Below are 46,268 nucleotides of genomic sequence, written 5' to 3' on the forward strand. Positions count from 1 at the left end.
TTCTCTTTGTTACCCAAAAGGTTAGGAACAACAAAGCTAGCTAAAACACCAAGAATAACCACAACAACCATCACTTCCAATAGAGTAAAGCCTGACTGTTTTTTCATTTTATTTTTCATTATTTTCTCCAAATTACAGATAGCGAGTTGAAGGTAATAATGCCCTTCTTCTCGATAATCCAAAAACTAACGCCTGATGAGCAGTACGTTATCCACTCATTAAATTGTTCATTTCAAGCATCGGCATCAGCGTCGCCATCACGATAAACAGCACCAAACCGGCCATCAACGCGATAAGCGCTGGGGTGAAAATGCCTAACGCGATATTGACCGTCGACTCAAAGCTTTGATCTTGGTTGTCTGCCGCTCTTGTCAGCATCTGTTCCAACTGACCACTCTGCTCACCACTGGCGATCATATGCAGCATCATCGGTGGAAAGAGTTTGGTTTGATCCAACGCTTTACGTAAGCTTGCGCCTTCTCTAACACTGTCTGAAGCCTGTAATACTTGCTGTTTCACATGTTGATTCGACATCACATCAACCGCGACCTTCATCCCTTCAAGGATTGGAATCGCACTCGAGGTACAAATTGAGAGTGTTCGTGCAAAACGAGAGGTATTGATCCCTTTCGCAATCTTGCCGATCAGCGGAATACTCAATAGTTTGCGATCCCAGCTCATGCGAACACCCGGCTTTTTGAGCGCGCTCTTAATCAACACAATCACACCAATGATCAACAACAGTAATTGGATGCCCCAATTCTGGATAAATTCACTCGAGGCTAATAAAAATTGTGTCGACTGAGGAAGCTCTTGGCCCATTTGGATAATAGGCTCGACGATCTTAGGTACCACGGTTGCCAACAGGAACGAAACAATCGTCACCGCAAACACCACCAGCACCACAGGGTAGATCATCGCTTGTAGCAGCTTAGAGCGCATCTTCTGACGATTTTCTGCATAATCGGCCAGTCGCTCCAATACCGCATCTAAGTGACCAGACTTCTCACCCGCCGCAACCATGGCCCTAAACAGCTCATCGAAGATATGCGGGTAATCAGACAGGCTATCGGCTAATGAGTAGCCTTCGGTAACCTTAGAGCGAACCGCCAATAGCATAGTTCGAATACGTGGCTTTTCAGACTGCTCAGCGACCGCTTTCAAGCACTCTTCTAGCGGCATGCCTGATTGAACGAGCGTGGATATTTGACGAGTAATCAACGCAAGATCTGGCGTACTGATACCACGCTTAAAGTTGGTCGAAGGCTGAGTACCTTTCGCATTTTTCGCCTTAGCTTCGGTCATCTCAACCGGCATTAAACCTTGTTCTTTTAAACGTTGGCGAGCCTGACGAGCATTATCCGCTTCAATCGAACCCTTTTTGCTCTTACCTTTGGCATCCAGCGCTTTGTATTCAAATGCCGCCATACTAGACTTCCTTAGTCACTCGCATCACTTCTTCTAAGGACGTTACCCCTTTCAGAACTTTGCTCAAGCCATCATCTCGAATACTTGGGGTTGTGCCACGAATCGCTTTCTCAATTGCCTGTTCTCCAGCTTCACTGTGAATCAGCTCTTGTACCGAATCGTCAATCATCAGTAGCTCATGAATACCGGTACGACCTCGATAACCTTTATGGCCACACTCTTCACAACCTTTTGCATGGTAAAGTGTGAGGCTCTCTTTCTTCTTCATACCAAACAGCTTTTTCTGTTCTTTATCTGCTTCGTAAGGTTCTTTACAGTCGTTACACAGAGTACGAACCAAGCGCTGAGCCAAAACACCCAGCAGAGAAGAAGAGATCAAGAAAGGTTCAATGCCCATATCACGCAGACGCGTGATCGCACCGATTGCCGTATTGGTGTGAAGAGTCGACATGACTAAGTGACCCGTCAAAGAGGCTTGAACAGCGATCTCAGCAGTCTCTAAATCACGGATCTCACCAATCATTACCACATCGGGATCTTGACGAAGAATCGCACGTAAGCCGCGCGCAAAGGTCATATCAACCTTAGGGTTTACCTGTGTTTGACCAATACCATCAATATCAAATTCGATTGGGTCTTCAACGGTAAGGATGTTGCGTTCGTTACTGTTGAGTTCTTGCAGGCCAGCGTACAAGGTCGTTGATTTACCCGACCCCGTAGGACCAGTAACCAAGATAATACCGTGTGGACGCTGAATAAGTTTACGAAAGTTCTCGTGGTTCTCTGCCGTCATACCCAAACTGTGTAGATCTAGGCGAGTGGCGTTTTTGTCCAACAGACGCATTACTACACGTTCACCGTGTGAAGAAGGCATGGTAGACACACGCACATCAACCGCTCGGCCACCGATACGTAGAGAAATACGACCGTCTTGTGGCACGCGTTTTTCCGCAATATCCAGCTTAGCCATAACCTTGACACGCGAAACCAACAGCGGAGCCAATTTACGGCTTGGTGCTAACACATCACGCAGCACACCATCAATACGGAAACGGATCGACAGTGACTTTTCGAAGGTTTCGATATGAATATCCGAAGCGCCTTCTTTAATCGCCTCACCCAACATCGCATTAATTAACTTGATGATCGGTGCGTCGTCTTCTGATTCAAGCAAGTCTTCGTCTTGTGGAAGTTCTTCCGCCAGAGAGAAAAAGTCGTCATTGTCGGCACCAATGTCTTCCATCAGCTGACGAGCTTCCGACGAGTCACGCTGATACGCGTCCGTCAGTTTTTTATCAAATTCGTCTGCGCTGATCGCTTGTGGCGTGAAGCCATTTTTCACAACACGACTCACTTCTATGATCGCCGCCGATTTCAGAGGTTCAACATAATAAAGTACTGGCGCGCGCTCCGGGTGCTGATATTCCAACACCATCTTGTAGCGATTCGCAAAGCTAAACGGCAAGCGCTGATAAGTACGTGCCGCCCCTACCAATTCAGCCATTATTCTGCTTCCATTTGATCGATGAAGGCTTGGATTTCAGCAGGATGATTCATGCTATCGCCAAACTTAGGAAGTACTGGAATATTATCGTTATCCATCAGTTTCAAGCCTTGCTCTGCCTTGTACAGCTGCTCAGCACGAATAAAGTTGTATTTGCGTTGTGTGATACCATCTGCAGTCATGCCATCACGAATAATGGTTGGCTTGATGAATACCATTAGGTTCTTTTTCTCAACCTGAGTACTGGTTGATTTGAACAGGTGTCCAAGAACAGGAATATCACCTAAGAATGGGACCTTAGACTCACTCTCCAGTGCGCGCTCGTCAATCAAGCCACCCAACACCAGCATTTGACCATCTTGAACAATCACTGACGTATTTAGCTGACGCTTAGCAAAACGAACATCTACTGCCCCGTTTGCCCCTAATACGTTCGATACTTCTTGTTCTATTTGCAGTTGAACCGAGTCACCTTCATTGATTTGCGGCACGACTTTTAGCTTAATACCCACTTCTTTACGTTCAACCGTTTGGAATGGATTATCGTTGCTTGAACCTGCTGTAGAACCGGTTAGAACGGGCACCTCTTCACCAACGATAAACGACGCTTCGCCGTTATCCATCACCGTGATACTTGGAGAAGACAGAATGTTTGAGTTTGAGTCGGTCGCGACCGCACTGATTAAGGCAGTCCAGTCACCCATAACGACACTCATTGCAGCGCCATTAACACCAGAAAGTGCAGAAGCCAAAGTTGAATAGTCACCCTTTTCAGTCGTGGTTTCATTACGTAGGAAGTTGTTATCCTTATCGTAAACCGCTTTAGTGGTTGTCGAGTCTTTTGCTTCCTCTAGTCCCACCATCACACCGCCAATCGATGCACCGGTATTGCTGTACTGAATCATGGCACCCGTTTCTAGGTTGCCCCACTGCACACCCAGGTTAACGCCGTCACCTTCAGCCATTTCAACAATTAAGGCTTCAATCAAAACTTGGGCACGACGGATATCGAGTTGAGCGATCACGTCTTGCAGCGCGTTCATGATGTCTGGCTGTGCGGTAATCACCAACGAGTTAGTATCGCTGTGAGCCGAAATCATCACTTGGTTGCGCTGCGATGAACTGCCTTTGGTTGATGTTTGTTTCTCTGATTGCAGGTTGTCAGACACGCCTTTCAGCACATCTACTAAGTCTTCCGCTTTTGCGTATTTAAGGTAGATAACTTGGTTGTTACCCTTAGTCGCCATTTCAACATCAAGCTGTTCAATCAACTTTCTTAAACGACTGCGTACTTTAGGGTCGCCTGAGATAAGAATTGCATTGGTACGCTCATCGGCAACTAATTTAGGCTGCAGGAAGGCAGGGGTGTTTTTAGCATCTGTGGTTTTACTTAGTGCATCGACTATACGCACCATCTCCGCGGCGGAAGCATTCTTTAGTTCAACGACCTCAATCTCTTTATCACCCGCTTGGTCTACACGCTTGATGATCTCTGCTAAACGGTTTACAACCGCCGCACGGCCGGTAATCAAGATGATATTTGCAGGATCGTAGTGCACCACGTTGCCCGCGCCCGCGTTGTCATTCAGTTGACGAAGCAGAGGAGATAGCTCACGAACCGAGACATTACGAACCGTCACAACACGTGTCACAACGCTGTCGCCTGTGATCGAATCACGGTCGCCAACAACTGGGATTGCCGAGGTTTTAGAATCTTTCGCTTTGATGATCTTAAGAACACCCGAGTCCATTTCAACGACTGCATAGCCGTACACTTCTAATACGTTTAAGAAGAAGCTGTAATATTGCTCTTCATTGAGTACGTCGTAGCTGCGTACATCGATTTTTCCGCGCACCGAAGGGTCGACGATGATCGTCTTCTCTAGATTACGACCAACAATATTAATAAACTCTTGAATATCAGTGCCTTTAAAGCTGGCACTAAAATCACTCGCGATGGCGGCGGGTGTGCAGATTAAGCTTCCTGCCAATAACCATGCACTTTTCTTAAACCAATGCTTCACGTACTTCTCCTACACTTTCGTCCTTCGTTAGACGCAAAGTTTTAAAATTCAATAAACACTTCATGTTGTTGACCATCTCTCTCGACGACGAGATTTAGCTCTGTCAGCTCTGAGATAGAACGGAATATGTTGCCCATAGCAGCGGGGTCTGTCAGGTCTTGCCCATTTAACTGAGTCGCGATATCTCCGTTTTGGAGCCCTACTGAGTTAAAAAGTTCTGAATCTTTGCCTGGACTCACTCGATAACCAATCACTTTATCGTCGCGCTTGACCTGGGACAGTCGAACATATTGGAAGATTTGTTGCGGATCTTTCATTATCTTCGCTTTAATTTCATCTAGCTTCTGTTCTGCTGAAGCAGGGTTATTACCACGAACCGAAGAAGAAGCGCGAGGTGGCGCAGGGGCTGAGACAGCTAAACGCTTGTACTCAATACCTTCAAGCATCAAGGTTTCGTCTCGACCTGAGTTATCAATAATCACACGGTCGACTAATACGGCTTTAAGCTTAGCTCTAGTGCCTTCTATCTCTTCATTAATTCCGTAGGTCGCCTGCGTACCGCGATTAGCGATCACGGCTAAGCTCAGTCTTGGATTAGAACTGGCAACAGCACCGACCAAAACTAGATTTAATCGTGTCTTTGGCGCATCTTGGATAACTTGCTGTTCAACCACAACTGGCGTTGTTGGGTTATAGGCACCAAAAAGGTTGCTCCGCTGCAAAGAAGAGATATCAAGGGTCGGTTGAAGTGCTGAAGAAGAAGATGAAACAGACGCTTTCCAAGGCACAACCGTTTGCTCAGCAGGTTCAATAAACCATGCAAGCTGTCCTAAAATCCATGCGGAAGCTGCAATCAACATACAACACATCGCTAGGCTTAGTTTCTGCTGAAGTACAAATCCATTTTCTAATAAGCGGCTCAACACAGGAGAATTTCCTGCGCGATTCTTGAGCTCTAAAAAGTTCACTTTCCTTGCCCCTTTTCATGACGACAAATGCTGCAAATCATTAAACTTTCAGCTTTTTTATTCATTCGTTCGATACCAAGCTTATTTAAGCATAAGATCCTGAACTATATCATAGCAAATCTATAAAGCGGCATTACATGGCTATTTTGTATTATGACTTGAAAAAAATGCCAACCGCCTCCACTTTAAGCTTCTACTTAATGTAATTAAAAGCATGTTGCGCACTGTTCATTACAGTTAAACCGCATTCATTTCTCACTTAATAAGGCGCAGCCCTATATGAAAACTACTAATGAAGCTGTCAGACTCGATAAATGGTTGTGGGCAGCTCGTTTTTACAAAACCCGGTCTATTGCTCGCAATATGGTCGATGGTGGCAAAGTCCACTATAATGGTCAGCGCAGCAAGCCAAGTAAAATTGTCGAACTTGGAGCAGTGATTACCCTGCGCCAAGGTAATGAAGAAAAGACGGTGACAATCGAGAAAATCTCGGCCCATCGTGGTGGAGCTCCTATAGCTCAAACCCTCTATGAAGAAACCACCGAGAGCTTGGCAAAGAGAGAAGAGTTTGCAACACAACGTAAACTGAATGCTCATAGCCCTGCACCAGAACGTCGCCCAGATAAAAAGCAACGTCGTGACATCATCAAGTTCAAGACTCAATAAGCTAGAAGGAATAGCCAAATGGCCAACCCAATGTCTACAAGTAATGTTTTAAATCGCTACCTATTTGAAGACCTATCAGTTCGTGGTGAATTGGTACAGATGGACGAAGCGTACCAACAGATTATTTCTAGCAAGGAATACCCAGCGCCAGTAAAAAAGCTGTTGGGTGAGCTACTGGTTTCAACGACGCTACTCACAGCGACTCTAAAGTTTGAAGGCTCTATCACGATGCAACTGCAAGGTGATGGCCCTGTATCTCTAGCTGTTATCAATGGCGATAACGATCAGAAGATCCGTGGCGTTGCTCGCTTTGATGGCGACATTGCCGACGACGCTGGCCTGCACGATCTAATAGGTAAAGGTCACCTAGTGATCACTATCGATCCTAAGAAAGGTGAGCGTTACCAAGGTATCGTTGGTCTTGAAGGTGACACTTTAGCTGAAGTCCTTGAAGGTTATTTCGCAAACTCTGAACAGCTAAAGACACGTCTATGGTTGCGCACGGGCGAGCATGAAGGTAAAGCACACGCTGCTGGTATGTTGCTACAAGTGATGCCAGACGGCACTGGTACCCCAGACGACTTCGAGCACCTAGAGCAGCTAACTGACACAGTTAAAAATGAAGAGCTATTCACTCTAGAAGCAAACGAACTGCTTTACCGTTTGTACAACCAAGAGAAAGTACAACTGTTTACACCACAACCGGTTGAATTCTTCTGTGGTTGTTCACGTGACCGAAGCGGTGCCGCTATCATTACTGTCGCTCAAGAAGAGATCTACGACATTCTTAGCACTGAAGGCAGCGTTGCTCTACACTGCGATTACTGTGGCACAAACTACTCGTTCGACAAGAATGATGTTGATGCTCTGTATGCAGAAGCAGCAGATAAAGGCAGCAATACGGTTCATTAATTTACGGCGTACCAAAAACACGTAATTTACCCCAAAAAGGTCAGCACTACGCTGGCCTTTTTTGTGATCAAAATATCGCAAACTCCGTAACATCTCGTAATAAAATCACCTCTTAATTTTAATCAATTAATAATGTTCTCTCCTCTAGCGCAAAGGTTTGCGTACAGGATAGACTAGTCAGGCCAATATGTGATGAGGCGCTTAAAACCCCATGGTTAATATGGATATTTTTTGAGCTATATCCCTGTTTCCCCCGAGCCTCGTTGCTAGCATGGTGAGCAGATAACAATAAAAAATTAATACAAAATCCCTACAAAATATCCTACAAGGAGCACCTATGACCGTTATGGAACATACTAAGGCTGCACAAATTGATCTAACTAAGCACGGACTGACTGGCGTTACTGAAGTTCTTCGTAATCCTAGCTACGAGCAGTTATTCGTTGAAGAGACACTGCCAGGTTTGGAAGGCTACGAAAAAGGCGTAGTAACGGAACTAGGCTCTGTTGCGGTTGACACTGGTATCTTTACTGGCCGCTCACCAAAAGATAAGTACATTGTTAAAGATGACACCACGCGCGATACCATGTGGTGGTCAGATCAAGGCAAAAACGACAACAAACCGATTACAACTGAAGTATGGGATGAGCTTAAAGAGCTTGTGACAACTCAGCTATCTGGCAAGCGCCTGTTTGTCATTGACGGTTACTGTGGTGCTAACCCTGATACGCGCTTAAGTGTACGTATTATCACTGAAGTAGCGTGGCAAGCGCACTTCGTTAAGAACATGTTCATTCGTCCAACAGACGAAGAGCTAGCAACGTTCGAACCTGATTTCGTGGTAATGAACGGTGCTAAAACAACTAACCCTAACTGGGAAAAGCAGGGGTTAAACTCTGAAAACTTCGTTGCTTTCAACCTAACAGAGCGCGTTCAAATCATCGGTGGTACTTGGTACGGCGGTGAAATGAAGAAAGGCATGTTCGCAATGATGAACTACCTACTTCCTCTGCAAGGCATTGCTTCAATGCACTGTAGTGCTAACGTCGGTGAAGAAGGCGATGTGGCGATTTTCTTCGGTCTATCAGGCACAGGTAAAACAACCCTTTCAACCGACCCTAAACGTGAGCTAATCGGTGATGATGAGCACGGTTGGGATGACGATGGTATCTTCAATTTCGAAGGTGGTTGTTACGCCAAGACCATTCGCCTATCTAAAGAAGCAGAACCTGAAATCTACAATGCAATCCGTCGCGATGCGCTACTAGAAAACGTAACGGTTCGTGGCGATGGTTCTATCGATTTTGATGACGGCTCAAAAACCGAGAACACTCGTGTTTCTTACCCGATTCACCATATCGACAACATCGTTAAGCCAGTATCAAAAGCCGGTCACGCTCAAAAGGTTATCTTCCTGACTGCTGATGCATTTGGTGTGTTACCACCTGTTTCTAAACTGACTCCAGAGCAAACGAAGTACCACTTCCTATCTGGCTTCACTGCGAAACTAGCAGGTACAGAGCGTGGTATTACTGAACCAACACCAACGTTCTCTGCGGCATTTGGGGCGGCATTCCTAACTCTTCATCCAACTCAGTACGCTGAAGTACTTGTGAAGCGTATGGAAGCAGCTGGCGCTGAAGCTTACCTTGTGAACACTGGTTGGAATGGCACTGGCAAACGTATCTCAATCCAAGATACTCGTGGCATCATCGACGCTATCCTAGATGGCTCAATCGACCAAGCTGAGACTAAGGTTATCCCTATGTTTAACCTAGAAGTACCACTAGCGTTGCACGATGTTGACCCAGCGATTCTTGATCCACGTGACACGTACACTGACCCTCTACAATGGGAAAGCAAAGCGAAAGATCTAGCAGAGCGCTTCATCAACAACTTTGATAAGTACACAGACAACGCTGAAGGTAAGTCACTGGTTGCGGCTGGCCCTCAACTGGACTAACCCAATCATCTGCTCGGGCCAAGCCAAAAGCGAACGCCCAATTTAAAATGATATTTTTGTAGCAAGCCCCTCTTTTGAGGGGCTTTTTTGTTGATGCTTGACCCTTTTTGTTCCACTCTGTTTTAAGACGATTGAAATTTAAGGCTTTCAGGGAATGAAAAAGGTATTCATGGTGTTCGGCATTGCGTTGGCTATCGCCGTTGCAACTATCGCAGCATTGCTATTAAGCCTGCAAACCCAATACCGTACGGATATTACTAACTTTTTTATCAAACATGCGATTGAACAACCTGTGCTCATTGAAGATGTTGAGTACCAGTCGCCTTATCACATCACCTTAATGGGCATTACCCAAAGCCAACCTGAAAAACAAACACCGCTGTATATCGACAAGATTGACCTTTGGTTCAGCTCCAGCTCGATTACGGAGGCCAAACTGGTCTTTGAATCTGTTTTGATCAGTGGCCTACAGTTAGAAGCCGACGACCTAGAAACGCTCACCTCTTTATTTACCCAGCCAAGCATTAAGATCCACCAGCTGGCCATCAACAATCTCGACTTTTCAACCCCAGACTTTAACGCGCGAGGCATCGACCTTCAGATCTCCGACCCAACGTGGAACAACGACAACTCACTTCTACCTTATGGAAAAACCCAACTTTCTGCCTCACAGCTGTATTGGCAAGGCGAAGCGTTCGATAACCTGTTGATTGACCTAGATCTTAAACCAAGTGATAGCACCCTGTATGGCGCTTCGTTTGACTGGCGTGGTGCCAAAATTTCTGGTCAAGCAGAGCAGTATCAGCAAGATTGGTCGTTGGTGAATGTGACCGTCGATGGCTTGCGACTCAATCAGAAACAGACCCAAAGCCTACTAAGCAAAGAATGGGATGTGGCAGGTATTCAGATCAATCACATCAATAGCTTAGATATTCTGCGTAGCGATGTAGAGTGGCAAGATGGCCACCTCGCAGCTTTTGATGCCTCGTTAGAAAATATCCAACTGCCTTTTGAGCTGTGGAAGCAACAGAGAGCCATTTTCTCTCTGCAAGCAGAGGGAGTGAGCATTGATGATGACATGTTCATAGAGCCAAGTATCAAGCTCAATTTAGATCCGAACCAGATTCTGATTGAAGACTTCTATACTCAATTCCTACAGGGCACTGTTCAACTTAATGGCAAAGTAACCCCTAACAGCATTCTATTAGCACAGCTCGACCTGCAAGGTATAAAGTGGATTACGGAAAGCCAAGATAGCCCTCTACCCGCCACTCGCTTGATACCTTGGCTCACGCAGCTCCAGAATGTCGAAATTAGCCGAATTAACATAGAACGCAACCAACTTATCCAACTTGCACAAAAGCCTTACTGGCAGGTCTCAGGATTACATATCGAGGGGTATCAAGTTCAACTTTTACAGGATAGAAAGCTAGGTCTGTGGCAAGGAAAGCTGATGGCCAGCGCGAATGATGCCAGCTATCAAAACATTATTAGCGCACAGCCGGTGGTTGAGATGAATAGCGAGCAAGGAAAATGGACGCTGACACGCCTGTTTATGCCACTAAAGCACGGCTATATTGAAGCCAACGCAACACTCGACTTCAACAAAATCAGTAAGCCATGGAGCTTAGAGATCTCTGCCGATGGATTACCGATAGCACCCATGTTACAGCAACTTGAACTACCGCTCGACGCAACCGGTTATGGCGAATTTGAACTTCAAGCTGCGGGTTTATATGGCGATTCATTAATGCTCGGCTATTCCACAACAGGTCAACTCACTGGTAGCGTTCGCCAAGGTGTGATGACCTTTAATGATAAGCTTTCTGAAACATCGACTGATAACGTATTTGAAATCCCAGAGCTCAATGCGAATTTTGACCGTGGACGCTTCACACTTGAACCAGTGCACATTATTGGTGCATCGGCAGCAGAGCAAAGCGAACAAAGGATTCAAACGTTAAATGGCGAAATTTCTGGAGAGCTCGACTTGCTAAAAACCGAGCAACACACTCTCTCTATTTCACTATCCGACCCATGCCACCAAATATCAGGAAAGCTCACCCAAGCTGAGTATTCCGAGATTAACGACTGCCAACAAAAAAGCGCCACTCCACAAGAGTAGCGCCTTCTATCTGTATCTTTATCTGCTAGCCATTGTCAGCTATACGCTTACGTTGGAGTCTGTTGATAATCTCTTTTTGTAGTCAGGGATCAGCATATAGGTTCCCGTAAACTCAACCGCCTCCACGTCGCCACTGTTAATGGTCACGTGAATGATGATACGAGCTTTTCTTCCAGACGCGAGGCGATCTAAATCGCCACTGATCCCATCCAATGACGTGGATGCCACTGGGTTTTTCTCAACTGGATGACGGTAACGAATATTACTATCTGCTAGTACGATATCACCTGTCAACCCACGCTCCTTCATTAGTAACCAAGTCATACCCCAACCGGTTAAGGTCGCCAAAGTAAAGGCTGAGCCAGCAAACATAGTGTTATGAGGGTTAAGGTTTGGGTTCAGCTGAGCGCTACATTCAAACTGATAACCAGTGTATTGGTTGATCTTAATGCCCATCTTGTCACTGATCGGGATCTGATGCTCCCAGCGCTGCTGAAGCTCATTACACCATTCTGGTTTGCGCAGTACATCAGCCATTGGATCAAGAGGTTTTACCATCTGTTGGTGACGCACAGGCCCGCGTTGGTCGTTAATCTCACCACGACGCTCAAACTCATTCTTCTCATAGAATGAGATCGCATCTTCACGAGCATTACACACCAAACGCTTCGCACCTTCTTGACGTGCCAGTGACTCTAGCGCAACCAAGATAAGTGAGCCCATGCCTTTGCTTTGGCGAGAGTTCTTCACCGCCATATAGCGAATCTGCCCCTCTAGATCTGGGGTGATATAGAGACGACCAATCGCCATCGGGCGACCTCGACCATCAACAATCATGCGATGGTGACTCATTGGGTCATATTCATCGCGCTCTGAACCGACCGGCATTCGCCAAGGTTCACGGAGCATTTGCCAACGAAAATGGTAATACTTGTTCAGTTGATTTTCGGTGGTCGGGGTTATGAGTTTAAACATGCTTATTCCTTTAAGCCTAAACCTGCAGCCAGAATGTCACTGGGCCATCATTAACCAAAGACACTTTCATGTCGGCTGCGAATCGGCCACGTTCCGTTGGCAACACTGATTCACATTGGTCAGAGAAGTAGTTGTAAAGACGCTCTGCATCTTCTGGGTGAGCACCGCGAGAAAATCCAGCTCGTGTCCCTTTCTTGGTGTCAGCTGGCAAAGTGAATTGAGACACCACTAATACCTTACCTTCTACCTGCTTCACGTTAAGGTTCATTTTATCGTCTTCATCTCCAAAGACACGATAAGTGGTCACTCGTTCCATCAAACGTTTGGCTTTGGCTTCGTCATCACCTTTTTCTACACCTAACAGAACTAATAAGCCTTGCTCAATCTCACCCACTACTTCGCCATCAACACGGACGGCAGCTTCACTTACTCTCTGGATCAGTGCTATCACTGTTGTTTCCTTGCTCTGTAATTTTGTCTTTATCCGACGAGTGTACCATTTCTTGAGAGTCACTCCACTGTTCCTGCTCGCCCAACGCGGCCGTCACTTCAGCACCCACTAACACAATCAACCAGCACAAATAGACCCAAACAAAAAGAATGGGAATCGCCGCTAATGCGCCATAAATCAACTGGTAAGACGGAAACTGAGTAATGTAAGCTGCAAAGCCTTTCTTGCTGAGTTCGAACAACAGAGCCGCCACTAGAGAGCCAGCTGCCGCATGAGAAAAGTGAATCTTTTTGTTGGGAACCAACAGATACAGACCGAAAAACGCAAAGAATGAGGTAATCAAAGGGAGCTTGCGAATCACGGTATTAAAAGCACTCGACACGACTTCGTTTTGTAACAAGTTTAATGATGTCACATACGACGTTGCAGCAATGCTCGCTCCGATCAAAATAGGCCCAAGAGTTAGCACCATCCAATACATCGAAAAAGACAACACAGCACGTCGCTTTTCCGTTACTCGCCAGATGTAGTTTAGGTTTTTATCAATATTAGAGATCAGCATCAGAGCGGCAATGAACAAGAACACGCTGCCCACCGCCGTCATCTTGCCGGTATTAGCAACAAACTCCAGTAAAGCACCATGCACCGCATCCCCGGAAGCGGGAACAAAGTTGGTAATAACGAAGTTTTGAATCACTAAACCAACATCAGCAAAAACTGAAAATGACGACAAAATAGAGAGCAAAACCGTCAACATCGGTACGATCGAGAGCAAAGTAATGTACGCCAAGTACCCTGCATTCACATTAACTCTATCGTGCGTCATCCGCGTAAGAAGATAACGGGAAAACTGGATGCTTCCTGTAGCTGCCTTTTTTATCTTCAACTTGTAACTCCCTGGTAACTCGTTCATAGTCCTAATTAATATTCCGTTATATTAATCACAGTAAGTAAATGTTCGAAAATAGCGTAGGAAAAAGGCTTGAGAACAAGGAAGCCCTTCTCGGCAAAGAATAGTTTCGATAAGTAGTCATTCTACAATCAAAAATTCTAACGCCGTTATCGAGCATTTTAACAAGCTAGGTTGAACAGTTATTTACTACGATTGATATTCTCTAACTATAGGAAACTAGGATGCCTTATTTAATAGTTATAGTCCTCTCTATTTTTACTCTTACTGGATGCCAATCAGCTTATTACTCCGCAATGGAGCAAGTGGGTTACCACAAGCGTGACATTATGGTCGACAGAGTGAAAGACGCTAAAGAGTCGCAACAGGACGCTCAGGAAGAGTTTACTAGCGCACTTGAAGCTTTGAGTAGCCTGACTAATTTTAGTGGCGGCGACCTTGAAGACATGTACAACAAGATTAATGATAAATACCAAGACAGTGAGAAAGCCGCACAAAATGTCAGTGACCGAATTGCTGCGATTGAAGATGTGTCGGATGCGCTGTTTGAAGAGTGGCAGGGAGAGTTGGACCTTTACACCAGCGATTCACTGCGTCGTTCAAGTGAGAAAAAGCTGCGTGAAACCAAATCGTCTTACCAGACCATGCTGTCAGCGATGAAACGGGCTGAGAAGAAAATGGATCCGGTACTCAACACTCTTCGCGACAACACGCTTTATCTCAAACACAATCTCAATGCGAGTGCCGTTGGTTCATTGCAGGGAGAGTTTATGAGCTTAGAAAAAGACATCGCCTACGCGATAGAACAGATGAATGCTGCGATAGCTGAGTCGGATAAGTTCTTAGCACAACTCAACCAAAAATAACGTTTCAGAGACAGAACACAATGAAGCCAATCATTATCACTGGAGGCCCCGGAGCCGGGAAGACAACACTGATCAATGCCTTGGGTAATGCGGGTTACCCAATATTTGTAGAATCCTCTCGCCAATTGATAGAACAACAGAGCCAACTTGAGAACGGTATTTTACCTTGGTTAGACCTACCGGGATTTGCTTACTTGTGCTTAGACGTGATGAGCGAGCAAAAAGAGCAAGCGAAGCAGCACCAAATTGCTTTTCTTGATCGCGCCATTCCAGACATTTGTGGCTATTTGGCTCAGGCGAAACTAGAGATAAACACAACCTACCGAGAAGCGAGCCAAGGTTATTACCCCCAAGTACTGTTCTGTCGCCCTGAGGCTTCAATTTATGTACAAGATGATGTGAGACCTTATCCGTTTAAGGAAGCGTTAGAGATTCATCACGCGCTAGTCAGAGTCTATCAAGAGCTAGGTTATGAGGTGATCGAAGTGCCATTTATATCAGTCGATGAGCGGCTTCAATTCGTTGAGCGTTACTTAGGTATCAAAAGCTAGATCCCCAACTCGGTCGTTGCTCCCTCTTGAGGATGACGAATACTTGAACGCCCTTCGTATCCTGCATCTCGTTTACCCGTATCTACTCCAACACCATATAAAACAAAAGCCCCGAGCAGCTAGGCTACACGGGGCTTTCTTATTTATTCTAAAACGTATTGCTTGAATAGCTAGAAGCTAGTCAACTGGCAATTAAGCCTTAGCTGGACGTGCTGCACGCTTACGTTCGTTTTCAGTAAGAAGCTTCTTACGGATACGTACGTTTAGTGGCGTTACTTCTACTAGTTCATCTTCATCGATAAACTCAAGAGCTTGCTCTAGAGTGTGCTTGATCGGTGGAGAAAGAACTTGTGCTTCATCAGTACCAGATGCACGAACGTTCGTTAGTTGCTTACCTTTCAGACAGTTTACTGTCAGGTCGTTTGAACGGTTGTGAATACCGATTACTTGACCTTCATAAACTTCATCAGCGTGCTCTGTAAATAGACGACCACGAGCTTGAAGGAAGAACAATGCGTAAGTCAGTGCTTTACCAGTCGCGTTCGAGATTAGAACACCGTTGTTACGTTGACCAATGATACCGCCTTTGTAAGGACCGTAGTGATCGAACGAGTGGTAAATAAGACCAGAACCAGACGTCATTGTAAGGAATTCAGTTTGGAAACCGATAAGACCACGAGAAGGCATCATGAAGTCCATGCGAACACGGCCTTTACCATCTGGTGCCATATCTGTTAGCTCACCCTTACGTAGACCGATGCTTTCCATGATCGCACCTTGGTGCTCTTCAACTACATCGATAGTAACCGTTTCGAACGGTTCCATTTTCTGACCATCTTCTTCTTTGATGATTACTTCTGGACGAGATACTGCTAGCTCGAAACCTTCACGACGCATGTTTTCGATCAGGATAGAAAGGTGAAGTTCACCACGGCCTGATACGCGGAAACGGTCTGGACTTTCAGTTTCTTCAACACGTAGTGCAACGTTATGAACCAATTCTTTTTCAAGACGCTCAAGGATGTTACGTGAAGTTACAAACTTACCTTCTTTACCCGCGAACGGAGAAGTGTTTACTTGGAAAGTCATTGTTACTGTTGGTTCATCAACAGATAGAGGTTCCATTGCTTCAACAGTGTTTACGTCACAGATAGTGTCTGAAATTTTCAGCTCACCAAGACCTGTGATTGCAATGATGTCGCCAGCGTTAGCTTGTTCTACTTCGTGACGCTCAAGGCCTAGGTAACCAAGTACAGTACCTACTTTACCGTTACGTTTTTTGCCTTCAGCATTCACGATAGTTACTTGTTGGTTTGGCTTAACAGAACCACGAGTAACACGAGCAACACCGATAACACCTACGTAAGAGCTGTAATCAAGTTGCGAAATTTGCATTTGTAGTGGACCGTCAAGGTCAACTGCTGGTGCTTCTACTGTATCAACAACAGCTTGGAACAATGGTTCCATGTTCTCGCCAGTTTCGCCTTCAGTCATTGTTGCCCAACCGTTTAGCGCTGAAGCGTAAACAACGGTGAAGTCTAGTTGCTCATCTGTAGCACCTAGGTTGTCGAAAAGGTCGAATACTTGATCCATAACCCAATCAGGACGAGCGCCTGGGCGGTCAATCTTGTTGATTACAACGATTGGCTTAAGACCGTGTGCGAATGCTTTTTGCGTTACGAAACGAGTTTGAGGCATTGGGCCATCAACTGCGTCAACGATAAGCAGAACAGAATCAACCATAGACATGATACGCTCAACTTCACCACCGAAGTCCGCGTGTCCCGGAGTATCTACGATGTTGATGCGGTAATCATTCCAGTTGATTGCTGTGTTCTTAGCAAGGATTGTAATGCCACGCTCTTTTTCGATGTCATTCGAATCCATGACACGCTCTTCAGCTTCACCACGAGACTCAAGAGTGCCTGACTGTTGTAGTAGTTTATCAACCAAAGTCGTTTTACCGTGGTCAACGTGCGCGATGATCGCGATATTTCTTAACTTATCAATCTGTGGAGTAGACATGGATTCTCGATTCACTCATAAAAGTAGCCGTCACTTATCTCAAAAGTTTGGATAATAACCGCTAGCTTGATTTAAAAAACGGTCAATAATATACCAGATTCTAGACAAAAACCCAGAAATATGTGATCTGAACCAAGGCTTTTTTCTTTATTAGCGATTCATATCCGCTTAACTTTGGTTCCGTACAGTGTCTAGTCGACTAATTCGTAGGGTTATCGAAAAATATCACCCGCTAAGTGGGCAACCAAATCTCCGGTAAAATAACAAAAGTGGATTGACAACTTAGGCAATTCATTGCTGAATGGTGTTCGCTTATGTCTCATATTGGTGCACAGATAAATAATTGCACCAATATCGTGCAATCAAAGATCATTTTGGTGCAAAAGTCAGAGTTCGCAAATCAAGAAAACAAGTAAATCATTGAAATTAATGGAATAATTTTTTTGGCACGTTTTTGGCTATAGATAAATCAGCATCGATTAATGCACGTATAGACATTAATCAATGCTGGTTTCAACCGAATCGAGCTAATACCGAATTAATAACACTGGAGGTTATCCAAGATGTCAGTAGAAAATGTACTATCCCTGATCCAAGAGAACGAAGTTAAATTTATCGACTTACGTTTTACTGATACAAAAGGTAAAGAGCAGCACATCTCTATTCCTTCTCACCAAGTTGATGCAGACTTCTTCGAAGAAGGCAAAATGTTTGACGGCTCTTCAGTAGCTGGTTGGAAAGGCATTAATGAATCTGACATGGTAATGATGCCAGACGCAGCTTCTGCTGTACTGGACCCATTCACAGAAGATGCAACGCTAAACATCCGTTGTGACATCCTTGAGCCTGCAACAATGCAAGGCTACGACCGTGACCCACGCTCTATCGCTAAACGTTCTGAAGAATACCTACGTTCTACGGGTATCGCAGACACAGTTCTAGTGGGTCCAGAGCCAGAATTCTTCCTATTCGATGACGTTAAGTTCTCAAACGACATGTCTGGTTCTTTCTTCAAAATTGATGATGTAGAAGCAGCTTGGAACACAGGCTCTGACATCGAAGGCGGTAACAAAGGTCACCGTCCTGGCGTTAAAGGCGGTTACTTCCCAGTAGCTCCTGTCGATTCATCTCAAGATATCCGTTCAGCAATGTGTCTAGTAATGGAAGAGATGGGCCTAGTTGTTGAAGCTCACCACCACGAAGTTGCAACTGCGGGTCAAAACGAAATCGCAACTCGCTTCAACACGCTAACAACAAAAGCGGATGAGACTCAAATCTACAAGTACGTTGTACACAACGTTGCGCACGCATTTGGCAAAACAGCGACATTCATGCCTAAGCCACTAGTTGGTGACAACGGTTCTGGCATGCACGTTCACATGTCATTGAACAAAGATGGACAAAACTTGTTTGCTGGTGATAAGTACGGCGGCCTATCTGAAATGGCTCTTTACTACATCGGTGGTGTAATCAAGCACGCTCGCGCAATCAACGCATTTGCTAACCCATCAACGAACTCATACAAGCGTCTTGTACCTGGTTTCGAAGCACCTGTAATGCTTGCTTACTCAGCACGTAACCGTTCTGCTTCTATCCGTATCCCAGTAGTACCAAGCCCGAAAGCACGTCGTATCGAGCTACGTTTTGGTGACCCAGCAGCTAACCCATACCTATGCTACTCAGCAATGCTTATGGCTGGCCTTGACGGTATTAAGAACAAGATCCACCCTGGCGAAGCTATGGATAAAGATCTATACGACCTTCCTGCAGAAGAAGCAGCTGAAATCCCAACAGTTGCAGAATCTCTACAAGGTGCTCTAGCAGCACTTAACGAAGACCGTGAGTTCCTAACTGCTGGTGGCGTATTCTCTGACGACTTCATCGATTCTTACATCACTCTGAAATCTGACGATGTACAGCGCGTGAACATGGCTACACACCCACTTGAGTTTGAACTGTACTACTCAGTTTAATCCTCCGTCGGTTAGCATGTAATTCTTACTGCAGTAAAAGCTATTGCAACATGTAAGAAGCACTAAAAAATATTAGGCTCGCCTCGCAGGCGGGCCTTTTTTCTATTCTCCCTCCCCCTGCTTCCTCGTACCATATCTTAAACAAAAGCCCTCAGAGGCTGTTGCTATAAATACAATAAAATCAATAACAAAACTAACGTCAAACGTGAAAACACCTAACGGTGGAAAGAGGCTAACGATATGAAAAACATACTGTTCCTAATCGGATTAACAGTCGCATTCTCGTGCTCTGCTCAAACGGTGTACACCTGGGAAGATGAGGATGGTGTGCTTCACTTTAGTGATACCCCTACCGATCAAGGTGCGGAGGCTCTTCGCCTACCTGACGTACAAGCTTCCGCACCAGCCCCTAAATTTGAGGCTTCAACGCCTGTTGACGCTGCAGATCCCTCTACAAGTAAAACGGCAACACCGGCTCAAGCTCAGAAAAAAACAGATAACACGAAACGAGAGGTACCCGCTCAGTTAGCCCTCAGCATGCTGACTCCAGTTCATGATCAAACCATCCGCAGCAACCGTGGCTTAATCCCAATAAAAATAAAACTCAACCGCAAGCTTGGTATTGGAGAGCAGTTGCAACTGATGCTCGATGGTCGTCGTTATGGCGCTCCACAAACCCAACCTAATTGGGAATTGAAAGGTATCGAACGAGGCACTCACACCATTGCAATTCAAGCACATAGAAGCGGCAAGCTTATTGCATCTACTAGTCCAGTCACCGTGTATTTACATCGAGCGACGCTCAAGTAAGCCAATGTGTTAAAAGAGGCCAAATTACCTCTACTTTTCACCTGATCGAAGCAGCTTTCAGCGACTCTAATGAATTATCTTTAGCTTCTGGTTGATATGCGCCATACTTGAACTTAGCTTCGCACCAATTTGGTGCAGTGAGAAAAACACCAGTTCAAGGACGAAATAGTGAATCGATCAGCCAAAAGCGACAGCATAGATACACATCATCTTTCCAGCGCCATTCTCGACAATATGGTGACCTCAACATTGATGCTCGATGAGCAACTGTATGTCCGATACGCCAACCCGGCGGCTGAACAACTCTTTTCGCAAAGTGCACGACGTATCGTTGATCACCCTCTGAGCCAACTTATCCAGCACGCCTCACTGGATTTAGCGCTGTTGACTCAACCGCTACAAAGTGGCCAGAGCATTACCGACAGTGACGTTACCTTTGTGGTTGATAACCGCCCACTAATGCTTGAGGTAACAGTGAGCCCAATCTCTTGGCAGCGAGAAACGCTGTTATTGGTTGAGATGCGCAAGATAGACCAACAAAGACGCCTCAGCCAAGAGCTCAACCAACACGCACAACAACAAGCGGCTAAACTATTGGTGCGCGGATTAGCCCATGAGATTAAGAATCCATTGGGCGGATTAAGAGGAGCCGCGCAGCTACTTGGTAAAATGCTCCCTGATCAGTCCCTTAATGAATATACGCAGATCATTATTGAGCAAGCCGACCGCCTGAGAGCTTTGGTCGATCGCCTGCTTGGCCCACAGAAACCGGGGACCAAATCGGAAGAGAACCTTCACCAAATACTTGAAAAAGTAAGGCAACTCGTCGAGCTAGAATCAGGCTCAACACTCATCATCGAACGAGACTACGACCCGAGCCTACCGGACATCTTGATGGATTCAGCACAGGTAGAACAAGCCATGCTCAACATAGTGAGCAACGCAGCTCAGATTCTGAAGGCTCAAGAATCAGGGAAAATCACCATTCGCACCAGAACGGTGCATCAAGCAAACATTCATGGTCAGCGACACAAACTCGCCGCTCGCATTGAGATCTGCGACAACGGCCCGGGTATCCCCGATGAATTGAAAGACACCCTGTTTTACCCAATGGTCAGCGGACGAGAAGGAGGTACAGGGCTAGGGCTATCGATATCTCAAAACCTGATCGATCAACACAATGGGAAAATTGATGTTGAAAGCTGGCCGGGCAACACCACATTCACGATTTATTTGCCGATATAAGCAAAGCTGGGTCTCCCACTGGAAACAACGTTTCATTAGCAACACTGAATACCGAACAATAAAAACAACAATGATTATCACAATAGATTTGGCTGCAAAGGAATTGAATTATGAGTAAAGGATACGTTTGGGTCGTCGATGACGACAGCTCTATCCGCTGGGTAGTAGAGAAAACACTTTCATCTGCGGATATAAAGTGTGAAACATTTGCTGATGCAGAGAGCGTATTACTTGCTCTTGAGCGCGAGACGCCAGATGTATTGGTATCTGATATTCGCATGCCCGGCATTGACGGTATTGAGCTTTTGCATCAGGTTCATCAACGCTCTCCCGACCTGCCAGTGATCATTATGACCGCGCACTCAGACCTTGATGCGGCGGTCAATGCTTATCAAAAAGGCGCTTTTGAGTATCTGCCTAAGCCGTTTGATATCGATGAGACACTGACTTTAGTAGAGCGAGCAATCGCCCACAGCCAAGAGCAAAAGCGAGAACAAGCCAGCGAAGTAGCCGAAGACACCAACGCGCCAGAAATCATTGGCGAAGCGCCTGCGATGCAGGAAGTCTTCCGCGCCATTGGTCGTTTGTCTCGGTCATCCATTTCCGTACTGATCAATGGTGAATCAGGTACAGGTAAAGAACTAGTCGCACACGCCTTACATCGTCACAGCCCTAGAGCGAAAAAGCCCTTTATCGCCCTGAACATGGCAGCCATTCCCAAAGATCTCATCGAGTCAGAGCTGTTTGGCCATGAGAAAGGAGCCTTTACTGGAGCCAACAGCGTTCGCCAAGGGCGTTTTGAACAAGCCAACGGGGGTACTCTGTTTCTTGATGAGATTGGCGACATGCCACTCGATATTCAGACTCGACTACTGCGCGTGCTGTCTGATGGCCAGTTTTATCGCGTAGGTGGACATTCTGCGGTTAAGGTCGATGTTCGTATCGTTGCCGCAACCCACCAAGATCTTGAGCGCTTAGTACATGACGGTGGTTTCCGTGAAGACCTTTTCCATCGACTCAACGTTATCCGAATCCATATTCCGGCACTGCGCGAACGTAAACAGGACATTGAAAAGCTGACTCACCACTTCCTAGCATCAGCCGCTGAAGAGCTTGGTGTAGAAGTGAAGACACTACACCCAGAGACCATTCTGAAGCTCAATCAGCTCAATTGGCCGGGTAACGTGCGTCAGCTTGAGAACATTTGTCGTTGGTTAACAGTAATGGCAAGTGGTAGTGAAATACTTCCTTCGGATCTGCCTCCTGAGTTGTTGGAAGAGAAGGTTGTGATCAGCGAAGGTACTGATGGTAATTGGCAACAACTGCTGGCTAATTGGGCCAAGAGTGCGCTTGATTCCGGCGAAAAAGAGCTGCTGACTTATGCTCTACCCGAGTTTGAACGTATATTATTAGAGGCCGCACTCAACCATACTAATGGCCATAAACAAGATGCAGCGAAAGTTTTAGGATGGGGAAGAAATACCCTGACTCGTAAACTCAAAGAGTTGTACTGATCTTTATATGCCTCTATATACATATTTTTTAAAGCTAAAAAAGTGTCGCTTGCTTTGAATAGTATCGGTACAATTACAGTACACTATCTATCCAAACTGTAGCTAAAGATGTCTTTGAAAACACAAATTACCTTGAGAACCGCAGTGGTTCTGCCATTCGTGATGATATTTCTCTTCACTATGGGCGTAATGATTTTCACTCAAAAGCAAAGCTACAAGGAGATGGTGAGTGATATTAGTGCGCGCCAACTAACATCACTCACTGATAACGTTCATCAAAGCCTTGCCGATTTTTTAGAAAAGCCATTTCACGCTAACCTTTCACTAAGTCATAACATCGGTTATCACAACCTTTATAAAGAGGGAGATCTTAGTCTGGTTCAAGACTACATCCTTTATAAATTTTCTCGTCATTTCCAAGCTGTTCCCCAACTAGATGTGATTAGTTTTGGCTCTGCAGACGGTAGCTACGTCGGTTTTCGAAAAGAAGTTAACAACGGCTACACTTTGATGGCCCGAGATGACCGAACCCAAGGCCAGCTGGTCATTTATCGTGGCCACACGATTAGCGAAGACATTCGAACCGTGATTTCAGCTTACGACCCAAGAGTTCGCCCTTGGTACACACCTGTCGTAGCACAGAACAAGGCATTATGGTCATCAATTTATGCCAATGCAGATGAACGACAAGAGATCACTTTATCGGCTCTTGCTCCTATCTATAGTGATAACGAGCTCAAAGGTGTCCTTGCCAGCGATATCAAGATCAACACTTTTAATGCATTTCTCAAAGAACTAAAAGATGAAACAGATGCTTCTGTTTATATTATTGATAAGCAACAGCGCTTAGTCGCTCATTCGGGCGGAGGCAGCGTGGTCTCTTGGGGAACAGGACAAACAGACAAAGGCCAGCGCTTGTTAGCAACAGAGAGTGCTAACGCGGTAATACGTGAAAGTGCCCGTTATGTAGATAAGTTTCATCTAATCGATGATTTAAATGTGCAGCGCTTTAGTTTTAATTTAGATAACGAACGATATTTCAATCAACTTACCCCTTATGAAGATGAGTACGGCATCACTTGGATTATTGGTATGTCGATCCCAGAAAGTAGCCTACTTGGTGAATTGCCAAAAAACCAAAGAAACAGCTGGTTACTCGGTCTAACGCTCAGTTGCATTGGTATTATCGCTGGATTAATTGCCTTTAATCGCGTAACTCAACCCATCACTTCAACAGCAGGGGCAGCAAAGCGCCTCGCCAAAGGTGACTGGGATACGAGCATGCCAAAAACGGGCAATATCTATGAAATTAGCATGTTAACTGCGTCATTTAATGAAATGACCAACAATTTAAAGGCTTCTTTTCAGGCGTTACAGGCTCAACTTACCTATGACTCATTAACTAAACTGTATAGTCGTGAAGGCTTTATTGATACAGCCAAGAAAAACCCTGAAAACGAAAAAGGTACACTTTACTTAATTGGTATTGACCGCTTTCGAGATATTAATGATAGCCTCGGCCATTACAATGGTGACCAACTGCTTATCATTGCGGCTGCTCGTTTAAGAGGCACGCTGCCATCGAACTTCCTGTTAGCTCGAACTGGCGGGGATGAATTTGCGATTTACGCTCCTAACATCAATCAAATAGATGACGTCCAGCTACTGACGAGCCGCTTACTTCGAATTTTTACCTCCCCATTTGCCATGGAATCAGAAAGCGTGGTCATCAAAGTATCAATGGGGGTCGTGAATGTCTCGAACGTCAACGATATTACACTGCTGCTACGCAACAGCAGTATAGCCTTGAGCAACGCAAAGCAAGACAAAACCAGTGTCAGTATTTACAACCCAGAAATGGGCAAAGCATCGAGATATCGTACCAAGATGCTGGCACGTCTTAACAAGGCAATTGAGCTTCAGCAGTTCGAGCCCTTCTATCAGCCAATAATCGACCTGGAATCTGGAGCTACCATAGGTGCCGAGGCTTTGGCTCGTTGGGTAACGGACGAGGGTATAATCTCACCTTTGGAGTTCATTCCTTTAGCAGAAGAAACAGGATTGATATACGACATTGGTAAGCAGATTTTGCACAAGTCATGTCGAGATACCGCTATTGCGATTGAATCTGGAAAATGGAATAAAGACTTCTCTATTCACGTTAACTTATCTGTCGACCAACTGAGTGAAAGCGGATTCATTGAATTGGTTAAAACCACGCTGCGTGACACCAAATTACCAGCCCAAAACCTGACGCTAGAGATCACTGAATCACGCATCGTCGACAATGACCAAACCATCATCGATAATATGCTGACGCTAAAAGCACTAGGCATCTCGATTGCAATTGATGACTTTGGTACCGGCTATTCGTCACTGGCTTACTTACACAAACTGCCATTTGATTGCTTAAAGATCGATCGCAGCTTCGTCAGTAAGTTGGAAAAAGAGAACCTAGACAGCTCCATCGTCGCGGCCATCGTCAACATTACCAAGGGTTTCAAAGTGAGTTTGGTGGCAGAAGGCGTTGAAACACAACAACAAGCTGAACTACTCAAGCAGCTTCAATGCCCATTAGCTCAAGGTTTCTTATACAGCCGTCCAGTTCCGTTTGACCAATGGCCTACCGACCTACGCAGTAAGCTAAATGCCAAGTTTAAAACGAATAACAAAGCCGAACAAAACGCAGAGGCCAAACAGGGCACCAAAGAGAACCTCGCCTAAATCAGGCAGAAACCGAATGAGTCAGATACAAAAATGCCAGCATGATGCTGGCATTTTTTATGTTTCTATTCTCTATCGATTTATTAGATGACGCGAGAGAATTGCTGTTGGCGAGCCTTGGCACGTAGGTATTTATCAAAACACATACAGATGTTACGGATCAGCAAACGGCCACGCAAAGTTACGCGGATTTCTTTATCATCGACTTCAACCAACTCATCGTTGATAAAAGTTTGTAGAAGCTCTAAATCTTCTTTGAAGTAGCGATTAAAGTGAACCGAGAACTCAGATTCGATCATTGTTTTATCAAGCTTGAAGTTACAAATCAGCTGCTTGATCACTTCACGACGTAGAAGGTCGTCACGGTCTAGAGCAACACCTTTCCAAAGTGCATGACGCAGATCATTCACCTGAGCGTAGTACTTCTTCAGCTCTTTCTGATTTTGTGCGTAAGCATCACCAACCATTGAGATAGCAGAAACACCGAAACCAATTAAGTCAGCTTCACCTTGGGTCGTGTAGCCTTGGAAGTTACGATGCAGAATACCTTCACGTTGTGCTACGGCTAGCTCATCTTCAGGTAATGCGAAGTGATCCATACCTATGAACTGATAACCCGCCCCGGTTAGCGTCTCGATAGTATCTTGTAAGATAGCCATCTTCTCTTTAGCTTCAGGTAGGTCTTCATCTTTTATCTTACGCTGCGCAGCAAACAGTTGCGGCATGTGTGCGTAGTTAAATACAGATAAACGGCCCGGCTTCATTTCTAACACTTGCTTCAATGTTTCAGCGAACAAAGCTTGAGTCTGCTTTGGTAGGCCGTAGATCAAATCCAGGTTAGTTGAACGGAAGCCTAGCTCTGTCGCACGTTGAACCATTGCAATAATGAATTCTTCATCTTGCTCACGGTTAACCAGCTTCTGTACTTCTTTATTGAAGTCTTGCACGCCAATGCTCAGGCGGTTGAAGCCTTCATTTCGAAGGTGGTCAAGTACGTCTAGCTCAATCTCACGCGGGTCAACTTCAATACTGATTTCCGCGTCAGAGGTGAAGTTAAACTCTTCACGCAAAATGCCCATCAAACGAGTGATTTGTGTTTTGGTCAAGAACGTTGGTGTACCACCACCGAAGTGCAGTTGAGTCACTTTACGGCCATTCAATAAAGAGGCGCGCTGGCGGATTTCATGTTCAATCACATCCAAGTACTCATCCGCTTTATGCGAGTGACGAGTAATGACTTTATTACAACCACAGTAGTAACAAAGCTTGTGACAAAATGGGATATGCACGTAAAGAGAGAGTGGACGATCAGGATATTGAGTACACGCCATGTCGTAATCAGCGACAGTAAACGCTTCATGAAACTCCAACGCAGTTGGGTATGAGGTGTAACGAGGTCCCGAATAGTTGTACTTGTTTAAGATTTCTTGATCCCAAACGATTTGCTGATTCGTTGTTACTGGCTTGCTCGACATAGCGGTACTTCCAATTTAGATCCGCGAGAACCTAAGGTCTCTCAAATCATTTTACATACATTAAAATATAGACGGGTTATTTTGCCACACGACCAGTAAGGTCGTTCCAAGACAAAATCAATTTTTCAGACAAAAACTCAGAACTGCTAGCTTGATCACTAACAAAGCGTCGGGATTAACGAGACGCAAAAGGTAAGAAAGCTCATTTAACATTGTCTATTAAAAAGCAAGACGACTTAAAAACAATATGCCTTTAAGGCAAAGTGTCTTAAAGGCATAAGTATTAAAAGCAGCACGTCTTAAAAATAGAGTATTAAACAAGCCTCTACATTAAATAGTCTTAGTGACTAGATCATCTGAATGTTGATTTGGTTGTTGAGAGGCTTAACCTTCTCCTGCAACCTTTTCAAATCTTCGATGACCGCATCATTCAAGCGAGTCTCTGCCTTATGGCGCGTGAGATTCTGCTGCATGCGATCTTTCTTCGTCAGTTCCTGTCTTGCATCTCCGCGAGCCATATCTTTTACGATATGGTACAGCTCAGAAAGAGCAGGATATTCAGAATCAAAATCAACACGCTCATCACCCTGAACGTTATCCATAATGATACACACTCGAATACTGATCTCAGGTAAGTCACACTGGCCTTGAATACCCGCTAAGCATAAAGTATTTACGTTTTCGTAAATCGTCGCGTTACGTTTTTCAATGGCAAGTGCTTGATGCTGCTTTTGCAACTCCGTCTGCTTCTTCACTTGAAGTAGAAGGTAACCTGCGTAAGAGCCCAAGCCGAGAATGATAATTCCACCAGCAATTGCTAATAAGGTTACGTTCATTGGCTATTAACCTTTAAAGCTGTCTAAGTCGAAATCTTCGAATTGAGATAGCAAGTCTTCGTCAGAGCTTGCTTTCTTCTTAGAGGCAACAGGTGCTTCTTCGAAGATCTCTTCTTCATCGTCTTCTGGCTCTAGCAGACCTAAGCGGCCCATTAGGTGTTCGATACGATCAAGTTTCTCATCAACAAACTTCTGCAGACCAGCACCTAGGTTTTCACCATTTTCGATACGATCTAGCAATGTGTTCAGTTGAGCATCATTCTCAAGCATCTCTAACTCTTGTTCGTTAGATAGCTTGCGCTCTTGTTTCGTCGACTTCTTCGCTGGTTCAACAATCAGCGGGATTTTTTTCTTGCTGCCTAAACGAGGGTCGCGAGCTAGTGCAGCTTTACGCTGTTTTGCTTCGCTACCATCAGAGTGACGGCTGCCAGACTTAAGGCCTTTACGCTTTTTAACACGCTTACGTTCACGACCTTCAACATCAGATTCACTACGGTTACGAGTAACCATAGGTTCCGGAGCGCCAAGTGCTCCCGGTTTTCTTGATTTCTTACTACGACCCATTACTGCACTTTCCTCAGTAAAATTACATCATTTCCAAAAAATTCTAGTTCGAGCTTATCCCGCTCTGCCAAAAACTGGAATGTTTGACGACTAAAGAAGACGACATGTGTCGGGTCATTCTTGTAGTGCCAACCAGCAAACGCGTCTACGTCTATTACTAGCTTAGTCATAAGACCAATCCAGCCCTTGGGTTTAACTAAATTCAACCATTGCTGCCACACTTTGTCTGGGTGGTAAAGATGCTCTATCACCTCCGTGGCAGTCATAAAGTCATACGTTTTTTCCAACACAGAAGCTTCTGGGTGGTAATAGATATCGTACAACTCCATGGTGTGTCCGGCTTCTTCTAACATAATAGATAGCGTAGGGCCTGGGCCACAACCAAAATCCAACCCTTGTGAGTTAGATGAAATTTTGTCTGTTAGTGGATCCGCGATGCGAGATAGAAAACGGCGATAGCCTGCATCACTAGGATCGTTCTCATGGAGATCATAGTGTGCTTTTTCTTCTTTTGCTTCTAACCTTTGTTCAGGTTTAACAAATACCAGTTCACATTGCTGACACTGCAGATAGGCTCTGCGTTTGTCTTCAAAATAGTGATTCACGCCTTGGTGATGGCATAAGGGACAAGTATACATAGCACATCCTTAAACAGGGATGCGAAACATACCAGAAACTGAGTTTATAGTGGAGAGGTATTGGGTGTTTTTTCATCAAATCAATAAAAAAAGCGATAGGAAAACCTATCGCTCTCTAAATCTGCCTATATCGGCCAAAATTTGCATACTCAACTTGGTACACAAATCTCCATTTGTTATTGGTGCTTTCCATGCCAAATTTGTTTGTTGTTCATCGTCCTGATGAGTTTTGGCTATCCTTTTCTAACACCTTGTTGCTGGGCTGTCCTAGCCTGATCCGTTTCTGTCTATACCGTTAGACTAGATGACCATCCGTATCTAAGTCAGCTCCTAGCTGATGGCGGCTACTTTACCTTTTTACAAAAAGACTACAAGAGTGCGAGTTCACACTTTTGTACACAATTCGAACACGCATTGATAAATTAGACATTAACACAAACCGGATATATAAAATCAATACAAAAGAAAACGCCCCAACCATTACTGATCGGGGCGTCTCTTCAATCTCGCTCGAACGTACATTTCATTACTCTGGCTAAGAGCAAGAAACCGACATATTAGTGTAAACCACCAACGTACTTCGATAAGGTATCAATATCTGCGTCTGTTAACTTTTTAGCTACATCACGCATCATCGCATTCATGTCGTTATTACGGTTACCATCGCGGAATTTCTCAAGTTGAGCCTTGATGTAATCTGCGTGCTGACCTGAAATCTTAGGGAAACCAGAAAGTTCGGTACCATTACCACGAGGGCCGTGACAAGCAATACAAGCCGTTACGCCGCGTTCTGCGTTACCCGCAGTGTAAAGAACCTTACCTTCATCTACTACATTTTCAGGAGTAGAGTTACTAGAGATAGGGAGAGATGCGTAGTATGCCGCTAGGTCAGCCATATCTTCTTCAGATAAAGGCATCGCCATTGCACCCATTACAGGCTCGTAACGACCTTGTTTACCACCACTCGTCATACCTAGCTTAAGCTCTTTTAACTGCTTCTCTAGATACTTCTCATGTTGACCAGCCAGCTTAGGATACTGAGTGATCAGACTGTTGCCGTCAGCACCGTGGCAGGCAACACATGTTTGTGATTTGGCTTTACCAGCTTCAATACTACCTTGAGCCCATACTGAGCAGCTGGCTAAAAGACTCAAAATTAGCGCTAATTTCTTCATGACATTCCATTATAATTATCAAGCTTCCAGTACCACTCTATGTTGCCACTCATGGTACAATAGGCGACCTTATGCCGAGCACGGTTATTTTACACAAATTCACAAAAAAGTAATCAATCGACTACACAAAGTCGAGATGGAGTTAACAGTGAGCGTAAAAATTCATTATCAAAACACGCATTTCATTACCAGTGCACCTGATATTCGTCACTTACCAGAAGACGAAGGGATCGAAATTGCGTTTGCAGGACGCTCCAATGCTGGTAAATCTAGCGCACTAAACCGCGTTACAAACCAAAAAAGCTTGGCGAAAACCAGTAAAACCCCAGGTCGAACTCAGCTAATTAACCTATTTAAGGTTACCGACGGCTGTCATATTGTCGATTTACCGGGATATGGCTTCGCTCAAGTACCGCTTGAGATGAAGAAAAAATGGCAGAAGTCGCTAGGTGAATACCTACAACGACGTGAAAGCCTAAAAGGTTTAGTGGTATTGATGGATATCCGTCACCCAATGAAGGACCTTGACCAACAAATGATCTACTGGGCTATCGATAGCCGCATCCCAGTACAGGTTTTGTTAACAAAAGCAGACAAGCTGAAAAGCGGTGCGCGTAAAGCACAGCTACTGAAAATCCGTAACGATGCGAAATCTTTCGGTGGTGATGTAGCGGTTGATGTCTTCTCTTCAATGAAGGGCATCGGCGTTGACCAACTGCGTGCCAAGATGGATGAGTGGTTTGCACCTGTGTTTGCTGATCAAATCATTGATGAGCTAGCGGACGAAGAGCAAAACGACTCAGAGTAATTCCTCTATCTAGAGCTTTATCTATAATTAGAGGTTAAAGCACTGACAACACGTGATTTAGCCTTATCAATACCCTGCCTTTTATAGGTGGGGTATTTTTTTACCCACAAATTAGTGAGTTAAACCTAGATCTTGAGAGTTAAAGACAAGATTAATCAGTTAGAAGCGAGAGAAGTGAACCATACTAAAAGACAACCTTTAACAAACTAAACAGTGAGAAAGGAATACTCATGTGGAAAAAACCCTTGGCGACCATCGCACTTATATTGATCTCATTTTCCGGTGTAGCATCTGAAGCGGAACAGCCCAAGACCGAGGCCGCTCTAGTCAATGTTGATATGACTTTAGACCTAGATGGTATGGAAAAGTATGCAAAAGACGCGAGTGAGTCCCTTGAGGTGATATCGCAATCTTTGCAGGCGATAGTCAACAACCCCAACCTCAGCAATGACCAACAACAAGCCCTGAATCAAACCGTTGAAAGCATCAATCAGCTTGCGAGCTCCACCAAGACATCACTCAATCAACTCCCACAAGTCTTAGACCAATCTCGACTCGCCTTTAAGAAAACCAGTCAATTACTGCTAGATGATATCCAAACTAAAATCATTATTGCGTTGGCAGCCGTTATCGCTGTCATTGTTATCGCGTTGACCGCTATCTATCTACTTATCCTAAAACCCATGCAGCAAACCTTGGTGGAAGCGACCAACAATATCTCTTCTATGGCGCAATCTATCCAGATCACGGCCGAAGCTCTGAAATACAGCACCGAGAAACAACAGGAAATCATGGACTACATTGAGCATTCACCCATTCAATGTCCTGATAAATAAGACGTAAGCGATCAATGTATTATGAGTTACTTGTAAAATAAAAGTTATTTTCAAGAATAAAACAATGCACTTAGAGACGGATTAAAATTACCAATTGCTGATTGAATTCCAGATCTAAGGCAATCAAGTGTTTATCACGCTGCTTGGGGGAAACGTAACAAAAGGCACTAAAAATGGGAGATTTTACGGGGGAATAGTAGGTTGGAGATATTTTTCTTTCGCACAAGAAAAAACGCCCCAGTCAAATACTGACTGGGGCGGCTGAATCAGCCTAATCCAATAACGTGAAACAAAAGGTCTGAAAGATAGAACATCTTACCTCTGTACCCTACAAGATTTAATGTACAACAATTGCTCAGAAATGAAAACCATTTTTGTAGTTTTTTTTCATGAACGTTTTATTAAAACACCCAAAATTTTATTATGACCTAACTTTATTCGAGACAAAAAAAAGCCAGTGTTTGTGCACTGGCTCATACTAATTTACTCAATAAGGTCAAAAACTGATTAGTGGGCTTGATCCCAGTTGTCACCGTGGCCAGCTTCCGCGACAAGCGGTACTTCTAGCTCTGCAGCAGATTCCATCAATTGTTGTACTTTACTTTCAATTTCGGCTAAAGCTGACTCTTCCACCTCAAACACCAATTCATCGTGTACCTGCATAAGCAGTTTCACACGACCATCGCCTTCCGCTTGAATCCATTCATCAACCAACAGCATCGCTTTCTTAATGATATCTGCTGCTGTGCCCTGCATTGGCGCATTGATTGCCGCACGTTCAGCAGCCTTACGACGCATGCCATTTCGAGATTGAATCTCAGGAAGGTGCAGACGACGACCGTAAATGGTTTCAACAAAGCCTTGCTCTGAAGCCGCGCTGCGTGTGTCTTCCATATACTGCATCACACCTGGGTAACGCTCAAAGTAAGTATCCATGTAGTGTTGTGCTTCGCCACGAGGAATACCTAGCTGCTTAGCCAAACCAAAAGCACTCATGCCGTAGATAAGACCAAAGTTAACCGCTTTAGCACGACGACGTTGCTCAGTGGTTACCTGCTCAATATCAACGCCAATGATCTCAGCAGCCGTTGCCGCGTGGATATCTTTGCCTTGTTGGAATGCTTCCAGCAGCGCTTTGTCACCTGATAGGTGCGCCATGATACGCAATTCAATTTGAGAGTAATCGACCGCTAGAATCTTCCAACCATGCTGTGCAACGAATGCTTGGCGGATACGACGACCTTCTTCATTACGAATTGGGATGTTCTGTAGGTTTGGATCAGTCGAAGACAAACGGCCCGTCGCGGTCACCGCTTGATGATAAGACGTATGAACACGACCAGTCTCAGCGTTGATCATCTTCGGCAGTTTATCTGTGTACGTCGACTTAAGCTTCGCAAGACCACGATACTCAATGATCAACTTAGGTAGCGGGTAATCAAGCGCCAGCTCTTGAAGCACTTCTTCGTTGGTTGAAGGTGCGCCTGATGGCGTTTTCTTGATAACTGGCAGACCCATTTTTTCAAACAGGATCGCTTGCAGTTGTTTTGGCGAGTTCATATTGAACTCTTGCTCTGCTATCTCGTAAGCTTTCTGCTCTAGCTCATCCAGACGAACCGCAATCTCTTGCGATTGAGCCCCTAACAACATGTCATCAATGAATACACCTGTGCGTTCAATGCGAGACATCACAGGAATCAGTGGTACTTCGATTTCTTCATAGATGGTTTTTAGCTTTTCATCTTGCTCAATGTTTTCCATCAGGCGGTTATGAAGACGTAATGTCACGTCAGCATCTTCTGCAGCGTATGGAGACGCCTCACCCAGTTCTATCTGGTTGAAAGTAAGCTGTTTCTTACCTTTACCTGCGATTTGCTCAAATGAGATGCAGCTGTGCTGAAGGAAACGCAGCGCTAGGCTGTCCATGTCATGCTTGCCACCTACGCTATTGAAAACGTAAGACGCCAACATGGTGTCATGTTTAATACCCTTCATTTCGATACCGTAGCGCGCTAGCACACTCATATCGTACTTCAGGTTTTGACCCACTTTAGCTTGAGCATCATCTTCAAGAATCGGTTTAAGTTGTTCAAGTACCCAATCACGATCCAGCTGTTGAGGTGCATCTAGGTAATCATGAGCAACCGGTACGTAAGCGGCAACGCCCTCGTCCGTCGCAAATGATAGACCGACCAGGTTCGCCACCATGTAATCAAGGCTGTCTGTCTCAGTATCAAAAGCAAACAATTCAGCTGCTTTAAGCTTTTCTAACCAAACATTGAATGACGCTTCATCTAGAATCGTTTCGTAGTTGCTACGATCAATCGTTACGGCAGACGTATTCATCTCTACAGTAGAAGCGCTGTTGCGTGCCGCACCAGCTCCCGCTGCGGCAGATTTTTCTGCCGCCTCAACCACACCACTGCCACCTTCAAGGAGCTCGTTCAACCAAGATTTGAAGACCAGTTGACCGTATAACTTAATCAGCTCATCGATATTGGGTTGTGCTTTTACCAATGACTCAGGCGTCTCTTCAAGCTCAACATCTAGCTTGATTGTTGCAAGCTCGTAAGACATGTCAGCATTGGCTTTATTATCAGCCAGCTTCTTAGCCATCGTCTTCGAACCACGGAAACCAAGCGCCGCAATATCATCAAGATTCTGATACAACTTTTCGATACTACCAATGCCTTGTAGCAAAGCCGTCGCTGTCTTGTCACCCACACCCGGAACACCAGGGATGTTATCGACTTTATCACCCATCAGTGCCAAATAATCGATGATCAGTTCTGGCGGGATACCAAACTTCTCAATCACACCTTCGCGATCCATTACCACGTTGGTCATGGTGTTGATCAGAGTAACGTTGTCATCAACTAACTGCGCCATATCTTTATCACCAGTACTGATAAGTACAGGCATACCCATCGCAGAAGCTTGAGAAGCCAACGTACCAATCACGTCATCTGCTTCAACGCCAGGAATAGAGATAAGTGGCAAACCCATCGCACGAATCACATTGTGCAATGGTTCTATCTGGCAACGAAGATCGTCAGGCATAGGTGGGCGGTTTGCTTTGTACTCTGGGTACATGTCATCACGGAACGTTTTCCCTTTCGCATCAAAAATAACCGCAATACGATCAGAAGCAAATTGACGCATCATGCTGCGTAGCATGTTAACTACACCATAAACAGCGTTCGTTGGGATATCACCATTGCTCATGGTGCCAGGGTAAGCATGGAACGCGCGATATAGGTAAGAAGAGCCATCGATCAGAATCAATGGATTATCAGGAATACGAGCCATAATATTTGTGAATCCAGTAAGTACAGAAATTATCTGTTAAGAATGCCACGTCTGTTGGTTGGATTCCATGTTGTCGATCTGTATCCGTTCACTCGGTTGTATTCGTTATAATCGATTTGTTGTTATTTTTTGTTCTTAGACGCAAGCGTTCTGTGGATAACTCTGTTTATATTATTTATCCACCCTGTTGAGAAGTAAGGTTAACAAATCAAAAAACACCAACAAAACACTGATAATAAAGAACAATTTTACAGATCGAACATATGATCAACGATCTTTTTACGATCCTGCATTGTGGAAAAGAATGCTGATGGCGTTTTATTCATAAAAAAACGTGCCACTAAATATGCATATTGTTGAATTGGAGGTATAAAAAAAGCGACACCCGAAGATGTCGCCTAGCAAAAACTGGTAAAGCCATTCAAATTGAATACCACAGCTTTACCTAAAAGCTATAAATTACACTGGAAGCAATGTGAGCAATGTCGTGTCAAAAAGAACTTAGTACAAGTTCGCGAGAATTCTGTTGGGTAACCAAGTTGATACTTGAGTACTTAACATCCTTGTGAACATTTCCTCATTCCCTAAGACAGGGTTAATAATAATGATTCTCATTTAATAGTCAACAACTAAATGATAATAAATCTCATTAAATTCATTTTAAATGATTTATCCCCCCGATAAAGCAAATCATTAAGCTGATAATTGCTTCACGAAATGGATTCGATTTTCATTAATCTCTTCTTTTTCTTCCAGTTTTTCTATTCGATATCCATTTTTCAATAGTAAACACAGCATCGCTGGAAACTGGTTACGAGATTTCACTTTCAGCTGCTCATAACCCCGCTCTTGTGCCCACTGCTCCTGAACATCTAATTGAGCCTGGGCGACCCCCTTATTTCTTGCAAGCGGTGACACACCACCAAACCAACTATAGAAAGTATTTGAGTTAAGCTCATAACCAATTTTAAAGCCGAGTAACACGTTAGCCTCTTCAGCCACTAAGATCAGACTCTTTTTCCCTTCAAGCCGAGCTGCCAGTGAAGCGACACTCTCTTTTCTAGCAAACTCAGAGATCTGCTCGACAACAGACACAACCTCTTCCAGTGAACCTTCACGTACTATGACTGACATCTTCTTCCATCCTCATAAGCGAAAGGGCTGACACAATGGCCAACCCTTTTACTGAATATCACTTAAGTTAACGTTAAGTTGTTACTTTTCTTTTAAGTGCTTGGCTGCTTGTGCATTGTCTTCAGCAAGCCACTCTGCAACATCTTTAGCGAAGTACGTCAGGATGCCATCAGCACCAGCACGCTTAAAGCACAGCAGTGATTCCATAACGGTGTCGCGCTCTTTCAGCCAACCGTTTTGAATTGCTGCTTTGTGCATCGCATACTCACCAGACACTTGATAAGCATACGTTGGTGCTTGAAGTTCATGTTTCACACGACGCACGATGTCTAAATAAGGCATACCAGGCTTAACCATCACCATATCCGCACCTTCATTAAGATCCATTGCCACTTCGTGAATCGCTTCATCGCTGTTGGCAGGATCCATCTGGTAGTTCTTCTTATTACCACCTTTCAGGTTCGAAGCACTGCCGACTGCATCACGGAATGGGCCGTAATAACACGATGCGTATTTCGCAGAGTACGCCATAATCTGAGTATGAATATAACCCGCTTCCTCTAACGCTTCACGGATCTTACCAATACGACCATCCATCATATCCGACGGAGCAACCACATCTGCACCGGCTTCAGCATGCGATAACGCCTGCTGAATCAACACTTCAGTCGTTTCATCATTCATCACGTAACCATCTTCATCGATGATGCCGTCCTGGCCGTGAGTAGTAAATGGGTCCAGTGCAACATCAGTAATCACACCTATATTTGGCACGTGCTCTTTTAATGAACGTACCGCACGCTGCACTAAACCTTCTGAATTATGAGCTTCAGCCGCGCATAAGCTTTTAGCATCTTGGTTCACGACCGGAAACAGAGCAATCGCCGGAACACCCAATTTTGACAGGTAATCCGCTTCTTCAAGCATCAGATCGATCGACAAGCGTTCAACACCCGGCATTGACTCGACAGGCTCGCGGCGGTCTTTACCCATCAGGATAAACATTGGGTAGATGAGGTCATCCACAGACAATTGATTTTCTGCCATTAGGCGACGGCTAAAGTCGTGTTTACGCATACGGCGCATACGGCGACCTGGGAATTGACCTTGAATTGAAACAGACACTAGATTCTCCTTGCCTAGTCTAAGCACCGAAATGCTTAGATATGAAAAGTGCTAAATACAGGCAAAAGCATATCACTGATGGCTCAGGACGCTAGCAGTAAAATATAAAACCCACTCAAAAACAGGGATAAATGGCAAAAAATGACCTTCTCCTCACACTGCCGTATACTCATGACAACTCAGTAAAGACTGCTTTCAGGACAAAATAATGATCGACACCCATGCTCATATTTACGCGAGCGAATTCGATGAAGACCGTGAACAAGTCGTGCAACGCGCACTGGCTCAAGGTATTGATACCATTCTATTGCCGAACATCGATTTAGAATCTATCGAGCCCATGTTAGCGACGGAAGCTCAGTTTCCTGATGTGTGTCGTTCAATGATGGGCTTACACCCTTGTTATGTGGATGCGAATATCGAGCAAACCCTCAAAACCATTCGAGCTTGGTTTGATAAACATGACTTTATCGCCGTGGGTGAGATTGGGATCGACTTGTACTGGGATAAAACCTTCAAAGCTGAACAAGAGATGGCTTTCGTGACTCAACTGCAGTGGGCAAAAGAGCTCGATCTACCTGTGGTGATCCACACTCGTGATTCCATTGAAGAGACACTTGCTCTGCTTCGTAAAGAGCAAGATGGCAGCTTACGTGGTGTGTTCCACTGTTTTGGTAGCAGCTTAGAAGAAGCTCAAGCGATCAACGAGCTCGGGTTCCACCTCGGATTAGGTGGTGTATCGACCTTCAAGAATTCAGGAATGGACAAGGTGATCCCGCATCTCGATATGAATTACGTCATTCTAGAGACAGATTGCCCTTATTTAGCACCAACACCAAATCGCGGTAAACGCAATGAACCCGCATACACAGAATTAGTAGCAAAGCGCATCGCTGAATTGCGCGGGATTAGCCTTGAAGAGGTCGACACCACAACTTCAAAAAATGCTAGCACCCTCTTTAATATATAAGACCTTACTTCACATAATACTTTAGAGTTATTCATTGGAATACATAGGTATATTGTTTAATATTGACGATTATAATAAATAAAAGTCAAATTGAGATGATTATGTGTAATCACACTATTCACTTACAGCGTCAACATCGAACTCTATGGCATAAGATGTGGGGTATCAAAGAGCTCTATATATGTCAGAACTGTGGCTATCAGTTAAAGGTTCGATAAAATCGACACAATAAAAAAGCGGCCCTAGGCCGCTTTTTTATTGTGTCGATTTTTGCTGAAGGACTCTAGCAATTATACTCTTACAGCAGAATCAAGACTCAGCTTCTTCCTCTTCATCCGCATCTGGCTTACGCACATAGAAACGCGCGAAGAACAGACCAATCTCAAACAGAATACACATTGGAATCGCCAACAGTGTCTGCGAGATCATATCGGGAGGTGTCAGCATCATACCGACGATAAAAGCACCGACAACAATGTACGGACGCTTTTCAGACAGAGCCTTAGGCGTTGTCGCCCCCGTCCAACATAACAAGATAATGGCGACTGGCACTTCAAAAGCGATACCAAAGGCAAAGAACAGTGCGAGTACAAAATCAAGATAACTCGATATGTCGGTTGCGAACTCTACTCCCCCTAATGATATGGCGGTAAAAAAGCCAAATACCAACGGGAATACAATGAAGTAAGCGAACGCCACACCACAGTAAAACAGCAATGAGCTTGAAGCCAATAACGGCATGATCAAGCGCTTCTCATGCTTGTATAAGCCCGGAGCGACAAAAGCCCACACCTGATACAAAATAAACGGAACCGCGAGGAATATAGACGCGATCAAAGTCAGTTTTAAGGGTGTGAAAAATGGTGACGCTACATCAGTTGCGATCATCGTCGCGCCTTCAGGTAAGCGATCTACCAAAGGTGCAGAGACGAACTCATAAATATCATTAGCGAAATAAATTAGCCCAACAAACACCACCAGAACAGCAACAATCGCGCGCAATAGGCGATTACGCAGTTCTAGAAGATGGCTAATTAAAGGCTGTGTCTGCTCAGTCGAAGACATGTCAAACCTCTTAAACAGGAAGATCGAAAAGGAGCCGCGTGTATCTATCCAGTTGAATTGGTATCCACTTGAATAGTTATTTACTTAAATAGCTGTCTACTTAAATAACTACATAAGTATCTGGCGACTCCTCCTTGCGAGACTATTCGGCTTTCTTATCTGACGGTGCTGAAGCTTCACTGTTGACCTGAATGGTTTCAGATTCCACAGTTTCCGTGACACTAGGTTCAGTCTCACTCGGCTTATCAGACTCAGGCTTAGCATACGGGCGTTGAACTTGAGCAGCGGCCTGCTTAAGTTCATCAACTGATGCTTTTAGGTCTGGAGATAAATCTTCCATACCCATTTTTTCCGCCTTGCGTAGGTTTTCTTGCAGCTCTTGCACCTTAAGCTCGTGAGAAAGTTCATCTTTCACACTGTTTGCCATGCTTTTCGCTTGTCCAACAAACTTGGAAATACTGCGAATCGCCACAGGTAAACGCTCAGGTCCTAAAACGACTAACCCAACGACAGATATTAATACCAGTTCCCAAAAACCGATATCAAACACGATTTACGCCTGCTCTTTGTCTTTCTTTGTTTCAGCAGTCGTTTCAGCGCTAGCTTCTTTCTTCTGCTGTTCAATGTTCTTTGGTTCAAAGTCTGCGTCTTTCTTATCTGCAGGCTTATCTTCATCGCTCATTGCTTTTTTGAAGCCTTTCACCGCTGAACCTAAGTCACCGCCCATGCCGCGCAGTTTCTTCGTTCCGAAAAGTAAAATTACAATCACAGCAATGATTAGAAGTTGCCAAATACTGATACCACCCATTGTCATTGTCCTCGGGTCTGTCTACACATAAAAAATATTAAGGGAGTCTACTGTCTAACGACGGTAAGCTCGCCAACTTAGCAGCCAAAATGTGACACCTGCGATGCCACAGCCCATAGATAGCTGCTCATAAGGGCTTGAAACTAATATTGCGGAGCATACGACTAAAGTAGCTCCAACGCCAAACAAAAACTTTCCAGTTGCTTGCTGACGCTTACTATCTCGGTAACCTTGATAAAGCTGATCCATTCTGTGGTTCATCGCTTTACCTTGACGCAAGCTGTCATAAAGCAGCTCTGGCAGCTCTGGCAGTTTTTCTGCCCAGAATGGCGCGCGCTCTTTTACTGCATTGATCACAGCTTGCGGCCCCACCTGATTCATCATCCAGGTTTCAAGGAAAGGCTTGGCGGTTGCCCACAAATCAAGTTGCGGATACAACTGACGACCTAGGCCTTCCACATACAACAAGGTCTTCTGTAGAAGTACCAACTGAGGCTGAACCTCCATGTTGAAACGTCTTGCTGTATTAAATAAGTTTAGCAACACATGGCCAAATGAGATCTCACCAAGTGGTTTTGCAAAAATTGGCTCACACACCATACGGATCGCGAACTCAAAATCATTGACGTTGGTGTCGTGTGGCACCCAACCCGAATCAACGTGCAGCTCGGCGACTTTACGATAATCTCGATTAAAGAAAGCCAACAGGTTCTCTGCTAAATAGCGCTTATCTTCACTGTTGAGCGTGCCGACAATGCCACAATCCAAACCAATCCACTGAGGGTTATCCGGATTTTCTGGATTAACGAATACGTTACCCGGGTGCATGTCGGCATGGAAAAAGCTGTCTCGGAATACTTGAGTGAAGAATACCGTCACACCACGTTCTGCCAACAATTTCATGTTAGTGCCGTTGGCGTTCAGAGTTTCAATATCGGAAACCTGAATACCATAGATTCGCTCTGATACCATCAGGGTTTCACTGCTTAAATCAGGGATAACCTCTGGGACATACAGCTCTTCGCTGCCTTCAAAATTACGTCGCAGCTGAATGGCATTGGCTGCCTCTCGGCGCAGGTCCAGTTCATCAATTAACGTTTTTTCGTACTCGTGAACGACCTCAACCGGTTTCAAACGACGTGCTTCAGGAAGCGACTTAGCGACTATACGCGCCATTCGGTGCATCAGTTTTAGATCTGCATCAATCACCGGGCGAATATCAGGGCGAATTACCTTCAGAACAATCTCGCGGCCGCTCTCTTTAAGCTTTGCAGTATGCACCTGAGCGATAGAAGCCGAGGCCAGTGGCTCGATGTCAAAGTCGGTAAACCAGTTATCTAAACTGCCACCCAGTGCCTTTTCCATATCTTGCTTGGCCAATGCACCATCAAATGGAGCGACTTGGTCTTGCAATAAAGCCAATTGATCAGCGATATGAGGAGGGAACAGGTCACGACGTGTCGACATCATTTGACCAAACTTGATCCACACTGGCCCAAGTTCTTGCAGCGCAAGGCGTAAGCGATGACCCAACTCTTTATCTTGATGCTTGTTCTTAAGCCAAAACAGTGACTTTCGCGCCAGCAAAGGAGCTTTAGTCAAATGGTGCTCAGGCATCAATTCATCAAGGCCGTACTCTAACTGTACCTTGATAATATGATAAAGACGTTTCAGTTCTGTTGGGGTCATATTTTCTCCAACAGAGCGTTCAACTTAGCTTCAAGGCGAGCTACCGAGCTTTTTACGTCATCAACCTGATCGCAAAAATGCACCACTTCTAACGGAGCCGGTGCAATCTTCCACTCTTCTGTCAGAACCTGAGCAACATGGTTTTGATGCTTAGTTGCTTGCTTCGCCACAAAACCACCGACGTTTTTAACGCCTTGTACCAAGGTATGCGCAACCACATCGCCCGTTACGCGCGATAGCCACTCTTCTAAGTCCGGCTTGCAGTCTGTCATCAGCTGAGCAAATTTTTGTGCGAGTTGAATGTCACCCTCTAAGATCAGCTTATCTTGCTTGATCAGCTTGGTGATGTTCGATTGCTCACGCAGTTCAGGCAGTACCGATAGGTTCAAAGATAGGTAGCAATCAGGTTGTCCTTCGTAGTCAGACAACACATCGATTTGTTGGCTAAAAACGAAAGTGAGAGTTTTATTCAGCTCTTTCAAATTAACTTGAATGATCTGCCCCTTTAAACGAGACAAACGACGAACCAAGGCTGGATCATCGTTCACGAAAGTATTTAAAGAGGTTTCAATAACCGCGGTGACCAATGGATCAAATGGCATGACTGTCCTTACCTTTGAAAACGGATAAGCGTTAACCTATCCGTTCTGTCTTTATTCTTATTTTTAGCACGCCCTACGAGCCTGCTACCAAGTTCGACTAGAACTTGTAACCGCGGTGCAGCGCAACAATGCCGCCCGTTAGGTTGAAGTATTTAGTATTTTCAAAACCCGCTTCTTGCATCATGCCTTCCAAGGTTTCTTGGTTAGGGTGCATGCGGATTGATTCTGCAAGGTAACGATAACTGTCTGCATCGTTAGCAATCAGCTCACCCATTTTTGGCAATAGGTGGAAAGAGTATGCATCGTAAACCTTTGATAGTGGCTCAAGCACTGGCTTAGAAAACTCAAGAACCAACAGACGACCGCCCGGCTTAAGTACGCGGTACATTGAACGCAGCGCTTGGTCTTTATCGGTTACGTTACGCAGACAGAAGCTGATGGTAATGCAATCGAAGTAGTTGTCTGGGAATGGCAGCTCTTCAGCATTAGCTTGAACGTAATGTACATTGCCGACAATACCGCTATCACGCAGTTTATCGCGGCCAACATTCAGCATTGAGTTGTTGATATCAGCAAGAACCACGTGGCCTTTTTCACCAACAATGCGCGAGAATTTCGCAGTAAGGTCACCAGTACCACCACCAAGATCGAGGATACGTTGACCCGGGCGAACGCCACTGCAATCAATCGTGAATCGCTTCCACAAGCGGTGAACACCACCCGACATTAAGTCATTCATGATGTCGTATTTAGCGGCTACAGAGTGAAATACCTCTGCTACTTTCGCGACTTTTTGCTCTTTCGCGACTGTTTCGAAACCAAAGTGTGTGGTTTCTGACTCTACTGCTGAATTTGTCTGCACGCTTGTGTCCATAATGCTGTTATCTACCATGGTAAGTTCTCATCGACAGTACACTCTCTCTTTAGAGGCGCTGCGGCCGATTAGTTTACTTTATCCTCAGCGGGTTGTCTTTCTACTAAGGAGGCATTTTCTGAAAAAGCCTCATTTTGAGCGATTTCCGCCAAGCCAACCGAGATAGGTTTCTTCACCTCAACACCCAATTGCTTAAAGCTTTCGGCCTGACGAATCACATTACCACGACCAGTCACCAGCTTATTCATGGCACCTTGGTAACTTTGGTTGGCTCTGTCCAATGAGCTACCAAGACCTTCCATATCATCAACAAACAAGCGCAGCTTGTCGTAAAGTTTGCTCGCGCGCTCTGCAATGATTTGTGCATTCTGGTTCTGTCTTTCGTTGCGCCACAGGTTATCAATGGTACGCAGTGCCACCAGCAAGGTGGTAGGGCTGACCAAGATGATGTTTTGCTCCATCGCATCTTTAACTAAGCTAGGGTCGGCTTGAATCGCCACCTGAAACGCAGGTTCTACCGGAATAAACATCAACACATAATCCAAGCTCTGTATGCCTTTGAGTTGATGATAATCCTTCTGGCTCAAGCCTTTAATATGCGCGCGCAATGAAGCCAAGTGATCACGTAATGCGGCATCACGTTGTTGATCAGTTTCAGCATTGAAGTAACGCTCAAACGCCACCAAAGCCATTTTTGAATCCACCACCACTTGCTTGTCTTGTGGCAGATGCACAATCACATCTGGCTGGTAACGCTTGCCCGCATCGTTTTGCAGGTTCACTTGAGTTTGGTATTCATGACCTTCGCGCAGCCCTGATTCTGCCAGCACCCGTGCCAGTACCACTTCGCCCCAGTTACCCTGCTGTTTATTATCGCCCTTTAGTGCTTGGGTCAGATTAACCGCTTCACGTGTCATGCTCTCATTAAGACGTTGCAGGTTTTTAAGCTCATGTACTAAGGTGTGACGCTCTTTGGCTTCTTGGCTAAAGCTGTCGTTCACTTGTTTCTTGAAGCCTTCTAGTTGCTCTTTCAGCGGCGACAACAAACCCTCTAAGCTTTGCTTGTTTTGTTGATCGACCTTAGCGGTTTTGCTCTCAAACAGTTGATTCGCTAACAGTTCAAACTGCTGCTTAAGTCGAGATTCTGCTTGTTCTAGCAGTTGCAGCTTTTCACTGTTGGCGAGGTTTTCTTGATCATGTCTTGCCTCTTGCTCGCGAAGCTCAGCCTCTAACTCAGACTTATGCTCCTTAAGAACATTGATATCATCGGCATACTGTTGGCGCTCTTGCTTGACCGCCTCAAAGTAGCGCAGCTTTTCCATCGCGGCCATCACCTTGCCATGGGCTTGCTTGAGCTCGAATGCCGCTTTGTCTCGGTCATCATCCAACTCATTGAGCTCTTGTTGCGCCTCTGCGAGCGAGGATTTGAGCTGGGATTGTTGAGACTCATGCAGCAAACGGTCGGACTCTAGCTGCTGTTCAAGAAGTCGCTGTTGAAAAGAGAACTTCTGTTTGATCCACCAACCCACCACACCGCCGCTGACGAGCGCGCCAGAAATAGCAGCAATAAGCGGTGCTTGATGTTCGATAATCCATTGCATGATAATGATTTAGCCTAATTGGAAATAACTCATTAAAGGGTATTTTGATACTGGATAAATGTCCAGTTTGCCGTATTAAAATTCGACAGATAGACTAAGCGCTCCGTATTCTGCCCCATCAAATTAGAATGAGTTGCTATGAACGAACGTCGTGCCTTGGGCTTTGGCCTTGCTGCGGTATTACTGTGGTCAACAGTCGCTACTGCTTTTAAGCTGACCCTTGCTGAGTTTTCACCGATTCAAATGCTGACCATCGCCAGCATTGTGTCGTCGATTGCGCTGATCGCAGTCTGCGCGTTTCAAGGCAAGCTTTCTCAGCTGAGTACCACGTTTCTTTCAAACCCTTGGTATTACTTACTGCTCGGTTTGGTTAACCCACTGGCCTATTACCTGATTCTATTCAAAGCCTACGACCTGCTGCCTGCATCTCAAGCTCAAGCCATTAACTACAGCTGGGCTATCACGCTAACCTTAATGGCTGCGGTGTTTCTGGGACAAAAGATTCGTAAACAAGATTGGATTGCGTGTACCTTCAGCTATGCGGGTGTGGTAGTCATTGCAACCAAAGGTGATGTATTAGGCATGCAGTTCGATAGCCCACTCGGTGTGGCACTGGCGCTGCTTTCAACCTTGCTTTGGGCGGGCTACTGGATTCTCAATACCAAAAACAAGGCTGACCCTGTGGTGGGTGTATTACTTGGGTTCTTAGTGGCATTGCCCTTCGCGATCGGTTTAACCATTTACGAAGGCGAGAGTTTTAGCCAAATCACAGCGAAAGGTTGGATGGCTGTGACTTATGTTGGCCTGTTCGAGATGGGCATTACCTTTGTCTTGTGGCTATCAGCACTCAAGCTAACCAACAATACGGCACGTATCAGCAACCTAATTTTTGCCTCACCGTTTATTTCGCTAATGCTACTTTCAACCATCATTGGCGAAGAGATTCACCCAGCGACACTGTTTGGCTTACTGCTAATCATTGCTGGTTTGGTGATTCAACAGATCAAGTTTTCAAAGAAAAACCCTACGTAAATAAGAGCTAAAAGACTCGATTGAGCACGAAAAGCTATCGATATAGTCTAATTTTCTCAATTAGATGTTAGATACAAAAATGGCGAGTCATAT

General features: G+C 45.0%; 39 protein-coding genes. 15 read left to right on the top strand and 24 right to left on the bottom strand.

Annotated elements, in window-relative coordinates; translation table 11 throughout:
• The 5 genes from AB4232_RS01910 to gspC form a co-directional block, all read right to left on the bottom strand.
• On the bottom strand, window positions 1-119 hold a 119-nt coding region (locus tag AB4232_RS01910), incomplete at its 3' end, for a type II secretion system protein (protein ID WP_372085939.1).
• An 88-nt stretch (window positions 120-207) separates the two neighbouring features.
• Window positions 208-1,428: a type II secretion system inner membrane protein GspF gene (gene gspF, locus AB4232_RS01915; RefSeq protein WP_371695153.1), complete on the bottom strand. Its 1,221-nt coding sequence runs from the start codon at window positions 1,426-1,428 to the stop codon at window positions 208-210.
• A gap of 1 nt (window position 1,429) precedes the next feature.
• On the bottom strand, window positions 1,430-2,932 hold the full coding sequence (gspE, locus tag AB4232_RS01920) for a type II secretion system ATPase GspE (protein ID WP_009848025.1): 1,503 nt from the start codon (window positions 2,930-2,932) through the stop codon (window positions 1,430-1,432).
• Entirely contained in the window at window positions 2,932-4,956 is a 2,025-nt protein-coding gene (gene gspD / locus AB4232_RS01925; RefSeq protein WP_009848026.1) for a type II secretion system secretin GspD, read from the bottom strand. Before gspD ends, gspE begins: the two co-directional genes overlap by 1 nt.
• A gap of 41 nt (window positions 4,957-4,997) precedes the next feature.
• Complete coding sequence (gene gspC, locus AB4232_RS01930) at window positions 4,998-5,924, bottom strand: type II secretion system protein GspC (RefSeq protein WP_372085909.1); 927 nt, start codon at window positions 5,922-5,924, stop codon at window positions 4,998-5,000.
• A 279-nt stretch (window positions 5,925-6,203) separates the two neighbouring features.
• Between gspC and hslR the strand changes: the two genes are divergently transcribed.
• From hslR to AB4232_RS01950, 4 genes are all read left to right on the top strand, one after another.
• Window positions 6,204-6,590: a ribosome-associated heat shock protein Hsp15 gene (hslR, locus tag AB4232_RS01935; RefSeq protein WP_012603005.1), complete on the top strand. Its 387-nt coding sequence runs from the start codon at window positions 6,204-6,206 to the stop codon at window positions 6,588-6,590.
• 18 nt (window positions 6,591-6,608) lie between these two features.
• The gene (gene hslO, locus AB4232_RS01940) at window positions 6,609-7,502 is read left to right on the top strand and encodes an Hsp33 family molecular chaperone HslO (protein ID WP_372085911.1); all 894 of its coding nucleotides are present in this window, start codon (window positions 6,609-6,611) and stop codon (window positions 7,500-7,502) included.
• A 337-nt stretch (window positions 7,503-7,839) separates the two neighbouring features.
• Complete coding sequence (pckA, locus tag AB4232_RS01945) at window positions 7,840-9,465, top strand: phosphoenolpyruvate carboxykinase (ATP) (protein WP_009848030.1); 1,626 nt, start codon at window positions 7,840-7,842, stop codon at window positions 9,463-9,465.
• A 154-nt stretch (window positions 9,466-9,619) separates the two neighbouring features.
• The gene (locus AB4232_RS01950) at window positions 9,620-11,590 is read left to right on the top strand and encodes an AsmA family protein (RefSeq protein ID WP_372085913.1); all 1,971 of its coding nucleotides are present in this window, start codon (window positions 9,620-9,622) and stop codon (window positions 11,588-11,590) included.
• A gap of 39 nt (window positions 11,591-11,629) precedes the next feature.
• Here AB4232_RS01950 and AB4232_RS01955 read toward each other — a convergent pair whose 3' ends face one another.
• The 3 genes from AB4232_RS01955 to AB4232_RS01965 are packed head-to-tail and all read right to left on the bottom strand — an operon-like array spanning window position 11,630 to window position 13,929.
• Complete coding sequence (locus AB4232_RS01955) at window positions 11,630-12,565, bottom strand: YiiD C-terminal domain-containing protein (RefSeq protein ID WP_372085915.1); 936 nt, start codon at window positions 12,563-12,565, stop codon at window positions 11,630-11,632.
• Between the two features lie 16 nt (window positions 12,566-12,581).
• Complete coding sequence (gene dtd / locus AB4232_RS01960; protein WP_004735590.1) at window positions 12,582-13,016, bottom strand: D-aminoacyl-tRNA deacylase; 435 nt, start codon at window positions 13,014-13,016, stop codon at window positions 12,582-12,584.
• Window positions 12,988-13,929: a virulence factor BrkB family protein gene (locus AB4232_RS01965; protein WP_012603002.1), complete on the bottom strand. Its 942-nt coding sequence runs from the start codon at window positions 13,927-13,929 to the stop codon at window positions 12,988-12,990. Before AB4232_RS01965 ends, dtd begins: the two co-directional genes overlap by 29 nt.
• A 221-nt stretch (window positions 13,930-14,150) precedes the next feature.
• Between AB4232_RS01965 and AB4232_RS01970 the strand changes: the two genes are divergently transcribed.
• The gene (locus AB4232_RS01970; RefSeq protein WP_372085917.1) at window positions 14,151-14,792 is read left to right on the top strand and encodes a DUF2959 domain-containing protein; all 642 of its coding nucleotides are present in this window, start codon (window positions 14,151-14,153) and stop codon (window positions 14,790-14,792) included.
• A gap of 20 nt (window positions 14,793-14,812) precedes the next feature.
• Entirely contained in the window at window positions 14,813-15,343 is a 531-nt protein-coding gene (locus AB4232_RS01975; protein WP_372085920.1) for an AAA family ATPase, read from the top strand.
• Window positions 15,344-15,535: 192 nt separating this feature from the next.
• Here AB4232_RS01975 and typA read toward each other — a convergent pair whose 3' ends face one another.
• Window positions 15,536-17,368 (bottom strand): translational GTPase TypA, encoded by a 1,833-nt coding sequence (typA, locus tag AB4232_RS01980; protein WP_009848036.1) that lies wholly within the window; start codon window positions 17,366-17,368, stop codon window positions 15,536-15,538.
• Between the two features lie 563 nt (window positions 17,369-17,931).
• Here typA and glnA point away from each other — a divergent pair.
• The 5 genes from glnA (at window position 17,932) to AB4232_RS02005 (ending at window position 25,634) form a co-directional block, all read left to right on the top strand.
• A complete protein-coding gene (gene glnA / locus AB4232_RS01985; RefSeq protein ID WP_009848037.1) occupies window positions 17,932-19,341 on the top strand; it encodes a glutamate--ammonia ligase in 1,410 nt (469 codons plus the stop codon).
• A 240-nt stretch (window positions 19,342-19,581) separates the two neighbouring features.
• Window positions 19,582-20,151: a DUF4124 domain-containing protein gene (locus tag AB4232_RS01990; RefSeq protein ID WP_372085922.1), complete on the top strand. Its 570-nt coding sequence runs from the start codon at window positions 19,582-19,584 to the stop codon at window positions 20,149-20,151.
• Between the two features lie 168 nt (window positions 20,152-20,319).
• Complete coding sequence (glnL, locus tag AB4232_RS01995; protein WP_017099571.1) at window positions 20,320-21,396, top strand: nitrogen regulation protein NR(II); 1,077 nt, start codon at window positions 20,320-20,322, stop codon at window positions 21,394-21,396.
• Window positions 21,397-21,506: 110 nt separating this feature from the next.
• Window positions 21,507-22,910, top strand: coding sequence for a nitrogen regulation protein NR(I) (gene glnG / locus AB4232_RS02000; protein WP_372085925.1), 1,404 nt, complete (start codon window positions 21,507-21,509; stop codon window positions 22,908-22,910).
• Window positions 22,911-23,018: 108 nt separating this feature from the next.
• Window positions 23,019-25,634 carry an EAL domain-containing protein gene (locus AB4232_RS02005; protein ID WP_372085927.1) on the top strand — a complete coding sequence of 872 codons (2,616 nt, stop codon included), beginning with the start codon at window positions 23,019-23,021 and terminating at the stop codon, window positions 25,632-25,634.
• 83 nt (window positions 25,635-25,717) lie between these two features.
• On the opposite strand, the gene hemN is transcribed toward AB4232_RS02005, so the two are convergent.
• The 5 genes from hemN to AB4232_RS02030 all read right to left on the bottom strand — a co-directional run bounded on the left by hemN (window position 25,718) and on the right by AB4232_RS02030 (window position 30,322).
• A complete protein-coding gene (hemN, locus tag AB4232_RS02010) occupies window positions 25,718-27,109 on the bottom strand; it encodes an oxygen-independent coproporphyrinogen III oxidase (protein WP_372085929.1) in 1,392 nt (463 codons plus the stop codon).
• Between the two features lie 347 nt (window positions 27,110-27,456).
• Window positions 27,457-27,945 carry a DUF2489 domain-containing protein gene (locus AB4232_RS02015; protein ID WP_009848043.1) on the bottom strand — a complete coding sequence of 163 codons (489 nt, stop codon included), beginning with the start codon at window positions 27,943-27,945 and terminating at the stop codon, window positions 27,457-27,459.
• A 6-nt stretch (window positions 27,946-27,951) separates the two neighbouring features.
• Complete coding sequence (yihI, locus tag AB4232_RS02020) at window positions 27,952-28,509, bottom strand: Der GTPase-activating protein YihI (RefSeq protein WP_004735577.1); 558 nt, start codon at window positions 28,507-28,509, stop codon at window positions 27,952-27,954.
• A complete protein-coding gene (locus AB4232_RS02025) occupies window positions 28,509-29,147 on the bottom strand; it encodes a class I SAM-dependent methyltransferase (protein ID WP_012602994.1) in 639 nt (212 codons plus the stop codon). The genes yihI and AB4232_RS02025 overlap by 1 nt, the downstream gene beginning before the upstream one ends.
• A gap of 557 nt (window positions 29,148-29,704) precedes the next feature.
• On the bottom strand, window positions 29,705-30,322 hold the full coding sequence (locus tag AB4232_RS02030) for a cytochrome c (RefSeq protein ID WP_009848044.1): 618 nt from the start codon (window positions 30,320-30,322) through the stop codon (window positions 29,705-29,707).
• A 148-nt stretch (window positions 30,323-30,470) separates the two neighbouring features.
• Here AB4232_RS02030 and yihA point away from each other — a divergent pair, with 148 nt between their 5' ends.
• Both yihA and AB4232_RS02040 read left to right on the top strand, forming a co-directional pair.
• Window positions 30,471-31,130 carry a ribosome biogenesis GTP-binding protein YihA/YsxC gene (gene yihA / locus AB4232_RS02035; RefSeq protein WP_009848045.1) on the top strand — a complete coding sequence of 220 codons (660 nt, stop codon included), beginning with the start codon at window positions 30,471-30,473 and terminating at the stop codon, window positions 31,128-31,130.
• A gap of 230 nt (window positions 31,131-31,360) precedes the next feature.
• A complete protein-coding gene (locus AB4232_RS02040; protein WP_372085931.1) occupies window positions 31,361-31,966 on the top strand; it encodes a GTP-binding protein in 606 nt (201 codons plus the stop codon).
• 507 nt (window positions 31,967-32,473) lie between these two features.
• Here the strand turns inward: AB4232_RS02040 and polA are convergent.
• The 3 genes from polA to hemB all read right to left on the bottom strand — a co-directional run bounded on the left by polA (window position 32,474) and on the right by hemB (window position 37,534).
• Window positions 32,474-35,275: a DNA polymerase I gene (polA, locus tag AB4232_RS02045; RefSeq protein ID WP_372085934.1), complete on the bottom strand. Its 2,802-nt coding sequence runs from the start codon at window positions 35,273-35,275 to the stop codon at window positions 32,474-32,476.
• A gap of 693 nt (window positions 35,276-35,968) precedes the next feature.
• A complete protein-coding gene (locus AB4232_RS02050; RefSeq protein WP_012602989.1) occupies window positions 35,969-36,409 on the bottom strand; it encodes a GNAT family N-acetyltransferase in 441 nt (146 codons plus the stop codon).
• A gap of 81 nt (window positions 36,410-36,490) precedes the next feature.
• Complete coding sequence (gene hemB / locus AB4232_RS02055; RefSeq protein WP_135380886.1) at window positions 36,491-37,534, bottom strand: porphobilinogen synthase; 1,044 nt, start codon at window positions 37,532-37,534, stop codon at window positions 36,491-36,493.
• A gap of 208 nt (window positions 37,535-37,742) precedes the next feature.
• Between hemB and AB4232_RS02060 the strand changes: the two genes are divergently transcribed.
• The gene (locus AB4232_RS02060; protein WP_135380885.1) at window positions 37,743-38,504 is read left to right on the top strand and encodes a TatD family hydrolase; all 762 of its coding nucleotides are present in this window, start codon (window positions 37,743-37,745) and stop codon (window positions 38,502-38,504) included.
• A 309-nt stretch (window positions 38,505-38,813) separates the two neighbouring features.
• Here AB4232_RS02060 and tatC read toward each other — a convergent pair whose 3' ends face one another.
• From tatC to rmuC, 7 genes are all read right to left on the bottom strand, one after another.
• Entirely contained in the window at window positions 38,814-39,569 is a 756-nt protein-coding gene (gene tatC / locus AB4232_RS02065) for a twin-arginine translocase subunit TatC (protein ID WP_017100517.1), read from the bottom strand.
• 142 nt (window positions 39,570-39,711) lie between these two features.
• A complete protein-coding gene (gene tatB / locus AB4232_RS02070) occupies window positions 39,712-40,119 on the bottom strand; it encodes a Sec-independent protein translocase protein TatB (protein WP_004735566.1) in 408 nt (135 codons plus the stop codon).
• A gap of 3 nt (window positions 40,120-40,122) precedes the next feature.
• Window positions 40,123-40,377, bottom strand: a complete 255-nt coding sequence (gene tatA, locus AB4232_RS02075; RefSeq protein ID WP_004735565.1) for a Sec-independent protein translocase subunit TatA — start codon at window positions 40,375-40,377, stop codon at window positions 40,123-40,125.
• A 54-nt stretch (window positions 40,378-40,431) separates the two neighbouring features.
• Window positions 40,432-42,066: a ubiquinone biosynthesis regulatory protein kinase UbiB gene (ubiB, locus tag AB4232_RS02080; RefSeq protein WP_017079346.1), complete on the bottom strand. Its 1,635-nt coding sequence runs from the start codon at window positions 42,064-42,066 to the stop codon at window positions 40,432-40,434.
• Window positions 42,063-42,668 (bottom strand): SCP2 domain-containing protein, encoded by a 606-nt coding sequence (locus AB4232_RS02085; RefSeq protein WP_135380884.1) that lies wholly within the window; start codon window positions 42,666-42,668, stop codon window positions 42,063-42,065. The genes ubiB and AB4232_RS02085 overlap by 4 nt, the downstream gene beginning before the upstream one ends.
• Before the next feature lie 97 nt (window positions 42,669-42,765).
• Window positions 42,766-43,545 carry a bifunctional demethylmenaquinone methyltransferase/2-methoxy-6-polyprenyl-1,4-benzoquinol methylase UbiE gene (gene ubiE / locus AB4232_RS02090; protein WP_135381055.1) on the bottom strand — a complete coding sequence of 260 codons (780 nt, stop codon included), beginning with the start codon at window positions 43,543-43,545 and terminating at the stop codon, window positions 42,766-42,768.
• 65 nt (window positions 43,546-43,610) lie between these two features.
• Window positions 43,611-45,143 carry a DNA recombination protein RmuC gene (rmuC, locus tag AB4232_RS02095; protein WP_135380883.1) on the bottom strand — a complete coding sequence of 511 codons (1,533 nt, stop codon included), beginning with the start codon at window positions 45,141-45,143 and terminating at the stop codon, window positions 43,611-43,613.
• 138 nt (window positions 45,144-45,281) lie between these two features.
• On the opposite strand from rmuC, the gene AB4232_RS02100 reads away from it, so the two are divergent.
• On the top strand, window positions 45,282-46,175 hold the full coding sequence (locus tag AB4232_RS02100; protein ID WP_017099240.1) for a DMT family transporter: 894 nt from the start codon (window positions 45,282-45,284) through the stop codon (window positions 46,173-46,175).
• Window positions 46,176-46,268 lie beyond the last annotated feature (93 nt).

Source organism: Vibrio sp. 10N.286.46.A8 (assembly GCF_041470165.1).
Classification (GTDB): domain Bacteria; phylum Pseudomonadota; class Gammaproteobacteria; order Enterobacterales; family Vibrionaceae; genus Vibrio; species Vibrio tasmaniensis_A.

Coding starts and splice junctions, on each gene's coding strand:
- AB4232_RS02100 (WP_017099240.1), top strand. CDS start 45,282: ATGAACGAACGTCGTGCCTTGGGCTTTGGCCTTGCTGCGGTATTACTG.
- AB4232_RS02040 (WP_372085931.1), top strand. CDS start 31,361: ATGTGGAAAAAACCCTTGGCGACCATCGCACTTATATTGATCTCATTT.
- yihI (WP_004735577.1), bottom strand. CDS start 28,509: ATGGGTCGTAGTAAGAAATCAAGAAAACCGGGAGCACTTGGCGCTCCG.
- hslO (WP_372085911.1), top strand. CDS start 6,609: ATGGCCAACCCAATGTCTACAAGTAATGTTTTAAATCGCTACCTATTT.
- AB4232_RS01950 (WP_372085913.1), top strand. CDS start 9,620: ATGAAAAAGGTATTCATGGTGTTCGGCATTGCGTTGGCTATCGCCGTT.
- tatA (WP_004735565.1), bottom strand. CDS start 40,377: ATGGGTGGTATCAGTATTTGGCAACTTCTAATCATTGCTGTGATTGTA.
- ubiB (WP_017079346.1), bottom strand. CDS start 42,066: ATGACCCCAACAGAACTGAAACGTCTTTATCATATTATCAAGGTACAG.
- pckA (WP_009848030.1), top strand. CDS start 7,840: ATGACCGTTATGGAACATACTAAGGCTGCACAAATTGATCTAACTAAG.
- AB4232_RS02060 (WP_135380885.1), top strand. CDS start 37,743: ATGATCGACACCCATGCTCATATTTACGCGAGCGAATTCGATGAAGAC.
- AB4232_RS02030 (WP_009848044.1), bottom strand. CDS start 30,322: ATGAAGAAATTAGCGCTAATTTTGAGTCTTTTAGCCAGCTGCTCAGTA.
- tatC (WP_017100517.1), bottom strand. CDS start 39,569: ATGTCTTCGACTGAGCAGACACAGCCTTTAATTAGCCATCTTCTAGAA.
- AB4232_RS01990 (WP_372085922.1), top strand. CDS start 19,582: ATGAAAAACATACTGTTCCTAATCGGATTAACAGTCGCATTCTCGTGC.
- hslR (WP_012603005.1), top strand. CDS start 6,204: ATGAAAACTACTAATGAAGCTGTCAGACTCGATAAATGGTTGTGGGCA.
- glnA (WP_009848037.1), top strand. CDS start 17,932: ATGTCAGTAGAAAATGTACTATCCCTGATCCAAGAGAACGAAGTTAAA.
- gspF (WP_371695153.1), bottom strand. CDS start 1,428: ATGGCGGCATTTGAATACAAAGCGCTGGATGCCAAAGGTAAGAGCAAA.
- AB4232_RS02085 (WP_135380884.1), bottom strand. CDS start 42,668: ATGCCATTTGATCCATTGGTCACCGCGGTTATTGAAACCTCTTTAAAT.
- AB4232_RS01970 (WP_372085917.1), top strand. CDS start 14,151: ATGCCTTATTTAATAGTTATAGTCCTCTCTATTTTTACTCTTACTGGA.
- AB4232_RS01955 (WP_372085915.1), bottom strand. CDS start 12,565: ATGTTTAAACTCATAACCCCGACCACCGAAAATCAACTGAACAAGTAT.
- AB4232_RS02025 (WP_012602994.1), bottom strand. CDS start 29,147: ATGTATACTTGTCCCTTATGCCATCACCAAGGCGTGAATCACTATTTT.
- AB4232_RS01975 (WP_372085920.1), top strand. CDS start 14,813: ATGAAGCCAATCATTATCACTGGAGGCCCCGGAGCCGGGAAGACAACA.
- AB4232_RS01965 (WP_012603002.1), bottom strand. CDS start 13,929: ATGAACGAGTTACCAGGGAGTTACAAGTTGAAGATAAAAAAGGCAGCT.
- glnG (WP_372085925.1), top strand. CDS start 21,507: ATGAGTAAAGGATACGTTTGGGTCGTCGATGACGACAGCTCTATCCGC.
- hemN (WP_372085929.1), bottom strand. CDS start 27,109: ATGTCGAGCAAGCCAGTAACAACGAATCAGCAAATCGTTTGGGATCAA.
- AB4232_RS02015 (WP_009848043.1), bottom strand. CDS start 27,945: ATGAACGTAACCTTATTAGCAATTGCTGGTGGAATTATCATTCTCGGC.
- polA (WP_372085934.1), bottom strand. CDS start 35,275: ATGGCTCGTATTCCTGATAATCCATTGATTCTGATCGATGGCTCTTCT.
- rmuC (WP_135380883.1), bottom strand. CDS start 45,143: ATGCAATGGATTATCGAACATCAAGCACCGCTTATTGCTGCTATTTCT.
- AB4232_RS02050 (WP_012602989.1), bottom strand. CDS start 36,409: ATGTCAGTCATAGTACGTGAAGGTTCACTGGAAGAGGTTGTGTCTGTT.
- typA (WP_009848036.1), bottom strand. CDS start 17,368: ATGTCTACTCCACAGATTGATAAGTTAAGAAATATCGCGATCATCGCG.
- gspE (WP_009848025.1), bottom strand. CDS start 2,932: ATGGCTGAATTGGTAGGGGCGGCACGTACTTATCAGCGCTTGCCGTTT.
- AB4232_RS02005 (WP_372085927.1), top strand. CDS start 23,019: ATGTCTTTGAAAACACAAATTACCTTGAGAACCGCAGTGGTTCTGCCA.